General features: G+C 57.7%; 56 protein-coding genes (1 of these 56 running past the window's edge). 28 read left to right on the top strand and 28 right to left on the bottom strand.

Annotated features, from left to right (window positions below):
• The 8 genes from bchZ to dxs form a co-directional block, all read left to right on the top strand.
• A protein-coding gene (gene bchZ / locus ABJD00_RS17885; protein ID WP_413836698.1) for a chlorophyllide a reductase subunit Z crosses the window boundary here: on the top strand, positions 1-1,135 show its 3' portion. 356 nt of this gene lie to the left of the window's left edge; the window shows 1,135 of its 1,491 coding nt (coding positions 357-1,491); its start codon lies beyond the left edge, outside the window; it ends in the stop codon at positions 1,133-1,135.
• Positions 1,132-1,359 (top strand): cytochrome PufQ, encoded by a 228-nt coding sequence (gene pufQ, locus ABJD00_RS17880; protein WP_413836695.1) that lies wholly within the window; start codon positions 1,132-1,134, stop codon positions 1,357-1,359. The genes bchZ and pufQ overlap by 4 nt, the downstream gene beginning before the upstream one ends.
• A gap of 159 nt (positions 1,360-1,518) precedes the next feature.
• Complete coding sequence (pufB, locus tag ABJD00_RS17875; RefSeq protein WP_299733696.1) at positions 1,519-1,662, top strand: light-harvesting antenna LH1, beta subunit; 144 nt, start codon at positions 1,519-1,521, stop codon at positions 1,660-1,662.
• Positions 1,663-1,676: 14 nt separating this feature from the next.
• Entirely contained in the window at positions 1,677-1,835 is a 159-nt protein-coding gene (gene pufA, locus ABJD00_RS17870; RefSeq protein WP_159975336.1) for a light-harvesting antenna LH1, alpha subunit, read from the top strand.
• Positions 1,836-1,973: 138 nt separating this feature from the next.
• Positions 1,974-2,837: a photosynthetic reaction center subunit L gene (pufL, locus tag ABJD00_RS17865; RefSeq protein WP_413836691.1), complete on the top strand. Its 864-nt coding sequence runs from the start codon at positions 1,974-1,976 to the stop codon at positions 2,835-2,837.
• Between the two features lie 4 nt (positions 2,838-2,841).
• Positions 2,842-3,831, top strand: a complete 990-nt coding sequence (gene pufM / locus ABJD00_RS17860) for a photosynthetic reaction center subunit M (protein ID WP_413836689.1) — start codon at positions 2,842-2,844, stop codon at positions 3,829-3,831.
• A gap of 1 nt (position 3,832) precedes the next feature.
• Positions 3,833-4,954, top strand: a complete 1,122-nt coding sequence (gene pufC / locus ABJD00_RS17855; RefSeq protein ID WP_413836686.1) for a photosynthetic reaction center cytochrome PufC — start codon at positions 3,833-3,835, stop codon at positions 4,952-4,954.
• Between the two features lie 240 nt (positions 4,955-5,194).
• Positions 5,195-7,114 carry a 1-deoxy-D-xylulose-5-phosphate synthase gene (gene dxs, locus ABJD00_RS17850; protein WP_413836684.1) on the top strand — a complete coding sequence of 640 codons (1,920 nt, stop codon included), beginning with the start codon at positions 5,195-5,197 and terminating at the stop codon, positions 7,112-7,114.
• A 29-nt stretch (positions 7,115-7,143) separates the two neighbouring features.
• Here the strand turns inward: dxs and ABJD00_RS17845 are convergent, their stop codons facing one another.
• The 12 genes from ABJD00_RS17845 to ABJD00_RS17790 all read right to left on the bottom strand — a co-directional run bounded on the left by ABJD00_RS17845 (position 7,144) and on the right by ABJD00_RS17790 (position 17,211).
• Entirely contained in the window at positions 7,144-7,935 is a 792-nt protein-coding gene (locus ABJD00_RS17845) for an alpha/beta fold hydrolase (RefSeq protein WP_413836681.1), read from the bottom strand.
• Positions 7,922-8,926, bottom strand: coding sequence for a P1 family peptidase (locus tag ABJD00_RS17840; RefSeq protein ID WP_413836679.1), 1,005 nt, complete (start codon positions 8,924-8,926; stop codon positions 7,922-7,924). The genes ABJD00_RS17845 and ABJD00_RS17840 overlap by 14 nt, the downstream gene beginning before the upstream one ends.
• Before the next feature lie 45 nt (positions 8,927-8,971).
• Entirely contained in the window at positions 8,972-9,322 is a 351-nt protein-coding gene (locus ABJD00_RS17835) for a cupin domain-containing protein (RefSeq protein WP_413836677.1), read from the bottom strand.
• Positions 9,319-10,059: an SDR family oxidoreductase gene (locus tag ABJD00_RS17830; RefSeq protein WP_413836675.1), complete on the bottom strand. Its 741-nt coding sequence runs from the start codon at positions 10,057-10,059 to the stop codon at positions 9,319-9,321. The genes ABJD00_RS17835 and ABJD00_RS17830 overlap by 4 nt, the downstream gene beginning before the upstream one ends.
• A gap of 64 nt (positions 10,060-10,123) precedes the next feature.
• Positions 10,124-10,843: an SDR family NAD(P)-dependent oxidoreductase gene (locus ABJD00_RS17825; RefSeq protein ID WP_413836673.1), complete on the bottom strand. Its 720-nt coding sequence runs from the start codon at positions 10,841-10,843 to the stop codon at positions 10,124-10,126.
• A 12-nt stretch (positions 10,844-10,855) separates the two neighbouring features.
• The gene (locus tag ABJD00_RS17820) at positions 10,856-11,341 is read right to left on the bottom strand and encodes a GNAT family N-acetyltransferase (protein WP_413836670.1); all 486 of its coding nucleotides are present in this window, start codon (positions 11,339-11,341) and stop codon (positions 10,856-10,858) included.
• Positions 11,334-12,776, bottom strand: coding sequence for an aldehyde dehydrogenase family protein (locus ABJD00_RS17815; RefSeq protein WP_413836667.1), 1,443 nt, complete (start codon positions 12,774-12,776; stop codon positions 11,334-11,336). The genes ABJD00_RS17820 and ABJD00_RS17815 overlap by 8 nt, the downstream gene beginning before the upstream one ends.
• The gene (locus ABJD00_RS17810) at positions 12,773-13,243 is read right to left on the bottom strand and encodes a GNAT family N-acetyltransferase (protein WP_413836664.1); all 471 of its coding nucleotides are present in this window, start codon (positions 13,241-13,243) and stop codon (positions 12,773-12,775) included. The genes ABJD00_RS17815 and ABJD00_RS17810 overlap by 4 nt, the downstream gene beginning before the upstream one ends.
• On the bottom strand, positions 13,240-14,811 hold the full coding sequence (locus tag ABJD00_RS17805) for an ABC transporter ATP-binding protein (RefSeq protein WP_413836660.1): 1,572 nt from the start codon (positions 14,809-14,811) through the stop codon (positions 13,240-13,242). Before ABJD00_RS17805 ends, ABJD00_RS17810 begins: the two co-directional genes overlap by 4 nt.
• Complete coding sequence (locus ABJD00_RS17800) at positions 14,808-15,623, bottom strand: ABC transporter permease (RefSeq protein ID WP_413836658.1); 816 nt, start codon at positions 15,621-15,623, stop codon at positions 14,808-14,810. The genes ABJD00_RS17805 and ABJD00_RS17800 overlap by 4 nt, the downstream gene beginning before the upstream one ends.
• Positions 15,620-16,567, bottom strand: a complete 948-nt coding sequence (locus ABJD00_RS17795) for an ABC transporter permease (RefSeq protein WP_413836656.1) — start codon at positions 16,565-16,567, stop codon at positions 15,620-15,622. The genes ABJD00_RS17800 and ABJD00_RS17795 overlap by 4 nt, the downstream gene beginning before the upstream one ends.
• A gap of 11 nt (positions 16,568-16,578) precedes the next feature.
• Entirely contained in the window at positions 16,579-17,211 is a 633-nt protein-coding gene (locus ABJD00_RS17790; RefSeq protein ID WP_413836654.1) for a TetR/AcrR family transcriptional regulator, read from the bottom strand.
• A 75-nt stretch (positions 17,212-17,286) separates the two neighbouring features.
• Here ABJD00_RS17790 and ABJD00_RS17785 point away from each other — a divergent pair, with 75 nt between their 5' ends.
• On the top strand, positions 17,287-17,865 hold the full coding sequence (locus ABJD00_RS17785) for an NAD(P)H-dependent oxidoreductase (RefSeq protein ID WP_413836651.1): 579 nt from the start codon (positions 17,287-17,289) through the stop codon (positions 17,863-17,865).
• A gap of 39 nt (positions 17,866-17,904) precedes the next feature.
• Positions 17,905-18,996 (top strand): acetoin utilization protein AcuC, encoded by a 1,092-nt coding sequence (locus ABJD00_RS17780; protein ID WP_413836648.1) that lies wholly within the window; start codon positions 17,905-17,907, stop codon positions 18,994-18,996.
• Positions 18,997-19,042: 46 nt separating this feature from the next.
• Here ABJD00_RS17780 and ABJD00_RS17775 read toward each other — a convergent pair whose 3' ends face one another.
• Together ABJD00_RS17775 and ABJD00_RS17770 are read right to left on the bottom strand one after the other, a co-directional pair.
• Positions 19,043-19,447 carry a cupin domain-containing protein gene (locus ABJD00_RS17775; RefSeq protein ID WP_413836645.1) on the bottom strand — a complete coding sequence of 135 codons (405 nt, stop codon included), beginning with the start codon at positions 19,445-19,447 and terminating at the stop codon, positions 19,043-19,045.
• A gap of 60 nt (positions 19,448-19,507) precedes the next feature.
• A complete protein-coding gene (locus tag ABJD00_RS17770) occupies positions 19,508-20,986 on the bottom strand; it encodes an ABC transporter substrate-binding protein (RefSeq protein WP_413836642.1) in 1,479 nt (492 codons plus the stop codon).
• Positions 20,987-21,114: 128 nt separating this feature from the next.
• Between ABJD00_RS17770 and ABJD00_RS17765 the strand changes: the two genes are divergently transcribed.
• On the top strand, positions 21,115-22,365 hold the full coding sequence (locus ABJD00_RS17765) for an Hsp70 family protein (protein ID WP_413836639.1): 1,251 nt from the start codon (positions 21,115-21,117) through the stop codon (positions 22,363-22,365).
• 1 nt (position 22,366) lies between these two features.
• On the opposite strand, the gene ABJD00_RS17760 is transcribed toward ABJD00_RS17765, so the two are convergent.
• The 10 genes from ABJD00_RS17760 to ABJD00_RS17715 all read right to left on the bottom strand — a co-directional run bounded on the left by ABJD00_RS17760 (position 22,367) and on the right by ABJD00_RS17715 (position 33,164).
• Positions 22,367-23,638 (bottom strand): acetylornithine deacetylase/succinyl-diaminopimelate desuccinylase family protein, encoded by a 1,272-nt coding sequence (locus ABJD00_RS17760; RefSeq protein WP_413836636.1) that lies wholly within the window; start codon positions 23,636-23,638, stop codon positions 22,367-22,369.
• A 96-nt stretch (positions 23,639-23,734) separates the two neighbouring features.
• Positions 23,735-24,610, bottom strand: a complete 876-nt coding sequence (locus ABJD00_RS17755) for an MBL fold metallo-hydrolase (RefSeq protein WP_413836633.1) — start codon at positions 24,608-24,610, stop codon at positions 23,735-23,737.
• A gap of 237 nt (positions 24,611-24,847) precedes the next feature.
• Entirely contained in the window at positions 24,848-26,320 is a 1,473-nt protein-coding gene (gene glpK, locus ABJD00_RS17750) for a glycerol kinase GlpK (protein WP_413836631.1), read from the bottom strand.
• Between the two features lie 83 nt (positions 26,321-26,403).
• Entirely contained in the window at positions 26,404-27,033 is a 630-nt protein-coding gene (locus tag ABJD00_RS17745; protein ID WP_413836629.1) for a LysE family translocator, read from the bottom strand.
• Positions 27,030-27,572 carry an isopentenyl-diphosphate delta-isomerase gene (gene idi, locus ABJD00_RS17740; protein ID WP_413836627.1) on the bottom strand — a complete coding sequence of 181 codons (543 nt, stop codon included), beginning with the start codon at positions 27,570-27,572 and terminating at the stop codon, positions 27,030-27,032. The genes ABJD00_RS17745 and idi overlap by 4 nt, the downstream gene beginning before the upstream one ends.
• Complete coding sequence (locus tag ABJD00_RS17735; RefSeq protein ID WP_413836625.1) at positions 27,569-28,747, bottom strand: geranylgeranyl diphosphate reductase; 1,179 nt, start codon at positions 28,745-28,747, stop codon at positions 27,569-27,571. Before ABJD00_RS17735 ends, idi begins: the two co-directional genes overlap by 4 nt.
• Before the next feature lie 4 nt (positions 28,748-28,751).
• Positions 28,752-30,008 carry an MFS transporter gene (locus tag ABJD00_RS17730; protein WP_413836623.1) on the bottom strand — a complete coding sequence of 419 codons (1,257 nt, stop codon included), beginning with the start codon at positions 30,006-30,008 and terminating at the stop codon, positions 28,752-28,754.
• Positions 30,005-30,904: a chlorophyll synthase ChlG gene (gene chlG / locus ABJD00_RS17725; RefSeq protein WP_413836717.1), complete on the bottom strand. Its 900-nt coding sequence runs from the start codon at positions 30,902-30,904 to the stop codon at positions 30,005-30,007. Before chlG ends, ABJD00_RS17730 begins: the two co-directional genes overlap by 4 nt.
• Positions 30,905-30,966: 62 nt before the next feature.
• Positions 30,967-32,385, bottom strand: a complete 1,419-nt coding sequence (gene ppsR, locus ABJD00_RS17720) for a transcriptional regulator PpsR (RefSeq protein WP_413836621.1) — start codon at positions 32,383-32,385, stop codon at positions 30,967-30,969.
• A complete protein-coding gene (locus ABJD00_RS17715) occupies positions 32,382-33,164 on the bottom strand; it encodes a B12-binding domain-containing protein (protein WP_413836619.1) in 783 nt (260 codons plus the stop codon). Before ABJD00_RS17715 ends, ppsR begins: the two co-directional genes overlap by 4 nt.
• A gap of 311 nt (positions 33,165-33,475) precedes the next feature.
• Between ABJD00_RS17715 and bchF the strand changes: the two genes are divergently transcribed.
• The 15 genes from bchF (at position 33,476) to ABJD00_RS17640 (ending at position 49,488) form a co-directional block, all read left to right on the top strand.
• Entirely contained in the window at positions 33,476-33,976 is a 501-nt protein-coding gene (gene bchF, locus ABJD00_RS17710) for a 2-vinyl bacteriochlorophyllide hydratase (RefSeq protein WP_413836617.1), read from the top strand.
• A complete protein-coding gene (locus tag ABJD00_RS17705) occupies positions 33,973-35,259 on the top strand; it encodes a ferredoxin:protochlorophyllide reductase (ATP-dependent) subunit N (RefSeq protein WP_413836615.1) in 1,287 nt (428 codons plus the stop codon). The genes bchF and ABJD00_RS17705 overlap by 4 nt, the downstream gene beginning before the upstream one ends.
• Positions 35,256-36,791: a ferredoxin:protochlorophyllide reductase (ATP-dependent) subunit B gene (gene bchB / locus ABJD00_RS17700; protein WP_413836613.1), complete on the top strand. Its 1,536-nt coding sequence runs from the start codon at positions 35,256-35,258 to the stop codon at positions 36,789-36,791. The genes ABJD00_RS17705 and bchB overlap by 4 nt, the downstream gene beginning before the upstream one ends.
• Positions 36,781-40,341 (top strand): magnesium chelatase subunit H, encoded by a 3,561-nt coding sequence (locus tag ABJD00_RS17695; RefSeq protein ID WP_413836611.1) that lies wholly within the window; start codon positions 36,781-36,783, stop codon positions 40,339-40,341. Before bchB ends, ABJD00_RS17695 begins: the two co-directional genes overlap by 11 nt.
• 94 nt (positions 40,342-40,435) lie before the next feature.
• A complete protein-coding gene (bchL, locus tag ABJD00_RS17690; RefSeq protein ID WP_413836608.1) occupies positions 40,436-41,335 on the top strand; it encodes a ferredoxin:protochlorophyllide reductase (ATP-dependent) iron-sulfur ATP-binding protein in 900 nt (299 codons plus the stop codon).
• Entirely contained in the window at positions 41,335-42,060 is a 726-nt protein-coding gene (bchM, locus tag ABJD00_RS17685; RefSeq protein WP_413836605.1) for a magnesium protoporphyrin IX methyltransferase, read from the top strand. Before bchL ends, bchM begins: the two co-directional genes overlap by 1 nt.
• Positions 42,057-43,481 carry a PucC family protein gene (locus ABJD00_RS17680; protein WP_413836603.1) on the top strand — a complete coding sequence of 475 codons (1,425 nt, stop codon included), beginning with the start codon at positions 42,057-42,059 and terminating at the stop codon, positions 43,479-43,481. The genes bchM and ABJD00_RS17680 overlap by 4 nt, the downstream gene beginning before the upstream one ends.
• A 25-nt stretch (positions 43,482-43,506) precedes the next feature.
• Entirely contained in the window at positions 43,507-44,277 is a 771-nt protein-coding gene (gene puhA / locus ABJD00_RS17675) for a photosynthetic reaction center subunit H (RefSeq protein ID WP_413836601.1), read from the top strand.
• Positions 44,278-44,344: 67 nt separating this feature from the next.
• A complete protein-coding gene (gene puhB / locus ABJD00_RS17670; protein ID WP_413836598.1) occupies positions 44,345-44,977 on the top strand; it encodes a photosynthetic complex putative assembly protein PuhB in 633 nt (210 codons plus the stop codon).
• Positions 44,978-44,982: 5 nt separating this feature from the next.
• Positions 44,983-45,459, top strand: coding sequence for a photosynthetic complex assembly protein PuhC (puhC, locus tag ABJD00_RS17665; protein WP_413836596.1), 477 nt, complete (start codon positions 44,983-44,985; stop codon positions 45,457-45,459).
• A gap of 18 nt (positions 45,460-45,477) precedes the next feature.
• The gene (locus ABJD00_RS17660; RefSeq protein ID WP_413836593.1) at positions 45,478-45,774 is read left to right on the top strand and encodes a hypothetical protein; all 297 of its coding nucleotides are present in this window, start codon (positions 45,478-45,480) and stop codon (positions 45,772-45,774) included.
• A complete protein-coding gene (acsF, locus tag ABJD00_RS17655) occupies positions 45,771-46,874 on the top strand; it encodes a magnesium-protoporphyrin IX monomethyl ester (oxidative) cyclase (RefSeq protein WP_413836590.1) in 1,104 nt (367 codons plus the stop codon). The genes ABJD00_RS17660 and acsF overlap by 4 nt, the downstream gene beginning before the upstream one ends.
• A 40-nt stretch (positions 46,875-46,914) precedes the next feature.
• The gene (puhE, locus tag ABJD00_RS17650; protein WP_413836587.1) at positions 46,915-47,727 is read left to right on the top strand and encodes a putative photosynthetic complex assembly protein PuhE; all 813 of its coding nucleotides are present in this window, start codon (positions 46,915-46,917) and stop codon (positions 47,725-47,727) included.
• A complete protein-coding gene (hemA, locus tag ABJD00_RS17645; RefSeq protein ID WP_413836584.1) occupies positions 47,717-48,931 on the top strand; it encodes a 5-aminolevulinate synthase in 1,215 nt (404 codons plus the stop codon). Before puhE ends, hemA begins: the two co-directional genes overlap by 11 nt.
• Before the next feature lie 113 nt (positions 48,932-49,044).
• The gene (locus tag ABJD00_RS17640) at positions 49,045-49,488 is read left to right on the top strand and encodes a c-type cytochrome (protein WP_413836581.1); all 444 of its coding nucleotides are present in this window, start codon (positions 49,045-49,047) and stop codon (positions 49,486-49,488) included.
• Between the two features lie 110 nt (positions 49,489-49,598).
• Here the strand turns inward: ABJD00_RS17640 and ABJD00_RS17635 are convergent, their stop codons facing one another.
• Positions 49,599-50,276: a hypothetical protein gene (locus ABJD00_RS17635; RefSeq protein ID WP_413836579.1), complete on the bottom strand. Its 678-nt coding sequence runs from the start codon at positions 50,274-50,276 to the stop codon at positions 49,599-49,601.
• Positions 50,277-50,768: 492 nt separating this feature from the next.
• On the opposite strand from ABJD00_RS17635, the gene ABJD00_RS17630 reads away from it, so the two are divergent.
• Entirely contained in the window at positions 50,769-52,073 is a 1,305-nt protein-coding gene (locus ABJD00_RS17630) for an AAA family ATPase (protein ID WP_413836577.1), read from the top strand.
• Positions 52,070-53,134, top strand: coding sequence for a ParB/RepB/Spo0J family partition protein (locus tag ABJD00_RS17625; RefSeq protein ID WP_413836575.1), 1,065 nt, complete (start codon positions 52,070-52,072; stop codon positions 53,132-53,134). The genes ABJD00_RS17630 and ABJD00_RS17625 overlap by 4 nt, the downstream gene beginning before the upstream one ends.
• On the opposite strand, the gene bchO is transcribed toward ABJD00_RS17625, so the two are convergent.
• From bchO to bchI, 3 genes are all read right to left on the bottom strand, one after another.
• Positions 53,119-54,006 carry an alpha/beta fold hydrolase BchO gene (gene bchO / locus ABJD00_RS17620; RefSeq protein WP_413836573.1) on the bottom strand — a complete coding sequence of 296 codons (888 nt, stop codon included), beginning with the start codon at positions 54,004-54,006 and terminating at the stop codon, positions 53,119-53,121. The two genes, ABJD00_RS17625 and bchO, sit on opposite strands and share 16 nt — an antisense overlap.
• A gap of 3 nt (positions 54,007-54,009) precedes the next feature.
• Complete coding sequence (locus ABJD00_RS17615) at positions 54,010-55,653, bottom strand: magnesium chelatase subunit D (RefSeq protein WP_413836570.1); 1,644 nt, start codon at positions 55,651-55,653, stop codon at positions 54,010-54,012.
• A gap of 15 nt (positions 55,654-55,668) precedes the next feature.
• Positions 55,669-56,567, bottom strand: an 899-nt coding sequence (gene bchI, locus ABJD00_RS17610) for a magnesium chelatase ATPase subunit I (RefSeq protein ID WP_413855850.1), incomplete at its 5' end; no start/stop codon positions are given.

The raw sequence follows: 56,567 nt of genomic DNA, 5'->3' as shown, positions 1-56,567 counted from the left end.
TGATGAAGATCAGTGGGAAGCGGCGGATCGTGCCATGACCTGGATCTTTACCGAGTTCGGCATGACCAAAGGGCGCATGCCGCCCGAAAAGAAACGCGAGGAAGGTGCGCGTCCTCGCGTTAATATCCTCGGTCCGATGTATGGCACGTTCAACATGCCATCCGATCTGGCCGAGATCCGGCGACTGGTTGAAGGGATCGGTTGCGAGGTCAACATGGTGCACCCGTTGGGTGCCCACGTGGCTGAAATGCGAAATCTGGTGAATGCGGATGTGAACATCTGCATGTACCGCGAGTTCGGGCGTGGATTGTGTGAGCTTCTTGCCAAGCCATACTTGCAAGCCCCGATAGGGGTCGAGAGTACTACCAAGTTCCTGCGCGCACTGGGGACCTTGGTAGACCTCGACCCCGAACCTTTTATCGAGCGCGAAAAGCATTCGACGCTCAAACCTGTGTGGGACCTTTGGCGGTCTGTCACGCAGGATTTCTTTGCTACGGCCTCCTTCGCCGTTGTTGCGAACGAAACCTATACCCGTGGCATCCGTCAGTTCCTTGAGGACGACATGGGTCTGCCCTGCGCCTTTGCGGTTGCGCGGGTGGCGGGCAAGAAGACCAACAACGAAGAGGTCCGCGCCTGGATGGGCCAGAAGCGACCCCTTGTTGTGTTCGGCTCGATCAATGAAAAGATGTATCTGGCCGAGTTGAAGGGCGGGCATGGGCCGAGCCCTGCGTTTATTCCAGCGTCCTTCCCCGGTGCTGCGATCCGCCGCCATACTGGCACGCCAATGATGGGCTATGCCGGGGCGACTTACCTTATTCAGGAAGTGTGCAACGGGCTGTTTGATGCCCTGTTCCACATCCTGCCTTTGGCCTCCGAAATGGATGCGGCCGAAGCCACCCCAACGACCCTGCGCCGTGACTTTCCTTGGGATTCAGACGCGCAGGCCATGCTTGACCGGATTGTTGAGCAACACCCCATCCTGACCCGGATATCTGCGGCAAAAACCCTGCGCGATGCGGCTGAGCAAGCAGCCCTCGCAAGCGGTGCAGACCGGGTCGTGATCGAAACTGTGCGCGCATTAGACCCTGCCCTAGCCGGGTCGTCAGAGACTGCTTCCGAGGAGGGACAAGAATGACTGACATGACATCGAATATCGCGACGGAAGCGCCAAAGAAGCGCAGCGGCGAAAAAACCGAATTCATGGTCTACTTCGCGATAATCTTTGTGGCGACGCTGCCGCTGGCCTGCCTGACATGGGCACTGGCCGCGATCAAATCGCGTTCGTTCACCGACAAGGGCCCGATGGCCCGCGCGTGGACCCAGGCGAGGATCATCACGCCGATGATCTTCAACGCTTGAACGCGGTCGATACATATTTCGAATTTCCCAGCATGTGTGCGCCTGCCGGGATGAGAGACTGTACATCTGGCGACGGATGGACAGAGCCCAGAGGGGGTAACCCCAATGGACCCAGCCGCGGGGTGCGCGGCATCAGCAAATTATTCCGGAGGAATACTTATGGCTGAAAACCTGTCTTTCACAGGTCTCACAGACGAGCAGGCGCAAGAATTGCACGCTGTCTATATGAGCGGGCTCTGGCTGTTTTCAGCCGTTGCCGTTGTTGCTCATTTGGCGGTGTTCATCTGGCGTCCGTGGTTCTGAGGAGGGATTAGCAAATGGCAAAGTTCTACAAGATCTGGCTCATCTTTGATCCCCGTCGTGTGTTTGTCGCACAAGGCGTTTTCCTGTTCCTGCTTGCAGCGATGATTCACCTCGTCCTGCTGAGCACGGACCACTTCAACTGGTTCGAGCTGGCCGCGCAAAGCGCTCAGTAAGCACCCGCTGAAGCGGACAAAAGCAAAGTTGCGGGCGGGGCGAACAGTGCGCCCTGGCCTGCCCGCAACAAACAAAAATACGAGAAAAGACGGCTTGAGGCCCGATGTGGGCCACGCCGCCAACTGCGGAGATGAGAGATGGCATTGCTATCCTTCGAAAGAAAGTATCGCGTCCGAGGCGGGACGCTGATCGGCGGCGATCTATTCGACTTTTGGGTCGGCCCTTTCTACGTGGGCTTTTTCGGTGTCACGACGGCATTCTTTGCCTTGCTGGGCACTGTTCTGATTTTCTGGGGCGCATCACAGCAGGGCACTTTCAATCCTTGGCTGATCAATATCGCTCCACCTGACCTCAGCTATGGTCTGGGGATGGCACCACTGCTTGAAGGTGGCCTTTGGCAGATCATTACCTTCTGCGCGACAGGTGCCTTCATCAGCTGGGCACTGCGCGAGGTCGAGATCTGTCGCAAGCTGGGCATGGGGTATCACGTGCCAATCGGCTTCAGCTTTGCGGTTTTGGCATATGTCACGTTGGTTATCATTCGCCCTCTGTTGATGGGAGCCTGGGGGTACGGATTCCCCTACGGGATCTTCAGCCATCTCGATTGGGTCAGCAACACGGGTTATGCTTACCTACACTTCCACTACAACCCGGCGCACATGCTGGCGGTAACGCTGTTCTTTACAACGACACTGGCACTGGCATTGCACGGGGCGTTGATCTTGTCCGCCGCCAACCCGGAAGAGGGCGAAGAGGCTAAGACACCTGATCACGAAGACACGTTCTTTCGCGATTTCATCGGCTATTCCATCGGCACCCTCGGCATTCACCGTTTGGGCTGGCTGCTGGCCATCAACGCCGTGTTCTTCAGTGCCGTCTGCATCGTGATTTCCGGACCCGTCTGGACTGCCGGTTGGCCCGAGTGGTGGAACTGGTGGCTGAACATGCCGATCTGGGGCGCGGACCCCCTGCCTGTCTATCAATACAGTTTCGGGGGCTGATCAGATGAAAATTGAATATCAAAACATCTTCACCCAGGTGCAGGTTCAGGGCAAACCTGAATGGGGCATGGACGATAGTGGTGAGATGCTGGCGGAACGTGTCGGCACACCGTGGTTCTCAACTCTCGCTGGCTTTATCGGCAATGCACAAATTGGCCCGCTTTATCTGGGTTGGACTGGCATGGTGTCATTGGCCACGGGCCTGATCTGGTTCGTGATGGTTGGCATCAGCATGCTGAGTCAGGTGGGGTATTCTATCCCAGAATTCCTGCGACAGCTGTTCTGGCTCGCGCTTGAGCCGCCAAGCCCCGAATATGGTCTTTCCATGCCGCCGCTGGATGAAGGCGGGTGGTATATCATCGCCTCTTTCTTTCTACTGGTATCAGTCATGACCTGGCTGCTGCGCAGCTACCTGTTGGCTGCTGAACACAAGATGGGCAAGCACGTCTTTTGGGCTTTTGCCTCGGCGGTTTGGCTGTTCCTCGTGTTGGGTCTGTTCCGTCCGGTCCTGATGGGGTCATGGAGTGAGGCAGTGCCGTACGGCATCTTCCCGCACCTTGACTGGACCACGGCGTTCTCGATCCGCTACGGCAACCTTTACTATAACCCGTTCCACTGTCTTTCGATTGTCTTCCTTTATGGCTCTGTCCTGCTGTTCTGTATGCACGGTGGCACTATTCTAGCGGTCACCCGCTATGGCGGGGATCGCGAGCTGGAGCAAATTTATGACCGCGGCACGGCGACCGAACGTGCCGCCCTGTTCTGGCGCTGGACCATGGGGTTCAATGCCACGATGGAGGGCATTCACCGATGGGCGTGGTGGTTTGCGGTGCTGACCCCGATCACTGGCGGCATTGGTATCCTGCTGACGGGCACGGTGGTGGATAACTGGTTCATTTGGGCGCAGGAGCACAATTTCGCGCCGATGTATGACGGGGCCTACGGCTACGAAGATTACGGCTCGTACGAAGCCTTCATTGGGAAGGAGAACTGATATGTTTCCCAAGTGGTTTGACAAATGGAACGCGGACAATCCGACAAATATCTTTGGCCCAGCCATCGCTGTAGGTGTGGTCGGTTCGGCAATCTTCTTTGCCGCGCTGGTGGTGACGTGGGGCAACCCCTATCAGACAGAGTCAATGCAGACCGGGCCACGCGGTACGGGCATGTCTGTGCCGGAGTACAACGTTTCCCGTTCCGCCCCTGATCCAACGATCGAGGCCTATTACACTGAGGAACCGTATATCCCAGAGGGCGGCGAAGAGCTGGCCAAGGATATCTACGAAAATGTGCAGGTTCTGGGCGAGCTGACGGATGACAACTTCAACAGGTTGATGCTGGCGATGACGCAGTGGGTTGCGCCGGAAGAGGGGTGTGCCTACTGCCACGGCGACGGTGACCTTGAGACCTACGGCGCCGATGATCTTTACACCAAGGTTGTTAGCCGCCGCATGATCGAGATGACCCAGAACATCAACGAGTACTGGGACGGTCACGTCAACGCGGTCGATGAGGTTGGGGTCAACTGCTACACTTGCCACCGCGGTCAGAACGTTCCAAGCGATATCTGGTTCAACGTCACGCCGGTGAACGAAAACGCCAGTGGCTGGGCTGCGGTACAGAACCGTGCAACTTCGATGAGCTCGTCAACGTCGCTCCCATCCAGCGCGCTTGAGGTCTATCTGACAGACTATGACAGCATGGTGAACGTCCACGATCTGGACAGCCGTGTGGCTGGTGTGCCGGGCCTGACCGAGGACGTGGCGACCATCCAGAAAACCGAGATGACCTTCTCGCTGATGAACTACTTTGCCAACTCATTGGGGGTAAACTGTGTGTTCTGTCACAACAGTCGGGCGTTCTATGACGCTGGTCAATATACGCCGCAATGGGGCATCGCCCAAATGGGTCGTCAGATGGTAATCGAGCTCAATCAGGAATACCTGATCCCGCTTGAGGATACGTATCCGCCAGAGCGTCTTGGGCCCATCTTTGCGGATGCGCCCAAAGCGGCCTGCAGGACCTGCCACAAAGGATATCAACGTCCCATGCAGGGCATGAACGTCACAGATGACTGGCCTGAACTCGTTTCAAGCGAAGCGCCGGTCTACGAGTAAGGCTCTAAGGCGGGGTTTATCCCACCCTATGGCACCACATTTGCAGGCCTGACCTGCAACGCCAGGTTCGGATCAATGGCTTCCTTGATCCGGGCGCGGAGTCGATAGGCTCCGGTTCCCTTCCTGTTGGCTACAGGAACCTGGCGCTGTGCCTGTTTCCTCAGGCGCAGCGCCTTTCTGCCCCATGTGGCCCGCAGGCAAGGCGGGGCCGGGTGGTGAGAGTTGAAAAGGACGTGCGCAATGACAAAGACCCCAATCCTAGACCGTGTGGCGGGACCCGCTGATCTGAAGACGCTGTCAGACACCGAGTTGGCGATGCTAGCGGATGAACTGCGGGTGGATGTGATCGATGCGGTCAGCAAGACTGGCGGACATCTTGGATCTTCCCTTGGTGTGGTCGAACTCACCGTCGGCATTCACGCCGTCTTTGACACGCCGCGCGACAAGGTGATCTGGGATGTGGGTCACCAGTGTTACCCGCACAAGATCCTCACAGGGCGGCGCGATCGTATGGGCACCTTGCGTCAAAAGGACGGTCTGAGCGGTTTCACCAAGCGGGCCGAAAGCGACTATGATCCTTTTGGCGCGGCGCACTCTTCTACTTCGATTTCGGCAGCTCTGGGTTTTTCGGTAGGGCGCGACATGGGCATGCCCACGGGCGACGCGGTGGCTGTAATTGGTGACGGTTCCATCAGTGCCGGAATGGCCTACGAGGCACTCAACAACGCCGGGCACGAGGGGCGTCGCCTGTTTGTGATCCTGAACGACAACGAGATGTCGATTGCTCCGCCAACTGGTGCAATGAGCACGTACCTTTCCAACCTAACCCGCAATTCGCCCTTGGCTCCATTACAGGCCATTGCCGAAGGGATGGAGCAAGCCTTGCCCAAACCGATGCGCGATGGTGCGCGGCGCGCCCGCGAAATGGTCACAGGTGTAGAAAGCAAGGGGACGTTTTTTGAAGAACTGGGGTTTGACTATATCGGCCCGATAGATGGGCATGACATCGGGCAGGTCCTGTCAGTGTTACGCGCAGCGCGCGCCCGAGCGACGGGTCCCGTTTTGATCCACGCGTGTACGGTCAAGGGCAAGGGGTATGCTCCGGCTGAAGGGTCCGCGGACAAATACCACGGCGTGTCCCGTTTCGATGTTGAGACAGGTGCGCAGACCAAGGGCAAGAGCAATGCGCCTTCATATACTTCCGTATTTGGGGCCACATTGGCGGACCTCGCTGCGCGCGATCCGGCGATTGTTGCGATCACTGCTGCCATGCCGTCTGGTACTGGGGTGGACAAGATGGCCGAGCTGTTTCCGGCTCGTGTCTTTGACGTTGGGATTGCCGAACAACATGGTGTGACATTTGCTGCGGGTATGGCGGCCTCTGGTTTGAAGCCGTTTTGCGCGATCTACTCAACCTTTCTACAGCGCGGCTATGATCAGGTGGTGCATGATGTAGCCCTGCAATGCCTCCCGGTGCGCTTTGCAATTGATCGGGCGGGTCTGGTTGGAGCGGACGGGGCCACCCATGCAGGGTCTTTCGACATTGGTTATCTTTCTGCGCTACCTGGGATGGTCGTTATGGCAGCCGCCGATGAGGCGGAACTGATGCATATGGTGACCACGGCTGCTGCGCACGACGCTGGACCAATTGCCTTCAGATATCCGCGTGGAAATGGGCGTGGGGTTGAGATGCCCGCGCGGGGTGAGGTTCTGGAAATCGGAAAAGGCCGCATGATCCAGGAAGGGTCAGACGTAGCGCTTTTGTCTCTGGGTACGCACCTGGATGAATGCGAACGTGCTGCCGCTTTGCTGGAGGCAGATGGTGTTTCGGTGAGTATTGCTGACGCCCGCTTTGCCAAGCCTCTGGACATGGAAATGATCCGCGATCTTGCGACGCGTCATTCGGTGCTGGTGACGGTCGAACAGGGGGCTATTGGCGGATTTGGTGCCATGGTGTTGCAGGCGATGGCAGCTGAGGGCCTGTTGGATCAAGGGCTGAAAGTACGCACGATGTGCTTGCCTGATCGCTTTATTGATCAGGCGGGACCGGATGAGATGTATGCGGATGCAGGTCTCAATGCTGATGGGATTGTTGAGACTGTTCAAAAGGCTCTTGGCAATCAGAAGTCAAACGTGATTGAAATCGCTTCCGGCCAATGATGCGTTGCCGCACGCTGGCCTCCTGTTCTTTAGATCGGGTGCTTGGCGGCAAACCGACGCACGTGATTGGCCACGTGATCCGGCGCATCCCAGTGGATCGAATGCCCTGCCCCTTCGACCAAATGATGCGGCAGGTGCCCTAGCACGGCAAGGACGTGGTCAGGTGGGATGATCAGATCAAGTGCTCCGACCAGCGCCTGTGTGGGACAGGTCGGCGAGGCGAGGTCGGTGCCGTCGAAATTGCGCAAAGCCTCAAGTTGGTGTGCCATGGCGTCTGTTGATTGAGCGTGGGGATAGGTGAGGCTGTCGGCGAGGGCTTGTTCTATCGCTGAAGGGTCCGCAAATACGCGCGGGTTGAACAGCCACGGGAAGAGGGCCCGCAGCCACGTGTCAGCTGGTGCATTAGAACGGCGGATCGCGATGAGTGCCTCAAAGAGAGCGGTGTTGCGGGCCAACCGGATCGGAGCAGAGGCCGCGACATGGGCGGACGCCATCCGCTCGGATGCTTCCTTTGCCATATGCAATGTGATGATGCCGCCCATCGAGTGCCCGATGACGTGAAAACGCGAGTGCCCGAGGTGATCCATCACAGCTAGTGCGTCTGCACACATCAATTCGATCGAAACGGGCGCGTTCCACGGGGTCGTTTGACCAGTGGTCCGATTGTCAATGCGGATGCAGGTAAACTGGTCTTCCAACAGTGAAACAAGCGGCGTCCAACTGGCGTGATCGGACATGAACCCGGCGAGCATGAGCAGAGGCGGGCCCGCCCCGCTGACCTCGTAGTGCAGGGACACATCACCGTGTTCATGTTTTGGCATTGAGGCATCCCCAGGTCGGCAAGAGATCATTTGGGGCAGGGACGGCTGCGTGCACGCCGCGCGCGATTGCCCGGGTCAAGCAGAGGGCAGCGGCGTGTCCGATCACGCCAAGTTCGCTCGCGGCGGACATCTGTTTTGTTCCGGTTGCGACGCTGAACACCAGATCACCGTCGCCGGGGCTGTGTGCAGGCACGCATGCGCGAGCGATCCCGTCATGAGCCGCAATCGCGACGCGCTGGCATTGAGCTTTGTCCAGGGCGGCATCTGTGGCGACTATGGCAATTGTCGTGTTGGCCCGCTCCAGCATGGCTGTGAGCTTTCGGCTGGCGAGGCTGCGTCCGAGGCCGGTGTTTGGGTCTGGTCCAAGCCCTCCAAACTCGCCCTCGATCTCGTATGGCGCGGCCCAAAAGTGTCTTTCTCCCGGCGTTGTGACGGTGCCCATTGGGTTTGCGGCAACCAGCGCTGCAACGGTGATCCCGCTGTCGAGTACCAGTGATGCTGTGCCCAGTCCTCCCTTGATCATCGCGGTCATCGCCCCTGTACCGGCGCCGACCGTCCCTATGGGTGTTGATGTTGTTGCGGCTTCATAAGCGGCACGCCCCAGAGCGGAGTAGGGGGATGTGGCCCAGTCTTTGTCACCACCGGACAGCAGATCGAAGATGATTGCGCCGGGAACGAGCGGGATAATGGCCTCTCCAACGCGGTAGCCGCGCCCGACAGCGCGTAAACCTTCAACGACGCCAGAACATGCGTCCAATCCGTACGCGGAGCCGCCGGACAGCACCAGCGCATCGACCGCGGCCACTGATTTGTCTGGGGCCAGTAAGTCGGTCTCTCTCGTGCCCGGTGCCCCGCCCAGAACTGAAACAGAGGCGGTAAATGGCACATCACCCGTCAGCACAGTGACGCCGGACTTGAGTGTATCGTCTTGCGCATTGCCGACCTTAAGGCCCGGGATATCCGAGATCGAATTTTGCGGGCCTGGGATCATTTTGATTTTGCGCCTCCGGCGGTGGTATTTTTGGTCAGAAGAAGATCATATGCGTGGTTTGGACGCTGCAGTTTCTGGATCGCCCGTGTTCGGCACGCCTTTGGGTTCGATCAGCAGCACTTTGCACTCTGTTTCGGCGCGGGGCCGGTGCGTCACGCCTTTGGGCACTATGAACAACTCACCCGCTTTGACGGTGTGTGATGCGTCCTCGACATCCATGACCATTTCGCCGTCCAGAACCAGAAAAAAGTCATCGGTATCTTCGTGCAAATGGAACGGGAATTCGCCTTGGAATTTGACAACCATCACGTCGTTGTCGTTGTAATCGGCCACGACATGTGGGTCCCAATGCGTATCGAATCGGGCCAGTTTGGCAGAGAGGTTGACGGACCTCATATGCACCGCCCTCCATCCACTTCCATCGCGACTCCTGTAATCATAGAGGCCCCGTCAGAGCATAGGAAAGTGGCTGCAGCACCCATATCGTCGGGTGTGGAAAAGCGTCCCAACGGGATGGTGGAAAGGAACTTGGCCCGGATTTCCGGGGTGTCTTCGCCCATGAAGGATTTGAGCAGAGGTGTTTCACCCGCCACTGGGTTCAGTGCATTGACACGGACGCCATGTGGTGCAAGTTCGACGGCCATCGCCTTGGTGGCGGTGATCATCCAACCCTTGGAGGCATTGTACCAGTTGAGATTGGGCCGAGGAGAAACGCCCGCAGTAGAGGCGATGTTTAGAATTGCACCCGCCTTACGTGCCTTGAAGTGGGGCACAAAGCTGCGCGCGCTGAGGTAGACGGATTTGGCGTTGACGGCGAACACGCGGTCGAACTCGTCTTCGCTGACGTCTTCCATGGCTTGGGGCAGATGGGTGATCCCTGCATTGTTTACGAGAATGTCGAGATGGCCGAAGGCGTCCAGAGTGTGGTCCGCCATGGCCTGAACCGACGTACTGCTAGAAACATCCACCTGAACGCTGTGCACGCCCAGCTCCTTGGCTGCATCCTTGGCACCATCCCCGTTAATGTCAGCGACCATAACCCTGGCCCCTGCGGCCACGAACGCCTTCGCGATCCCTGCTCCGAACCCGCTCGCAGCCCCCGTGACAAGGGCAGTTTTTCCGCTCAGTTGCATTGCGTTCTCCTTTGGCCTTAGTGCGTCATGCTTTCCCAGATGGGCATGCTTTTCAAGGCGCGCTTTAGGCCGTGGCGCGGCCACCCGATTGGTCAAAGCAGAAGCCGGTGGAAAAGCTTGCCTCGTCACTGGCCAGCCAGCAGGCCATGGCAGCGATTTCCTCGACCGTGCCGAAGCGGCCCATGGGAATTTTGGATTGCATGAAGTCAATGTGTTCTTGTGTCATCTGATCGAAAATCGCCGTGTGCACGGCGGCAGGTGCGATCGCGTTGCAGGTAACACCTGTGGTGGCCAGCTCCTTGCCCAGCGACTTGGTAAGGCCGATCACTCCGGCCTTGGATGCTGAATAAGCGGGTGCGTTTGGGTTGCCCTCTTTGCCTGCGATTGAGGCGATGTTGACAATGCGCCCCCAGCCTTTGGCCTTCATCAATGGGGCGGCAGCGCGGCAGCAGTAAAACACTGCGTTCAAATTCAGATTGTGTACCGCCAACCAATCGTCCACTGCATAATCCCATGTGGTTGTGTTGGGCCCTGTGATCCCGGCCGAACACACTAGGATATCTGGATCTGCGTCTTTCATTGCGCGCGCGACAGCATCCGCGTCGGTTACGTCGATTTGACGGGTGGCGTGGTCCGTGATCCCGGCCAGAGCGTCGCCGTCGATGTCCCAGACTTCGACAGAACCGCCTTCGGCCTTTATGCGCGAAGCGATCCCTTCGCCAAGACCTGCGGCCCCTCCCGTGACGACAGCATGGCGGCCCTTAAAACGGTTTTCAAAGATCATGAGTAGTCCTCTTCAAAGCGGTAGGCGGTGGACATGGCGCAATTGCCCGTCTCCGCCGGTGGTTGATTTTTCGTCTGCAAAATTCAGGCGTTGCCAAAATTTGCGCGCCTTCGGATTGCTGTCCAAAACGGCGATCCGCAGGCAAGTGGCCGCGTCACTGCGCGCCTGATCGATGACGTGCTGTGCCATGCGTTTTCCAAGACCTGCGTTGCGGGCCGACTTGGCAACCAGCAACAGACCGAGATACCATTCGTTCGGGGCATAAAATCCCTTGAGGCATGTCGCCACCGCGTCGAGCGATTTGTCTGCCGCGCAATGTCCCCAGCACCAGACTTGATCGGGTGAAACGTTTGGGGGTGCGTCGGTCATGTTTTCCCGAACGTAGTTGCTGTCAGGATCTTTACCGGTTTCAAGACGAACATAATCGTTCGCGCGTTGGCACAGATCCAACACTCGGGCACTGTCCTCTGGATATGCCAATGCTGTGATCTCAGCCATGGTGTGCTGCCACAGTTTTGAGGGTCGAAAAACCGTAGAGCGCTTCGAATCCTTTTTCCCGGCCATGCCCCGATTTGCCGACTCCGCCAAAGGGAAGTTCGACCCCACCGCCTGCACCGTAATTGTTGATGAACACTTGCCCGGCGCGCAGCCTCTTGGCCAACCTCATCTGGCGCGCGCCATTGGCCGTCCAGATGCTGGCCACAAGGCCGTAGTCAGTGCCGTTGGCGATGTCGATTGCCTCTTCTTCCGTGTCAAAGGGGATGAGTACCTGGACGGGGCCAAAGATTTCGTCGCGTGCCAGAGAGTGATCGGCGGGGACATCATCAAACAGAGTCGGCAGGACATAGGCGCCGGTGTCTGGTGCGATTTGCAGTTTCCCTTGGGCAGCGACGTTCAGGTCGGCCCCTTTGGCCAGAAAACCTTCAACGATCTGCTTTTGTCGGGCCGAAATCAGGGGGCCGACGCGCAAATCGTCCATCGCAGGGCCAACTGTCAGGGAGCGGTAGGCCTCTGTCATACCCTCTCGAACATCTTTGTAAACGCTCCGCTGGACGAGGATGCGTGAGGATGCGGAACATGTTTGCCCCGCGTTTTGGATGCCGGCATTCACAAGAAATGGCAGGGCTGCGTCCAGATCGGCATCCTCGAATACGACCTGCGGGGACTTGCCTCCCAATTCGAGCGTGACTGGGACAACATTGACCCCGGCGGCCTGCTGCACCAGCGCGCCAGTGCGAACCGATCCGGTGAAACTGATGTGTTGTACGCCCGGATGCGCGGCGAGGGCGGCCCCGGCCTCTGGCCCGCGTCCCGGCACCACGTTCAGGGCGCCGTCCGGCAAACCTGCGTCCCGCGCGATATGAGCAAAGGCCAGTGCGGTCAGGCAAGCCTCTTCCGCTGGTTTCAGCACGCAAGCATTGCCCATGGCCAGTGCGGCCCCGACAGAACGCCCGATGATCTGCATGGGGTAGTTCCAGGGAACAATGTGGCCCGTAACGCCATGAGGCTCACGCAAAGTGTAGACCGTATAGCCATCAAGGTACGGGATCGTTTCACCCATGACCTTGTCCGCCGCACCACCGTAAAACTCCATGTAACGCGCAAGCGCTAGAGCGTCAGCACGGGCCTGACTCAGCGGTTTTCCGACATCATGTGCTTCTATCTCTGCCAGCTCATCGACACGCTCCAGAACCGCTCGGCCGATATCTGTCAGGATACGGCCCCGTTCGGTCGCACTCATCCGCCCCCATTCACCGTCCCGCGCGGACTGAGCGGCATACACCGCGTCGTCAATGTCGCCCGATTGACCCGCCGCGATGTCGGCCAGCGGAGATCCGTCCGAAGGGTTGACCAGCGTCAGAGTGTTTTGCGCGGCCCGCCACGTATCTCCGATCAGCATGAGGGAAGGGTCGAACCAGATGGCGTTTGTCATGTGTTGTCTCGGATCGTGAAGGTGTAACTGTGTGACTGATAAGGGGTCAGAGCGGGGCCACGCGCAAGCCCCTCAATTCCTGACAAGCTGGGCAGAAGACCATCCCAAAAGCGCGCCGTGCCAGGTAAAGCGGAGGCCACCCCAAGGGCCCACGGCCCAGGAAACCTCTCTAAACATACGGTGGCCGCTTTGGTTCCGACGCCAGCATCGCGCCAATTGGGCAAGACACAGAGTTCGGCCAGTTCATGGTGTTCTTCGACCCGATCGATCAGGGAAAAACCTGCGCGCTCGTTTTCGACAGTAATCAAGAGAACGTAACAGTCCGGGTCTTCAAACCAGTGATCAATCTCTTGCGTTGGGAGGGGCGGAACGCTTGGGACCAACTCATGGAAATAAGCCGTTGTGACCTCGTGCAGCCATGCCGCGTCGCTGCGCTGCAACGTGTTCACTGATACGTCTGGCCTCATGATCCGGTTCTTGGCAGCTTTGGCGCCGCCTCGATCAGCGTTTGGGTATAGGGGTGTTTGGGCGCATCAAAGACATCGCTTGTGTCGCCCTGTTCCACGATTTTACCGTGCTGCATGACCATTACCTGATCCGTGATCCCGCGCACGACACTCAGATCGTGTGAAATAAACAAGTAGGTCAGGTCGTACTGCCCGCACAGATCGGCGATGAGGTCGAGGATCTGGGCGCGCACTGACACATCGAGCGCGCTCACGGCCTCGTCAAACACGATCAGTTCGGGGCGGATGATCAGCGCGCGCGCGATTGCGAGGCGCTGGCGTTGTCCTCCGGAAAACTGATGTGGATACTTGTGGGCATCATCGGGTGACAAGCCAACGGCGCTCAGGGCCTCTGCAATCCGCGCGGCACGATCTGCCGGGGGTGTTTCCAGCAAATGGAACGGCTCGGTGATCAGGCGGGACACGCGGTGGCGGGGATTGAAACTGCCATAGGGGTCCTGAAACACCACTTGCATCTTGCGCCGCACGGCAAGGTTGGGCGCGCCACTTGCAAATACTGGTTGGCCGTCCAACAGTATTTCGCCAGCCTGTACCGGCTCCAGTCCTAGTATGGCGCGGGTGAGGGTGGACTTGCCACACCCCGACTCTCCAACCAGCCCGACCCGTCCCCCGCGTGGGATGTCAAAGCTGACGTTGTCCACCGCGCGGTGGGTTCCCGGAGGTGCAAACAGTCGTGTGCGGGGCAGAGTGTAGTCGCGCACCACGCCGCGCACCTGAAGCAGAGGTTGATGTGCCGTCTGATCTGGCAGAGTGGCCTGATGTGCTGAGGCGGCAAAGAGCGCCTTGGTATAGGGGTGTTTTGGCGCCTTCAGTAATGCAGGGGTATCCCCGGCCTCGACCACGGCACCATTTTGCATCACGACGATGCGGTGGGCCAAGTTTGCCACCACGGCCAGATCGTGGGTGATCATCAGCAGGCCCATCCCGTCCTCCTGGGCCAATTGCACCAACAGGTCTAGGATTTGCGCTTGGGTTGTAACATCCAGAGCTGTCGTTGGCTCGTCCGCGATCAGCAGCTTTGGTCCGCAGGCGATTGCGATGGCAATGACAACGCGCTGGCGTTGTCCGCCCGAAAGTTCATGGGGATAGCGGCGGGGTGATATGCCCGCCAGTCCAACCCGCTCCAATACCTCTGCCGTGCGAGTCTCGGCGTCCAGATCGGGGCGATGCAACTGAACTGTTTCGCCCACTTGGGCGCCGATGGTTTGCACGGGGTTCAGGGCCGTCATCGGCTCTTGAAACACCATGCCGATGTTGTTGCCGCGCAGCGCGCACATACGCGCCTCGGTTGATTGCGTGACATCCTCACTGTCAAAGCCGACAGCACCGGTCGTCTCGCTGCCATCGGGGAGCAGTTGCATGATTGCCAGAGCCGTCATCGATTTGCCCGACCCGCTTTCGCCGGTAACGGCCACGACTTCTCCCGGCGCTACTGTCAATGAAACATCGTGTAGGATCGGTGTGCCGTGGATCGACAGCGACAGGTTTTTGACCTCAAGCAGGCTCATGCTCGGGCCACCCGCAATCGGGGATCCAGAGCGTCACGCAGGCCATCGCCCAACAGGTTCAGACCCAAAACAGTGACTATGATGGCAAAGCCGGGCACCAAAGCCATGTGCGGAGCGATACTGACCAAAGTTTGTGCATCTGCCAGCATCCTCCCCCAGCTTGGGGTAGGAGGTTGCGCGCCAAGACCAACATAGGACAGTGCCGCTTCGGCCAGAATTCCGAGAGAGAATTGGATTGTTGCCTGAACAATCAGCAGGTTGGCGATGTTGGGCAAGATATGCTCAAGGCTGATCCGCGCCGGTCCTTTTCCGGCCACACGCGCCGCCATGATGAATTCGCGCGCCCAAAGGGGCAGGGCCCCACCGCGCGTCACGCGGGCAAAGACAGGAATGTTAAAGATACCGATCGCGATAATCGCATTAATCGCCCCCGCGCCAAAGATGGCGGTGATCAGGATGGCAATGACTAGGCTGGGAAAGGCAAAAATCAGATCATTGCCGCGCATGATCACCTCATCCACCCAACCACCTTGCCGAGCTGCCGCCCAAAGGCCCAACGGCACACCAAGCCCGATCCCGATGCCCACTGCGACGACAGCAACAGCGATTGAAGTGCGTGCACCGACCATGATCATCGAAAACATGTCCCGCCCGAAATGGTCTGTGCCGAACCAGTGCACCGCATTTGGGGTCTGTAACTTGGCCGGAATATCCATCGCGGTGTGATCAAACGGCGTCCAGACAAAGGACACCAGCGCGGCCAGCACCAACAGTGCCGATACCGCCCCGCCAAGGAACAAAGTCCGGCTCATGTGCGCGCCCTCAGCCGTGGGTCAACGGCCGCATAGGCCAGATCAACGGCGAAATTGACGACGATCACCGCAAACACCAGCAGCATTGTCACGCTTTCAACCACGATCAGATCACGCGCCGAGATGCTTTGGAAAATCAGTCGGCCCAAACCGGGAAGGTAAAACACCTGTTCGATGATGATCCCTCCGGCGAGAAGGAAAGAAAATTGGAGTCCAAGGATTGTCAGGACTGGGATCATCGCATTGCGCAGCCCATGTCGGCGCAGGGCCTGACCACGGCTCAATCCCTTTGAACGCGCCGTACGCATGAAGTCCTCTCCCAACACATCCAAAAGGGCCGAGCGCATCACCCGCGCCAATATCGCTGCTTGAGGCAAGGCCAGCGCAATGGCGGGCAGTGTCAGGGATTTAAGTGCTGCGAAGAAACCTTCATCCCAGCCTGCAAAACCGCCAGCGCTGAACCAACGCAGATTGATCGCAAACACCAACACCAGCATCATCGCAAACCAGAAATTCGGGATCGCAACCCCGATTTGAGTCGCGCCCATGACTCCGATGTCCCCGGCCTTGCCACGACGTGAGGCGGCGTAGATGCCAGCCGGAAAGGCGATCAGCGTGGACAGGATCAGCGCATAAAGTGCGAGCGGCAGCGACACCCAGAGCCGGTCACCGATCATCTTGGAAACAGGAGTTCGATACTGATACGAGGTGCCAAAGTCGCCCTGCACCATTCCGCCGACCCAGGCGAGGTAGCGCTGTACTTTCGTCTGATCGAGCCCAAGTTCTGCGCGTAGCGCTGCGAGCGTATCTTCTTGGGCGTTGATCCCGAGCATGAATGAGGCTGGATCACCTGGTGCCACCTCAATCACGGTGAAGATCACCAACGACGCAATCGCGAGGCTGATCAGCAAAGAGAGCAGACGTTTCAGGGCATAGCGCAGCATCAAGGCTGACGTTAGGCGCGGCCTTCAGTGTGCGCAAGCACGTCGGTAAGCGCTCCAGTGTCCTGGGCCAGAGCGGCCAAAGCCAACCCGCGGATCGTGTCGATGTAACAATCCTGATCCCAACCGCAGGTCTGGGTCAGGTTTTCCCAGGTCCGCACGGACAGCAGGGTCCACAGCAGATCAGTGGCTTGTTCGGGATCAGTCCGCTCAGGCAAACTGCCGTCATCGACAAGGGCCTGTACGGCGGCAGCACATCCTTCGCGCATGTCAGCCATACGTGTGTTCCATGCTGCGGCAGCTTCGGCATCCGTGTCCACCACCGCCAGGATTGCACGGGCAACCCCGTAGATGTGTGGAATGTAGTTGCCCCATGCAGTGACGAAAGCATCCAGCCGTTCTGTACCAGAGCGCGCCGTGCGGCTTGGGGCGAGGGCTGCGTTCACATCATTGCTTTGATCCTGATACCGCGTCGCTGCCACCAGAACTTCGGTACGGCTTGGGAAATGCAGATATACCGCTTGCCGACTGACGCCAGACGCCCGCGCGATGTCAGACATCGTAGGCAGCTTGGCATCGGGTTGTTCCAGCAGCTTTAGCGTCGCTTGCAAAATTCTGGTCGGGGTATCTGAAGAAGTGCTTGACATGCTGTAAAGTAGCACTTAGTTGACACGCTGTCAATTGACACTGCGTAAAGCAAATCGCAACAAAGGAATTCTCACATGAGCAAACGAATCTTCATCTGGGTTGCGCACCCGAAATCAAACTCTTTGAACACCGCTCTCGCTGCACGCTATGCCAAAGGGGCGGAAGCAAATGGCGCAGAAGTCCGAGTTATGGCGCTTGCTGATATGGACGTTGACCAGGACTTTGATGGGTACGACAAACGCAGAGACCTGACACCTGATCTGGCTGAATGGCAGGAGAACATTCGCTGGGCCGATCACGTAATGATCGTGCATCCCTACTGGTGGGGCGCGATGCCCAGCAAAGCCAAAGCTGTATTGGATGCTGGTCTGCTTTCTGGCTTTGCCTATAAATACAAAGCGAAGGGCGTCGCCTGGGACAAGCTTCTGACGGGCCGCACGGGCGATGCGATCATCACCTCAGACACACCCAGTTGGATCGATACACTGATTTACCGCAGCCCGGGCCGCCGTGTAATGCGCAATCAGGTAATGAAATTCACCGGGATCAAGCCGCGAAAAGTCGTCCAGATGGGTTCGGTCAAATTGGCTGACGCCACGAAGATTGACCGCTGGCTGGCACAAGCGGAAACCATGGGTGCGACAGCGGCATAACCTGTAGTCTCTAGCCTAAAACCATCTATGTAAGGGGCCATGGACAGGCCCCTTTTCATCGGTTCCGAGATTTATCGTGGCTCTAGCTATGGCGGTTGGCATCCGCTTCGGGTCCCGCGCGTTTCGACAGTGATGGACCTCAGCCGTGATATGGATTGGCTGCCACCCGATGTTTTCGTGCCAAGCCCACGGGTCAAACCCACAGCTCTGACGATTTGGCACACGCCCGAATATGTCGCTGCCCTGCACGCAGCCGAAGAGGCACAAGCCGTCAGCGATGCAGTGCGGGCGCGCCATGCGCTTGGGACGCCAAACAACCCGGTTTTCCCCGAAATGTACCGTCGCCCGGCGACTGCTGCGGGGGGGGCATTGCTGGCCGGTGAGTTACTCGCCAAGGGCGGGGTTGTTTATCATCCGGCGGGTGGAACACATCACGGTATGCCGGATCGGGCGGGGGGGTTTTGCTATCTCAACGACCCGGTACTCGCCATCCTGTCTTTGCGCCGGAATGGGGCTAAGCGCGTCGTTTATATCGACATCGACGCACACCACCCGGATGGTGTGGAGCATGCCTTCGGCACAGATCCAGATGTGCTCATGATTTCGGTGCACGAGGACGGACTTTGGCCAAGGACCGGCGCCTTGGGTGCAAAAGACGCTCTGATCAACATACCGGTACCGCGCGGTCTCAATGATGATGAGATGGCGTTGATCCGGGACGAAGTGATCCTGCCACGCACCACCGCTTTCCGCCCGGATGCAATCGTGTTGCAGTGCGGCGCTGACGGAGTCGAGGAAGACCCTCAGGCCCATTTGTCGCTGTCCAACCAGGCCCATTGGGCCATCGTAGACAGTCTAATGGGCCTAGCGCCGCGACTGTTGGTTTTGGGCGGAGGCGGGTACAACCCTTGGTCTGTGGGGCGTTTGTGGACAGGCGTTTGGGCAACGCTGAATGGCTTTGAGGTGCCCAGCCGTGTCACACCAAAGGCCGAGGAAACCCTTCGCGCGCTCCGTTTTGACGGCAACCGGAGAGGGAAAAACCCACCAGAACACTGGTTCACAACCTTAGCTGATGAACCACGCCATGGTCCGATCCGAGACGGCTTGCGATCAATGGTCACCACCCTTTGATCCTGCTCCATTACCTTGCAAAACGAAGTGTGAGGGGGCGGCGCCTCTACGCCGGTTCCATCCCGTAATCCGCATCACTCACATGCTCCAGCCAAGTGGCGGCTGACCCATCCTGCATTTCCTGCATCGCGACATGGGTCATTGTCGTGTCCGGCCCGGCGCCGTGCCAATGTTCCGCATCCGCCGGAATCCACACAGTGTCTCCGGCCCGGATGACGCGCGGTGGTTCACCGCGCAGACACACGAGCCCGGCACCCTGTGTGACATGCAATGTTTGACCAAAGGGATGCGTGTGCCATGCGGTGCGTGCGCCGGGTTCAAAATGTACGCAGAGCGCATGCAAGCGGGCAGGAGCCTCGGTTGAGATGATCGGATCTTGCCAGACCGTGCCTGTAAAGTAGTCGGAATTAGCACGCATCGACGGGCGCGTTCCTGCAGCAAAAATCTGCATCAAGTTCTCCTGAAATTGCGAAGAAACGTAAGGCGCACCAGTCGGTGCGCCTCGCGCTTCTTACTCAGCCCAGCTTACGCCTGTTAGGTCTGTGGCTTGCGTCGGGGCATTGGTCCACAAACCTTGAACATCTGCTTTTGCGACGGACAGTTGCGCCAGTTGAAACAGGTAACCATTCACCGCATCGCCCGCGATGATCTGCTGGGCTTCGGCCATCAGACTATTGCGTGCCTCTGGGTCCGTGGTCGCGTTCAGGGTGCTCATTAGCTCCTGAAACGCAGGATTGTCATATTGAAAGTAGTAGTCAGGATTGGCGTAGATACCAATGTCCATGGGCTCGGTATGGCTGACGATGGTCAGTCCAAAGTTCTTGCCCCGAAACACAGTTTCAAGCCACTGCGCCCATTCCACATTGATGATCTCAGCGGTGATGCCAACCTCGGCCAGTTGAGCGGCGATAATCTCGCCCCCACGCCGGGCATAAGATGGAGGTGGCAAATGCAGCGTCGTTTCAAACCCATCGGGCATACCCGCCTCGGCCAAAAGTGCACGAGCCTTGTCCGGATCAAAAGCGGACTCACCGATGAGATCCACATACGCGGGATTGTGAGGCGCGAAATGCGTTCCAATCGGTGTGCCGTAGCCAAACATGGCACCGTCAATGATCGCCTGACGGTCAATGGCGTGCGCCACCGCCTGACGCACGCGCACATCATCAAAAGGAGCTTGTTTGTTGTTGGTCGACAGGATCGTTTCGCCTTCTGTCGAGCCGATCAAAACCTGAAAACGGGGGTCGGCGTCAAATTGGGGTAGGTTTTCAGGGGCAGGAAAGCCTGTGAACACGTCTACATCTTCGGCCATCATCGCAGCAAAGGCCGCCGTGGGGTCAGAGATAAATTTGAACGTCGCTTCGGTCAGCGCGGGCTGTTCGCCCCAATAGTCGCCGTACTGGCTGATCTCGATGCTGTCACCTTGCGTCCAGCTGTCGAACTTGAATGGACCGGTGCCGATGGGTTGTTGTTTGATGTTTTCAATCGACTCCGGGGCGACAATGACGGCATCCCCCCAAGCAAGGTTGAACAGCATGTTGCCGTTTGGCTCGGATAGAGTGACGCGCACTGTCGAGGGGTCGACAACCTCAACACCGCTGATTGCGGCATAAAGGGCCTTTTGGGCATTCGCGCTCTCTTCGTCGAGGATACGATCAAGGGTGAACTTCACATCTTCTGCGTCCATTGTGGTGCCATCGTGAAACGTCACGCCCTCGCGCAGCGAAAAGGTGTAGGTCAGCCCATCGTCCGAGATTTCCCAGCTTTCGGCCAGTCCCGGCACAACCGATCCGTCGCCCACGAAACGGGTCAGTCCCTCAAACACATTGGAGTAAAGGACCGAATCAATCGCCCCGGCCGCCGCAGATGTCGGATCAAGATGCGGAGGCTCGAGTTGCATGGCAACGGTGATGTCGGTTTTGGCGTTGGCCATGCCAGCCAATAGCACAGCACTTGCCGCAGCGATGAACAGGGGGCGAATATGAGTCATAGGTGTCTCCCTCAGATGACAGTTGGCAAAAGGCTAGCCAAATCCGCGCAACTTTGCCAGCGCACAACCCTTGGCACGCCCGTAACGCTGCGATAGGCGGGCAGCTTTCAGCGCAAGGGGCAGGGCCGATGGCAGTTTTAGGGGTGGATTTCGGCACGTCGAATTCGGCGGTCGGGATATGTGTTGATGGGGCCGCGCAGTTAATCCCAATTGAGAGCGGTGCAACCACTCTGCCGACGGCGGTATTTTTGGATTTCGAAGCGCGGCGCGCAATCTACGGAAGCCCGGCAAATGCAGCTTTGATCGCAGGGGACGAGGGGCGCTATGTGCGGGCGCTCAAATCCTTGCTTGGGACATCGCTGATGCGCGAGCGGCGCACTTTTCTCAATGAATCAGTTGACTTCATCACCATCGTCGGCCGCTTTTTAGCCGAACTGAAGTCTCGTGCGGAGCGGGCGACCGGCCTCGAATTCGATACTGCGCTATCAGGGCGCCCCGTCCTGTTTCATTCGGCCGATCCAAAACGAAATGCACAGGCGCTGGTGGATTTAACCGACTGCTATCATGCAGCCGGGTTCAAGGGTGTGACCTTCATGCCCGAACCAGAGGCCGCCGCTCTGGCCAACCGGTCCGTTCTGCACCCGGGCGACCTTGGCCTGGTCGTGGACATTGGTGGGGGTACATCGGATTTTACCCTGTTCCGCCAAGGTACTGACAGCGGCATTGATATTCTGGCCAGCCACGGTGTGCGGCTGGGGGGCACCGATTTTGACCGCGCGCTCAACTTGGCTTTTGTGATGCCGGAACTGGGCATGGGATCAGCCATTCGCCACGCATTCGGGGATCAGACTCATGTCGCCCCAAACGCAATCTTCCACGAACTTGCCACATGGCAGAAGATTCCGTTCCTTTACACTCATGAGACTCGCCGCGCAGCACGCGAGTTGGCCCAATATGCCGTCGATCCCACACATCTGAACCGGCTTGTGCAGGTACTTGAGCAGGAGGTTGGCCACGACATCGCCTTTGCCGTCGAGACTGCAAAAATCGCCGCCAATATGCAGACATCAGCCCTACCGGATATTGACCTCAGCATGATTGAAAAGGGCCTGTGCGCGCCTCTCTATCCTGTGGCGATGACTGCAACCCTTGCACAGATGGCAGAGCGCGTTGGCGAGGCCGCATCGGACACCATGACCCAAGCAGGCGTGGATCCTGATGCCGTGGATCGCCTGATCTTTGTTGGCGGATCAAGCCTTATGCAGGTGATTGAGGCTGCCTTGACGCGTCGGTTCGCGCGCGCTCAGGTGCATCGGGGTGCCGCACTAACAGCGATTGTCGAAGGGTTGGCTTTGGCCACTGGCCAATCAAACAGATAGGCTAGGTCGGCAATAAGAGCTTTTGCAACGCTGCCGCCATCACTTTGGCGCTGTCGAGCATATCAGTGATCCCAATCCATTCGTCAGGTTTGTGCGCCAGTTCCAATTCTCCCGGGCCGTAGGCGATGCAATTGTGCAATTGCCCGATGCGATCGATGTGTTTCTGGTCATACGAACCAGGCGAGGCCACGTAGGTCGGCTCGACCCCGAGAACGTCTTGAATAGCTGCATCTATGGTTTCAACAACGGGGGCTGATTTGTCAGTCATGGACGGCAACACAACGTTTAACTCGCGCATATCGTAGTCGAACTTGTCCCGCGATACTTTGAGTCCTTCAAGAAGGGCGACGATTTCGGCTCGTACCTCCTCAACGTTTTCCTCAACCAAAAACCGGCGGTCGATCACGATACGACAGCTGTCAGGCACACAATGGGCAGGCAAACCGTCGTAGTCATCACTTGGCTCAGCCTGACCGCCATGAATCGAATTGATATTCATTGTGGATTGTCGCGCACCGTCCGGCACCACCGGCATTTCCGTGCGGCGGGCGGCCATGGCGGGGAACAATTCAGTTTCGAATGTCTCAAGAACCGCCCCCATATGCCGCACGGCGCAATCACCAAGGAAGGGCATCGATCCGTGCGCGATTTCACCCTTTGTCTCAATCTCGGCCCACCAACCGCCGCGATGGCCCAGACATATGCGGTCTTTGTTAAGCGGTTCAGGGATAATCACATGTTGCACGCGGGATGGCGCGAAAAAGCCCTGTTCCGCAAGGTACGCCACACCTCCATAACCACCAGATTCTTCATCTGCCGTGGCGCTGATCTCGATGGCGCCCAAAAACTCGGGGTGTTCTTCAATGAACGCCTCAGCCGCAATGACAGAGGCCGCGAGACCCCCTTTCATGTCGCACGCGCCACGCCCGTAGATTTTGTCGCCTTCAATCTCGGCGCCAAACGGATCGCGTGTCCAACCTTGGCCAACTTCTACTACGTCGTGATGGCTGTTGAAATGCACACATTCACCAGCGTTTGTCCCAGCGCGCCGCGCTACGAGATTCCAACGGGGATAGCTGTCGCTGTCCCCGGGCGTACCAGTGGCGCGGATCATCTGGGTTTCAAACCCATGCGCTTTCAGCCGCGCATCCACCAGCGCGCAGATATCGTGATAGTGTCGGCCCGGTGGGTTTAACGTAGGGATGCGGATCAACGCTTGGGTCAGCGCGATCAAATCATCCCGTTTGTCATCAATGCGAGTGAACAGTGTCATGACCTGAGTGTTGAGCTATCAAGCCTCATTGGCAAGGGCATGCCTGTAGCGACCGGATTGTTCGCGCCAGATTCTTTGAGATTATCAAAGAACTATCTAAAGTTTGCCCAAAGGCACCTTCAAGGCCATGTCACCCTCAGTATCGCGCGGTATTTCGCCAGCCCGCATGTTGACCTGTAGGGCCGGGATGATCAACGAAGGCATAGCGAGTTGCGCGTCCCGCTCTGTACGGAACTTGATGAAATCCTCGCGCGTTTTGCCGCCACCAACATGGATGTTCTTGTCCCGCTCTTCGGCAACGGTTGTTTCCCACGCAATCGCCCGTCCACCGGGGCCGTAATCATGGCAGATAAACAAACGCATCTCGTCGGGCAGCGCCAGCACACGCATGATGCTGTCATACAACTCGCCCGCATCACCACCGGGAAAATCCGCGCGGGCTGAGCCGCCATCCGGCATGAACAACGTGTCCCCGACAAAAGCTGCATCGCCCATCACATGGACCATGCAGGCAGGTGTATGCCCGGGCGTGTGCATCGCAAAACACGTCATTGCCCCTATTGAATAAGTGTCGTTGTCCTTGAAAAGCGCATCAAATTGCGAACCATCGCGCTGAAATTCTGTGCCCTCGTTAAACACTTTGCCGAAGGTATCTTGGATTTCAGTAATTTTGGACCCGATGCCGATTTTGCCGCCCAGTGCCTCCTGAATGTAGGGCGCGCCGGAAAGGTGATCGGCATGGACATGCGTTTCAATGATCCAGTCGAGCCTGAGTTTATTTGCTTTGATGTGTTCAATAATGGCATCGGCACCATCAAAGTTGAGCTTTCCTGCTGCATAATCGATGTCCATCACTGCATCGATCACGGCACATCCGGGCCCGTCAGGCTCCTGCACCACATATGAAATGGTGTTGGACCGATTGTCGAAGAACGGAGTAACAGTTGGTGTTTTGGTCATGTCAGGTGTCATGCTTGGCTCCCTGTATTTGTGCACTGCGCCCGGCTCTCGCATTGGGATCTCTCGCACAAGATCAGCGTTCGTTGCCCGACTGTGGCAGGGCGCAACATGTGGGACAAGTCTTTTGCTGCGGCGCCTGCGTGTCCGGACATGAGATCAAACACCACGGGTGTTCATACCACTCGTATTATTTCACATAATCCGCATTACAAGCAGCAGAAGGCCACGCGACAACCCCAAGCGATGCGACTATACGGCTTGAGTAGCAGCGACTGCGCGTTGCCAACGCGCGTAAGCCTCTTCTCGCTCTGCCTCTGCCAAAGCGGGTTCAAACCGGGCTTCGCGTGCCCAAGTTGCTGCAAAACCGGCCGCATCCGGATAAACACCCGCTCGCATGCCAGCCAACCAAGCAGCACCGAGCGCTGTGGTTTCCAGACCTTGAGGCCGGTCCACCGGTGCGCCCAACATGTCTGATAGAAACTGCATTGCCCAATTGTTCGCACTCAAACCACCGTCGACGCGCAAAACGGCTGCGTCTCCATCCGGCCAGTCGGCGCGCATCGCCTCCCACAAGTCCCGCGTTTGAAAGCCAATGCTTTCCAGTGCAGCACGCGCCATGTCGGCTGGCCCCGTGTCACGAGTAAGCCCGTAGACCGCACCTCGACAGTCCGGATTCCAATATGGTGCGCCCAGACCTGTAAAGGCAGGCACCAGTGTGACATCACCTCGGCCTTGCTCGGCCAGCCCTTGGGTTTCTGATGCGGATCCGATGATGCCAAGCCCATCCCGCAGCCATTGGACGACCGCGCCTGCAATAAAGATGGACCCTTCAAGCGCATAGGTCGGCGTACTGTCCAGCTGATAGGCAACCGTAGTCAGCAAGCGGTTGTTGGACGTCACAGGAGCAGACCCTGTGTTGAGCAATGCAAAGCACCCCGTGCCATAGGTCGATTTCAACATGCCCGGTTCAAAGCAGGCCTGCCCGATGGTCGCCGCCTGTTGATCGCCGGCCACGCCGTAAATGGGCGTTTCACCGCCAAGGATATCAGTTATTCCAAAGTCAGAGGCACAGTCGCGGACCTCAGGCAGCATCTGCTTGGGGATGTCCAACATAGTGCACATCTCGGCGCTCCATGCGCCTTTGTGAATGTCATATAGCATGGTGCGTGCAGCATTTGTGGCGTCAGTGACGTGGGCGCGGCCCCCGGTCATGTGCCAGATCAGAAAACTGTCGACTGTTCCAAACAGCAACTTGCCTGCTGCGGCTTTCTCTCTTGATCCGTCGTGTTGATCCAGAATCCATTTGACTTTGGTCGCCGAAAAATAGGGGTCCAACAGCAGTCCGGTGATCGCCGTCACGCGATCTCCGTGCCCTTGGCCGCGCAGGGTTTCACACATCTGTGCGGTGCGTCGATCCTGCCATACAATGGCATTGTGTAGTGGCTCGCCTGTTTCCGCGTCCCAGATGACCGTCGTTTCGCGTTGGTTGGTGATGCCGATGGCGGCAATGTCAGACGGACCAAGCCCAGTCGTTTCCATCACTTCTTTGCACGTGGATTGCACGGTGGCCCACAGGTCGCTTGGGTCGTGTTCCACCCACCCACTGGCGGGGAAGTGCTGGGGAAACTCCTGCTGCGCGCTGGCAACTGGGGTCATGTCTGGCCCAAACACAATGGCCCGCGAGGATGTTGTGCCCTGATCGATTGCCAGAATGTGAGTCATGTCCATTAGTCCTTGGTTCAGTTGCGCCGTGCAAAAGTCTGGACAGGTTTAGGACATGCAACGGGCTGCATCAATCGCCAGAGTTACCGTTCCGGCGCGATATCCTTGAAGCCCAAAAGGACAGCCGCACCAATCATGAGGCCTCCGCTGATCCGGTTTATGACTGTCAGAGACATGTTCTTGAGCCGAACGGCCACGCGGGCCCCAGCCCATCCCCACAGCACAAGCGTCACCCCGTCCACAATCAGATAGGTGATCCCAAGGATCACCAACTGTGGCAGAATAGAAGCGTTAGGGTCGATGAACTGTGGAAAGAGGGCAGCAAAGAAGACCACGGCATATGGGTTTGTCATCGATGTGACGAAACCCATACGGAACAGTCCGGTTCGGCGCGGTTCAGGTATCGCCTGTTCTGGCCCCTGCGCTCCGCGCGGAATTACGAGCTGCACCCCAATCCAAGCGAGGTATGCAACTCCGATCCACTTGATCCACCCAAAGGCTTGCGCCGACGTTGCGATGATCGCCGCGAGGCCAAAGGCCGCTGCTGTCATCTGCAAAACGTTTGCGCTCAGGTCCCCACAGATAACCCAAAGGCTCCGTCTCAGCCCGTGTTTCATAGCATTGGAGACAATAAGAAATTGGCTTGTATCGGGTGGCGTGGCGAAAAAGACCGCGACGGCGGCCAGGTAAAGCAGATAGGTTTCTACGCTCACACCCGCGCAGCCTGCGCCAAATCAGCGCCAAAGATCGTGTCCGCATGATCTGCGAGGTAAATTCGCAGCCATGGCGTAAACCGATCCGGCTGACGACGCACCAAGGCTATCAAGTCGTAGTAATCCATCCACTCAATCGCCATGACTTCTTCGGGGTTGGGTGCAACCACCAAACTGTCCGTGCCGCGGCCCAGATAGACATCGACCACTTCATGTTCGATCAAGCCGTTTCCAACATCAGCGCGGTATTCCAAATGGTGACGATGTTCGAGTGGCAGGCCCGTGATGCCAAGCTCTTCCTCAAGACGACGCACGGCGCAGACAGATGGTGCCTCTTCCCAGTCAGGATGGGTACAGCACGTGTTCGCCCACAGACCGGGCGTGTGATACTTGCCCATCGCGCGTTGCTGCATCAGAACTTCGGTGCCGCGTACCACAAACACCGATACGGCCTTGTGACGCAGACCGCGCTTGTGCGCATCCAGCTTTTCGACCGGGGTCAATGTTCCATCGACCCATGCAGGGATCATTATGCTCATACGTGGTTTGCCTTAACGAGGCCGGTCAGGTGGGCCATGTTCTTGATACCAATTTTCAGGTGGGCCATGGGACGGGCGCGCACCAGTTTCTTGTTCATATACGCCTCAAAGGTCAGGCGTTGCACGTCGACATCATGACACAGGGATACAAAGCGTTCGCGCCGGTTGTCGCTGCGATAGTACGCGTTCTGCATCGATGCGAGAACCCGGAACACCATCTTGTGCTCGCGCATAAAAAGTTTGCGGGCCAGTTTCAGATCCTTGACGCGACCCGAGGCCAGCGTCGCCGCACAAGCCGTAGCCGCCACCCGGCCCCCAACCATCGCATAGTAAATGCCCTCGCCCGAAGACGGGGCAACGACACCTGCGGCATCTCCGGCCAACACCACGTCTTTGCCGTTGTCCCAACAATCCAGCGGCTTGAGCGGGATGGGCGCGCCTTCGCGGCGCAGGGTTTCGCAGTGATCAAGGCCAGACGCCGTACGCAAAGCCGCCGTCGCTTTTTTCAGATCAACCGAGGACTGCTCAGAGCCCATGCCCACACTGGCACTGTCTCCATGCGGGAACACCCAGCCGTAGAAATCCGGAGAAATCGCACCGTCATAGATCACGTCACAACGAACCGGATCATAGACTTCCGTCTTCGGCGGTGCCTTGATGATCTCGTGATAGGCAAAGACCAGGGGGACCTTGTCGGCATCCTTGACCTCGGCCAGACCGACGCGGGATTTGGCGCCATCCGCCCCGATCACCAGTTTGCAGGGCAACTTGCGTTCTTCCTGCGTGGCCTTGTCGCGGTAAATGACGACAGGTGAGCCCTCGGGCCGCTCGATCCGCACAAAGGTGCCGGTAAAATACTCGGCACCCGCTTCAGCTGCACGTTCACGCAGGAAGGGGTCAAAGTCCTTTCGATCCACCATGCCGACAAAGCCGTTTTCAATGGGGATATCGACATGGCGACCCGTGGGAGAAATCATGCGGGCCGTTGTGACTTTGGTCAGCAACTGGTCTTCGGCAATGTGAAAATCCTGCATCAGCCGCGGAGGGATGGCTCCACCACACGGCTTGATCCTTCCCTCGCGGTCCAGAAGGGCGACGGAGTGACCCGAGCGTACCAGATCTTCGGCCGCAGTGGCCCCGGACGGACCTCCACCCACTACAACAACGTCATGCATCAGATCATTCCCCCGGAACCAAGGTTGCATCATTCATTTGTGGCGCCTGCATCACCCGCGCGGCCACGATGGCTGCGACAAGGAACAGGGCTGCTTCGAGTGTGAAGACGACGCCATAGGCGGCAGCGTCCGGTAATATCATGCGGCTCAGATCAAGCATGCCTGTGGCAACCAGACCGGCCAAGCCGGCGGCGACGGCTTGTGCAGCACCAAACACACCCATCCGGGTGCCCGTGGCACGGGCGTGTGCGGCCGCAAGTTGCATCATGGATCCAACGGCACCAACAACGAACAGACCATTGCCCAAACCCAAAACAACCGTGCTTGGCGTCAGCGGTAGCCCCGCGCCCAATCCCAAAAGACCAGCGGCAGACAGGACACACCCGACCACAGCCCAGAACCGCAAAGTCCCACGTCCAAAATGCGACATAATACCTGCACCGATCATCCCCATTAGCGCCGCACCATCCTTGCCTCCCGACAGCTTGGTGCTATCTTCGGGGCTGAGCCCGTGGACATGACCCGCAAAGGGTTCGAAAATCAGTTCAGACAGGTAAAAGGCGAGGATCGACAGAAAGACAAAGCCTGTAAAACGGCGTGCGATAGGATCATCCCATGTGGCGCGCAGCGCCTCCCTGAGAGGCTTATCAGTTGCCGATGGTGCATAGGTCGCATCGCGTTCAACACGCCACGTAGCAAGAACGCAGAGAAGCACCGCGATGAAGACAACGACCGCGACCACATTGACGAGGCGTTCAGGGCTATAGGGTTCAAGTGCGATACCGGTTCCGATCGAGGCCGCGATGGCACCCGCTATCAGGAAAAGCCATGCCAACGTGGCCACACCACCTTTGCGCGGGCCAGATGCGCTGGCCAAAAGGGCCAGGAACGACGTACCCGCAGCCCCGACTCCGAGGCCAATCGCGGCATAAGAGACGACCCAGATGGCAAGTGCGGTGGTTACAGATGCTTCGGCCACTCCAATACCCCAGGCCGCACCCAGAACACCCGCACCAACAACAGTCATTCCGCCTAGGATAAAGGGTGTTCGACCACCTTTTGCATCAGACCTATGCCCCCACATGGGTCGCGTGAGTTGTACACCATAATGCAGGGCAACCAAGAGACCGGGCAGCAACGCAGGCAAGGCCAGTTCGACCGTCATCAACCGATTGAACAAGTTCACAGGTAAAGCAGCAAGACCACCAATCGCGGCGTTCACCAGACACAGGCGTGCCAATGTCCCCCAACCCTCGCTCATCCCAATCCCCTCAGAGCAAAGGCGGCAATCATCATGCCTGAGACGTAAAGCAAAACCCCTGTGCCATTGTACCAAGGGGCCTTGGCACGTGGGTCTTTGAACATCACTGCCATCGCACAGAACTGAATAGCAAGGACAGCCACAACTCCTGCGCCATGCAAAGGCCGATCCCAGACGAACAACAGCGCGATGACAATCATCTGAGGGATGGCCATCACCGCGCAGGCAACCTGCGCAGCTCGGCGTGGGCCCAGAGTCACAGGCAGGGAATTCACGCCCATCTGCTTGTCACCTTCCAGCGCTTTGAAGTCATTGAGAGTCATTATGCCGTGTGCGCCAAGCCCATAAAGCAACGCCACCACCAACACCTCAGCGCGAGGCGCACCCGCACTCAGCACGGCGGCTCCGGTAATCCAAGGCAGGGTTTCATAACTTAGACCGACAAGGCCCGGGCCCCACCAACCTGAACGTTTGAGGCGCACGGGCTCTGCCGAATAGACCCATGCGGCAATCACCCCGACAACGGTGGCACCAAATCCCCACGGGCCAAGTTGCCAACCGACAAAAAGAGAGAGGGCCGACATCGCCAGCGCGATCCACAGCCCCCACCGACCCGGGATACGCCCCGACGGGATCGGACGATCAGGTTCGTTGATGGCGTCCACATGGCGATCACACCAATCATTGGCAGCTTGCGACATCCCGCAAACGATCGGACCAGCCAGCAAAATGCCCAACAAAACGAGATGCCATTGCCCCGCCACCGTAGCCCCAGATGCAATGAGACCGCAGACATAGGCCCACATCGGCGGGAACCACGTGATCGGCTTGATCAAACGCAGAGCAGCCGCAGGCTCGGGATAGCGGCGCTGAGACAGGGACTGGCTGGCTTCCATAGTGTCAACTATGGCTGACACTTTGAGTCGGCGCAAGTGTCAGGTCGGCTTGACGCGGTTGCTCAGCTGTCTTTGCTAAGAAGACCGAATTTGCGCAGTTTAACGTATAGTGACTGGCGCGACAAACCAAGCATCTCGGCCGCCGCGACACGATTGTTGCGTGTAAGGTTCACAGCTGTCTCAATGCACATCTTTTCGACGACATCCGTGGTTTCGGCCACAATTTCCTTGAGCGAGGCCGATCCAACCAGATCCATGACGTTCCGGCCAGGATCGGGCAGGTTTGTCGATGGGCTGTCGGCCTTGCGCACAACTTCAAGCCGACTAACATCGCGTAGGATCAGGGCAATGGCAGGGTGTTCGGGATCTTCAAGTCGGGCTGCCGACACTTCGACAGGAACACGTGCGCCAAGATCATTCACCAGCCGCGTCGCATACACACGCATCTGACCGGCTTTGGCCGCGTTTTCCAGCAGCACGCCCATATCAATCTGTCCACGTGACATGAAGTCGGCGAGCGAAGCCCCGACGACATCACTCAGGTGCGCAGCCCCTATCAGATCAAGGAATGCATCATTCACCGACAAAACAGTGCCACGTGCATCGATAAAAACAATTGAATCCGTCGTTGACCGAAAGAGCGCAACGGCGTGACGTGCAGAGGTATCTGGTTGTACAGACACAAAGTCTTCGCCGCGCAAACGGCACATCAGAACACGCTGTCCAGCTGTACGGAACACGGTTGGGTGAATCTCAATCGTTTGGCGGGTTCGTGTGGCACGCACCGAAATTGGATCCGCATCCTCGGACAAAGTCGCGTTCATCAAGCTTTCTGTCAGCTCCGCGCCAGAGCGGTCCGAGAACAGGCTGGCAAACGTCGCCCCCATCAGCGTCTCGGTTTTTAAACCCAAAAGAGCCGCGGCATGATCGTTTGCGTCTTCAATGCGCCCGGTCTGAACGGAAAGGAACACAACAGCATCGTCGACGTTACCCATGACCACACGGTAACGGGTGTCAAATTCCCGGCGCGCTTCGTAGCCCTGTTCAAGGGCAATTTGCGCCTGCACAAGTTGCTGTTGTGTTTCAGCAATAGGACGCAAATCACGACCTAACAGCAATACAGCGTTTTCATGACCAAAGCGGTGGAACGTGTAGCGGACCGGGTATTGCCAGGTCGCATTGTCCAGATGGTTCAGCTCAAGCGACTTTTTGGGCGGAGTTCCAGACAAGTATGCGCCATGCGCCGCCTGAAACTTTTCAATGCTTTCCTCAGTCAGGAAATCAACTAAAGCGCGTCCTTCCCAATGGTTCAAATTGCCAAAGCTGTCATCCTGCGCGTTGATCAGCACCGACAGAATCGTGCCCTCGGCAGAGACCACGAGCGCAATGTCAGACGCCGCCGCAATGATACTGCTTAGAAATTGAGGTTCGATCAGCGGCACGGCGCCGCTTGACCAGAAATCGCTGCCGCCAGTTTTCATTGCAGGCCCAACGCCCTTTTGCGCTTGGCACAAAATCCGACCACTTCTGTCGCTACATTTGTCACGAGATCGACGCCTGTCTGCTTTCTTATTTCTTCCAGATTTCCGCGCAACGGCCCACCAATAGCCAGCACGGGCACGGGATCTGCCGCTGCCTGTATCTGTTTTACAGTTTTGACGACCAATGCCAATGCATCTATGCGTGCACACGACATTAATACCATATCAGGCTTGTCCACACTGACACGTGTTTTGATCTGTTCTGCGGTTTCGGAAATCGCAAGACTGACATCGCACCCTGCGCGGCGCAGCTGTGCTGCAACGACGCTGGCACCCAGAAAGTGCTGCTCCCCCTCTGGCACGACGATCAGCGCTTCAAGAGCATCGCGCGGTGCTTGCCCAGCCCACACCAACCCATTTGACGCCTCGGCCAACAGCGATTGCAAGCGCAGCGCGCCAATGGTCACATCGGCAAAGGAAACATCCGAACACATCCACTGATCGCCCAACTGAACAGCCGCTTGCGGTATATAAAGATCGACGATGACATCACTGGTCAGTCTAAACCCGCGCAACTCGTCCAATACGCACGCGGGGTCAAAACCTGATTTGCTCAACAACGCACGCCCAAGATAATCGAGAGCAATCTGGCGCACACCCGCAACTGTCACGGTTTGACGCTCACACAGCACCGAAATCACCTGACTGGCCAGCGGCTCAATCCCGGTGCCACCCTCTCCAAGGGCGGCGCTCGTGCCAAATGTGTCGTCTTGCGCCATGGATGACCTCGATCCGTTCAAACGCAATGAACAACTCTTGCGCGTCAGAGTCGTGGATACGCATAAAAACACTCTGCCTCGACACGCACAATGTCAACTCTGTTTGACAGTTTGCAGCACCTCAGCCCGAATAGTTTTTCCCTCTAGCATGTTTTTACCCATAAAAATAGCATTATTCCACCATTTCCCGCCTTTTGCCCGGGCATGGACGGCAACCTCCTGCACATATCAAGAGTGTAACTTTTAATTGACACTTTTCCACACAAGCCAGTAGTTTCGAGAGCATGAATTCAAGCCAAAGGCACGACAACATGTCGATGCACACTCAAGCACAGCGCGCGCCACTCGGGCTCTATACCCCAGAAGAACGCAAGCGACGCGACGCCACGATCTGGACCCCTGTTCAAGGGGTCTTGGCCCCCTTGCAGTTTGTGGTTTTTCTCATCTCGTTGGTTCTGGTTCTGCGCTATCTGGCGACGGGCGAGGGGTACCTTATCGCCACCTGGTCCATCGTGCTTAAAACCGCAGTGCTTTATGTGATCATGGTAACCGGCGCGATCTGGGAAAAAGTTGTTTTTGGTCAATACCTTCTGGCACCAGCCTTTTTCTGGGAAGATGTGTTCTCCTTCTTCGTGATCGCACTGCACACAGCCTATCTTTGGGCCCTTTTTTCTGGCGCACTGGCGCCTCAATCCCTGATGCTATTAGCGCTCGCTGCCTATGCAGCCTACGTCATTAACGCCGTCCAGTTCGTGCTGAAACTGCGTGCCGCGCGCCTGCAGGCAAACACCCTGACGGAGGCTGCCGCATGACCGAAATTCCCCGCCTTCCAGCCACCGGCGGATGCCGCGATACGCCGATTCTCAAGCAACGCGGACAACGTGAAGTCTTCTGTGGGCTGACGGGAATCATCTGGCTGCACCGCAAGATGCAGGACGCCTTTTTCCTCGTCATCGGATCACGCACCTGTGCTCACTTACTCCAGTCAGCCGCTGGAGTGATGATTTTTGCGGAACCCCGGTTTGGCACAGCAATTCTAGAAGAAACCGATCTGGCAGGTCTGGCCGATGCGCAGGACGAATTGGACAAAGTCGTCACCGAACTGCTGGCCCGCCGTCCTGATATCAAGCAACTTTTCCTTGTCGGGTCCTGTCCTTCGGAAGTGATCAAACTAGACTTGGCCAAGGCGGCTGAAAGGATGACGCAAGCTCATGCGCCGAAAGTCCGCGTTCTGAATTTCTCCGGTTCCGGCATCGAAACGACATTTACGCAAGGTGAAGACGCCTGCCTTGCCTCAATGGTTCCGGTTTTGCCAAAAGACGATCAGCGCCAGCTACTGCTGGTCGGCGCCTTGCCGGACGTGGTCGAAGAACAAGCCATTGGTCTGCTTGAAGCAATGGGGATTGGCCCGATCAAAGTACTGCCTGCCCCCCGCGCAACGGATGACTTGGGTGTCGGTAGCGGCACGATCTATGCGCTGACTCAACCGTTTCTGGGTGACACGCATGATGCGCTGACGCGCCGCGGCGCACGCCATTTGCCCGCCCCCTTCCCTTTTGGCGAGGAAGGGACAACACAGTGGTTGGCCGCAATCGCATCTGAATTTGGCGTCTCGCTCGAATTGTTCGAACAAGTCACATCCGCCCCGCGTGCCCGTGCGCGCAAGGCCATTGCGCAAGCCGCCTTAGGTTTGCAAGGCAAATCAGTGTTCTTTTTCCCAGACAGCCAGTTGGAAATACCGCTGGCTCGATTCCTCACCCGAGAATGCGGGATGGAAGCAGTCGAGGTGAGTGCACCGTTCATTCACAAAGGCATTGTTGGCCCCGATCTCGACATGCTCGCCGAAGGACCCGTGATCTCAGAAGGACAAGACGTCGATCTACAACTTGACCGCGCGCGCGACGCTCGCCCCGACTTGACAGTCTGCGGTCTTGGCCTCGCCAATCCACTGGAAGCCGAAGGCCTTGCCACCAAGTGGGCCATCGAACTCGTTTTTACCCCTGTTCATTTCTACGAGCAGGCGGGCGATCTGGCAGGCCTGTTCTCTCGCCCGATCCGGCGAGCGGATCTGCTTAAGCTCGAGGCCACAGAATGAAGCTGACCGTCTGGACATATGAAGGCCCGCCCCATGTGGGCGCGATGCGAGTCGCAACCGGGATGAAAGGCCTGCACTATGTATTGCACGCACCCCAAGGCGATACATATGCCGACTTGCTGTTCACTATGATCGAACGGCGGGATCAGCGCCCGCCCGTCACCTATACGACTTTTCAGGCCCGCGATCTTGGAGCCGACACAGCCAATCTGTTCAAGACCGCCGCTCAGGATGCCTATGACCGGTTCAAACCCGAAGCAATCATTGTCGGCGCATCCTGCACGGCCGAACTGATTCAAGACGATCCCGGCGGCATGGCTGAAACTATGGGCCTGCCCGTACCGGTCATCGCATTGGAACTTCCCAGCTACCAGCGCAAAGAGAACTTTGGCGCGGACGAGACGTTCTATCAAATCGTCAAGGCGCTCGCCAAACCCATGGATCGCACCGCGCAAGTGACCGCAAACCTGATCGGCCCAACCGCGTTGGGCTTTCGCCATCGCGACGACATTCAGGAAGTCACCGCGCTACTTTCGGACATGGGCATCAGCGTCAATGTGGTCGCTCCCATGACATCCTCGCCAAGCGACATCGCTCGCATGGGAGCCGCACATTTCAATGTACTGATGTATCCTGAAACCGGAGAATCCGCCGCGCGTTGGATGGAAAAGGAACTCGGCCAGCCTTACACCAAAGTTGTGCCGATCGGCGTCGGCGCCACACGAGATTTTGTGGCGGAAGTCGCCGCGATCACGGGCAAGGACGCCTACCTTGATGACAGTCGCCTGCGCCTGCCTTGGTACTCTAAGTCGGTCGATTCCACTTACCTGACCGGCAAACGCGTGTTTATCTTTGGTGACGGCTCCCATGTTGTTGCCGCTGCCCGTGTGGCTCAGGACGAGATGGGCTTCGAAGTCGTTGGCATAGGTTGCTACAACCGCGAAATGGCCCGGCCAGTCCGCGCCAAAGCCAAAGAAATTGGCATCGAAGCGACCATCACGGACGACTACCTTGAAGTCGAGCGTGTCATTGAAAGCTTGCAGCCCGAGATGATCCTTGGCACCCAGATGGAGCGCCATATTGGCAAGCGTCTGGGCATTCCCTGTGCCGTCATCTCCGCCCCTGTACACGTGCAGGATTTCCCCGCCCGCTATTCCCCACAGATGGGGATCGAGGGCGCCAATGTGTTGTTTGACACTTGGGTGCATCCGCTGGTCATGGGGCTGGAAGAGCACCTGCTGCACATGTTCCGGGACGATTTCGAATTCCATGATGCAGCTGGACCAAGCCATCATGGCGGCCACACACCAAAACCCAGCGTCAACGCTGGATCACCGGCCCAAACCGCCTCCGAGTCTGCGCAAGGCATAGAGGTGATCTGGTTGGACGATGCGGAACGTGAATTGAAGAAGATCCCGTTCTTTGTACGCGGCAAGGCGCGGCGCAATACTGAAACGTTCGCAAGCGAACGAGGCGTTGCGCAGATTTCTGTCGATACACTCTACGAGGCAAAGGCCCATTATGCGCGATGAGACTGGCATAACGGGGCGCTTGCCCGGTTACCGCGTGGTGATCATCACGCTGGACAGCCATGCGGCTGGCCCTGCCATGCGCGCGATGGAACACTTGACCTCGGACTATCCGGGGCTCGATCTGCAGGTTCATGCCGCCGCCGAATGGGGCGAGAGCGCAGAGGCCTTTGAAGCGGCCGAAGAGGCCGTGCGCCACGGCGATATCATCATCGCAAACCTTTTGTTTCTCGAAGAACACGTGGCGCGAATCTTGCCCGCCCTGCAAGCGCGCCGCGATCACTGTGATGCAATGATTGGTGTCATTGCCGATGCCGAAGTGGTCCGATTAACCCGTATGGGTACGCTCGACATGACCGCCCCGCCCTCAACCATGGGCAAGCTGATGAAACGACTGCGCGGTTCATCCAAGCCCTCAACCGAGAGCGGCGCAAAAAAGATGGCGATGCTGCGCCGCTTACCCAAGATCCTCAAGTTCCTGCCAGGCAAAGCACAGGACCTGCGCGCTTGGTTCCTTGTCATGCAATACTGGCTTGGCGGGTCAGACGACAATGTGCGCGCAATGGTGCAGTTCCTGCTGAACCGCTATGCGACAGACACGGCTTGGGCCAAGGCGCCAGAGGCCGCCGCCCCCATCGAATACCCGGACACCGGCCTTTACCACCCGGATTTGCCCCAACGTATCACCACTGATCCCGGTGACATCCCAGGCCCTGTCGGTGCCACGCTGACAATTGGCCTGATCATGTTGCGCTCTTACGTTTTGTCGGCGGATACAGCCCATTACGACGGCGTAATACGCGCGTTCGAGGCCAAGGGCATGCGGGTTCTCCCCGCCTTTGCCGGAGGTCTGGATGCGCGCCCTGCGGTCGATGCGTATTTCCGCGGAGAACTTGATGCTCTTGTGTCTTTGACCGGCTTTAGCCTTGTGGGTGGACCCGCCTACAATGACAATGCCGCTGCTATACAGATGCTGGCGGAACTGGATGTTCCCTACCTTGCCGCCCACGCGCTGGAGTTCCAGACACTGGGACAGTGGGCGAACAGCACCGGCGGTTTGGGTCCGATCGAGACGACAATGTTGGTGGCCCTGCCGGAACTTGATGGCGCGGCCTGCCCCACCGTATTTGGCGGCCGCCTGGGCCCTGAGGGGTGTAATGGGTGCAATAAAAGATGCATGCCCCAGGCTGCGGCCAAAGCCATGGTGCCCTGCCCCGAGCGGATCGAAAAGCTGGCTGAAAAGACCCACCGTCTGGGCGAGCTGCGCCGTAAAGAAAATGCAGGCAAGAAGATTGCCGTCGTACTCTTCGGTTTTCCGCCAAATGCCGGAGCGGTCGGAACAGCGGCATATCTTTCTGTTTTTGAAAGCCTTTTTAATACATTGAACGAGATGAAAGCGCGTGGATACACCGTTGACGTCCCCGCAACCGTCGACGACTTGCGCGCGCAAGTGCTGCAAGGCAATGCGGCCCAATACGGGCAAGAGGCGAATGTCGCGGCGCATGTCGATGCCGACACCATTGTCCGCACCTCGCGTCATTTGGCGGAAGTCGAAGCTGTTTGGGGCCCTGCCCCCGGCCGCGCGCAATCGGATGGGCGCGGTGTCTTTGTACTAGGGGCCGAGATGGGCAACGTGTTCGTCGGGGTGCAACCTGCTTTCGGTTACGAGGGTGACCCGATGCGCCTGCTTTTTGAGCGTGGATTCGCCCCGACACATGCATTTACCACTTTCTATCAATGGCTGCGTGACACGTATCGCGCGGATGCGGTTCTCCACTTTGGCATGCACGGGGCGCTGGAGTTCATGCCAGGCAAACAGGCCGGGATGGGTGCACAGGATTGGCCGGATCGCCTGATTGGCGAGATGCCAAATATCTACTTGTATGCGGCCAACAACCCGTCCGAAGCCTCACTAGCCAAGCGCCGCTCGAACGCGGTGACGATCACACACCTCACTCCTCCGTTGTCTACAGCCGGTCTCTACAAGGGCATGGCAGAGCTAAAGGACAGCCTGACTCGCTGGCGCGCTATGCCAAACGACGAAGCCGCCCGCGCTGATATCGAAACGCTGATTGCGGAACAGGCGGATGCGGTTGATATGGGCGGGACTGCCCCCGAGGCACTATGGCTCAAACTGCTAGAAACCGAGGACGCGCTGATCCCAGATGGGCTGCACATCGTTGGCCAGCCGCTGAGCGATGCTGCGCGTGAAGAATACCTCGATCTCATGGCACACGCCGACAACGATGCGCGGGCGCGGGCTGACGCCCTTTTGAAAAAAGACACTGAACTAGCCGGTATCATGAACGCTTTGGATGCGCGGTTTACCTTGCCTGTTGCCGGTGGCGATTTGATCCGCTCGCCTGACATCCTGCCAACCGGGCGCAATATCCACGCCTTTGATCCGTTCCGCATGCCGACCGCTTATGCCTGTCGGGATGGTGCGAAACAGGCGCAACTGCTGCTTGAAACACACCCCACCCTGCCCCGCTCGATCGCTCTGGTGCTCTGGGGGTCCGACAACATCAAGTCTGACGGAGGGCCGATCGCCCAAGCGCTTGCATTGATGGGCTGCACGCCGCGTTTCGACAGTTTTGGCCGTCTAGCTGGCGCAGACCTGATCTCACTCGAAGAATTGGGCCGTCCCCGGATCGACGTCATCATGACACTCTCAGGCATTTTCCGCGATCTTTTGCCTTTGCAGAGCCACATGCTGGCTGAGGCTGCATTGAAATGTGCTGAAGCCGATGAGCCGCTGGATCAGAACTTTATCCGAGCGCACGCGCTTGCCTATGCCGAAACTCAGTGCTGCGAACTGAAGACGGCTGCCTTGCGTGTGTTCTCCAATGCCGAAGGCGCCTACGGGTCCAACGTGAACCAGCTGGTCGACAGTTCCGCCTTTGGGGAAGAAGACGAACTGGCCGACGCATATGAGACCCGCAAAAGCTTTGCTTACGGCGTCGATGGGAAGTCTGCTGCCAATCCCAAGCTGTTGCAGCAAGCGCTGGCGGATGTGGAACTGGCCTATCAGAACCTTGAATCGGTTGAATTGGGTGTCACTTCGGTGGATCACTATTTCGACACACTGGGCGGCATTGCGCGCGCCGTGAAACGCGCCCGTGGATCGGATGCGGCCGTTTACATCGGGGATCAGACACGCGGCGCGGCCAAGGTCCGGACCCTCAAGGATCAGGTGGCGCTGGAAACCCGGTCGCGCGCACTGAATCCAAAGTTCTTTGAAGGCTTGCTCAAGCATGGCGCCGAAGGTGTTCGCCAGATCGAAAGCCACGTGACCAATACAATGGGTTGGTCTGCGACGACGGGTCAGGTCGATGACTGGGTCTATCAACGGATTTCCGAGACCTTCGTTCTTGATGAAGAGATGCGCCAGCGTCTGGCGAATCTGAACCCAACCGCATCCAGCCGCATGGCCAACCGCCTGCTGGAAGCTTCAGACCGCAACTATTGGGCGCCGGACGCGGACACATTGGCAGCCCTGCAGGATGCGGCGGATGCATTGGAAGACAAACTTGAAGGGATTGCTGCCGAATGAGCCGTTGTTCCGACACATATGACGGGAACCTCCGGCAGGAGATTTCCTTGCGAGATGAAGCTGGGGATCTTTCCCCTATTGAAAGGAGGGGCGCATGAGCCCACTCGACAGAACTCCACCATCCTTGCGCGGGCAAGATGGAGAAGGATCGGTTCAGGTCCATCAGGATGCCGATGCCAAAATTGAGGGGGCCAAGGTCTTTTCTGTGTACGGCAAAGGCGGGATTGGGAAATCGACCACCTCGTCGAACCTGTCGGCTGCCTTTTCCATGCTGGGCAAGCGGGTTTTGCAGATCGGCTGTGATCCCAAGCATGACAGCACATTCACCCTGACGGGCATGTTGCAACCCACGGTGATCGACATCCTGAAAGAGGTTGATTTTCACCCTGAAGAATTGCGCCCCGAAGACTTCGTGTCTGATGGGTTCAACGGCGTCAAGTGTGTGGAAGCGGGTGGTCCGCCTGCGGGTACGGGCTGTGGCGGCTATGTGGTTGGGCAGACGGTCAAGCTGCTCAAGCAGCACCATCTGCTGGAAGAAACCGATGTCGTCATCTTTGATGTGCTCGGTGATGTGGTTTGCGGAGGCTTTGCAGCCCCCTTGCAGCATGCAGACCGGGCTTTGATCGTTACAGCGAACGACTTTGACAGTATCTATGCGATGAACCGGATTATTGCCGCGGTGCAGGCCAAATCCAAAAACTACAAAGTGCGTCTGGCGGGCTGTGTGGCCAACCGGTCCAAGGAGACCAATGAGGTTGATCGCTATTGCGAAACTGTTGGCTTCAACCGCATCGCCCATATGCCCGATGTGGATGCCATCCGCCGCTCGCGGCTGAAAAAGAAAACTCTGTTTGAAATGGATGACGACGAAGACATCGTGCGCTGCCGTGCCGAATACATGCGTCTGGCTCAGCTTCTTTACGATGGCACAGAAGGGCTGGCCCCTGCCCCGATGGAAGATCGCGATATCTTTGAATTGCTTGGGTTCGATTGATGGATCGAGCGGTCACACATACCCCTGCGGATAACAAACCCGCGCCCGGTTATGACCAAACCCGTGCGCGGGTTGAGGATTATTTTGACCGCTCTGCTACGAAGACATGGGAGCGTCTGACCTCTGACGCGCCTGTGAGCCGTATTCGCGAAACCGTGCGCAAAGGGCGTGACCGGATGCGCGCATTGATGTTGTCGCGCCTTCCGGACGATCTGCGCGGGGCGAGGATTTTGGATGCAGGCTGTGGTCCGGGTATGGCGACCATTGAGTTGGCCAAGCGCGGGGCGACCGTTGTGGCGGCAGACATCTCGCCGCAATTGATCGACATTGCTGAACTCCGCCTGCCGCCCGAGTTAAAGCGGCAGGTGACTTTTCATGCGGGCGACATGCTGGACCGAAAGTTGGGGCAGTTTGACGCTGTGATCGCGATGGACAGCCTGATTTATTATTCGGCCGAGGATATTGGCACATCTCTTGCCAGTCTTGAACCACGGGTAAATGGCCCGATCGTGTTCACCGTTGCCCCGCGCACGCCTGCCCTGATGGCAATGTGGTACGCTGGCAAGGCGTTCCCGCGATCTGACCGTTCACCCGTAATGATCCCACACGCACATCCAAAGCTGGCTAAAGCCGCCAAAGCACAGGGCGTGCGCCGCATGCTGCGCCCGATCGATCGGATCACATCCGGGTTTTACATTTCCGAAGCGATGGAGTTGCGCCCATGAGCACGCTCAAATCCCTTTCGGCACGCTATCTGCCCTTTGCCGATGCGGCATCGGATGGGTTGCCGATAGGGCAATTGCTGCGCCTGTCGCTGTTTCAGGTGTCTGTTGGTATGGCGAGTGTAATGCTGCTGGGCACCCTGAACCGGGTGATGATTGTAGAACTGAGCGTGCCAGCGATGATTGTGGCGATCATGATCGCATTGCCGGTCCTGATCGCACCCTTCCGCGCGCTGCTTGGGTTCAAGTCTGACAATTACCGCTCGTCCATCGGCTGGAAACGAGTGCCCTACATCTGGTTTGGCTCGCTCTGGCAGTTTGGCGGGCTGGCCGTCATGCCGTTTGCTCTGCTGGTGCTAGGTGGCGACGTTTACCACGAGATCCCCTTTGCCGGTGAGGTCCTCGCTGCCCTCGCTTTCTTGATGACAGGCCTCGGACTGCACATGACGCAGACCGCCGGTCTTGCTCTGGCGTCGGACCGTGCAACGGACGAAACACGGCCGCGGGTGGTTGCGCTGCTCTATGTTATGTTTCTTGTAGGCATGGGCATTTCGGCCATCATCATTGGTGGATTACTAAGCAATTACAGCGATTTACGCCTAATCCGGGTGGTACAGGGTGCAGCCGTAGTTGGCGTTGCATTGAACCTGATCGCCTTGTGGAAGCAGGAAAGCGTGGCGCCGATGTCCCGTGAACAGCGAGAGGAAACACGCCCCCTCTTCCGCGATGCTTGGAACGACTATGCAACGGGCGGCAAGGCCGGGCGCTTGTTGGCCGTAGTTTTCATGGGCACTCTGGCCTTCAACATGCAGGACGTGTTGCTTGAACCCTATGGGGGCGAAATCCTCGGCCTTTCCGTGTCTGCAACGACGCTGTTAACGGCCCTTTGGGCGGGGGGCGCGTTGGTGGGCTTTGCTCTGGCCGGAAAACGTCTGTCTGCAGGGTCCAATCCATATAGACTAGCGGGTGCAGGCATTCTGGCTGGGATCTGGGCCTTCAGCCTGGTCATCTTTGCAGCCCCCATGCAGGCCAACGCCCTGTTTTACACCGGGGCCTTGATGATCGGGTTTGGTAGCGGCCTCTTTGCAGTTTCGACCCTAACAGCCGCGATGACTATGCCCGCACAGGGTGCTGCAGGTCGTGGTCTGGCCCTTGGGGCATGGGGAGCAGCCCAAGCCACCGCCGCCGGTGTTGCGATCGCCTTGGGCGGCACCTTGCGGGATTGGGTTGGCGCCGTTGCCGCCTCCGGCGCATGGGGCGAGGCGCTGAACACACCCGCCACCGGCTATTCATTTGTCTATCACGCTGAGATTGGCCTGCTTTTCGTCACTCTCGTCATCCTGGGACCGCTTGTGCGCACTTCGGCCCCCTTCACGCACGCGGGTACCGCCCGGCCTTTGGGCCTTGCGGACTTCCCCACATGACCTTGTCCAGGAAAGGAACACGAACATGACTGAGACATTCTTTGGCGAATTCGATCTGGCGAGCCTCGCGATATGGCTCTTCTGGATATTCTTTGCCGGGCTCATCATTTACATCCAGCGCGAAAACATGCGCGAGGGGTACCCAATGGAGGATGACGAAGGCAACAAGTCCTCAAATCCGGCCATGTGGCCCATTCCCAGCGACAAGACCTTCAAACTGCCTCATGGACGGGGCGAGGTGACTGTACCGTCTGGTCAGGCGCCAGAGCGGTCCGAAATCGCGCTGAAGCGTGGTACGCCAGCCAACGGCTATCCGCTGGAACCTACAGGTGATCCAATGCTCGACGGCGTCGGCCCTGCCGCATGGGCGCCGCGCAAGGACTGGCCCGAGCTGGACGGTCACGGCCATCCCAAGATCATTCCAATGGCCGCCAAAGACGCGTTTTCAGTCAAGGCGGGGCGCGATCCACGTGGGCTGCCTGTCGTGTCTGGCGATGACGAAGTGGTGGGTCGAGTTACAGATTTGTGGATTGACGAGCCCGAACAGATGGTGCGGTACCTCGAATATACGCTAGATCCAAAATATGGGACAGGCAACCGGCTTGTGCCTCTGACAATGGCGCGCATCGGGCGGGACAAGGTCACCATTCGCAGCCTGTTCGGCAAACACTTTGGCACCGTCCCGCAGCATGCAAGCGCAACGCAGGTCACTGTTCTCGAAGAAGATAAGATCAGTGCCTACTACGGCGGCGGTACCCTCTACGCAGATTCAAAACGTCAGGAAACCCTGCTGTAGAGCATGTTTCACCGGGGCGGGCCCTCTGGCCCACCCTTCCCTTCAACCCATCAAAAGGATGTGCGCCATGCCCCACGATGATTTTGAGATTGAGCCTGTAAAAGGGCTCCCAGAACGCCCACCGGAGGGCGAGGAGATCCTGTGGCAAGGCAGACCCTCGACTTTTGCGTTGGCCCGAGACGCCCTGAACCTTTATTGGGTCGCCGGCTATTTCGTGGTGCTGGCCGTCTGGCGTTTTGTAAGCGTGGTTGATCTGATGCCACTGGGTCAGGCCTTTGCCGCTACGCTTCCGCTGATCGTGTTGGGCGGTATCGTCTACGGCCTGCTTTACTTGACAGCGCTGATCCAGGCCCGTTCCACCGTTTACACCATCACCACCTCGCGCGTGGCGATGCGCATCGGGGCAGCACTGACCCTGACATTGAACCTGCCCTACCGGGAGTTAGGCAATGCAGCCCTGGATCTGCGCCGGGACGGGACGGGGACCATCGGGCTCGACACCACAGGCGCAACAAAACTCAGCTATCTGGTAATCTGGCCCCACGCCCGCCCCTGGCATTTTGGATCGACCCAACCCGCCTTGCGCTGCATTCCGGACGCCGAACGTGTCGCGCATATTCTGGCAGAAGCAGCCGAGGCGCGCATAAACGTGCCTCAGGTCGGGCGGGCCGTTCCTCTTGATGCAATGGCGGCGGAGTAAGCGCGATGTCTGACACACATGCACATCCCAGCCCCCGGATCCGCTCCAGCAATGATGAATTGGTACCCCGCGTCCTGATACGCGCAGTTCTGGCACTGCTGTTGGCGGTCACCTCGCTGGTTGCAATTGCAGTTCTGACGGACCGCCCGTTAGAAGCCACCCCCCCGCAAGGTGAAATCTTGATAGAACGTGCCATTTTCATCTCTGGCAACGCCACGGGGGCAGCCTTGGTGCTGGATGCCAACGGCTCTGTCATTGCTGACTTTCCTGCAGACAAAGGTGGCTTTGTTGCGGGCATCGAACGCGTCATTGATCGCGAGCGCATGAAGATTGGAGCAGAGGCATCCGCGCCCGTGATGTTGCGCCTGCGCGAAGGCAACCGCCTCTCCATTTACGACCCCGAAACCGACTGGTCAGCCGAGCTTATGGGCTTTGGCGCCGACAATCTCCGCACCTTCGCCAGGTTGCTGGATCAACCCTAACCCAAGGAGGAAGCCACCATGGGACTACTGACAAAGGATATCGAGCGTGCCCCCTGCACCGTCGAAATCAGCCACAAGTTTGAAAGCCTGCATGCGCACGTGCGGTTCAACAACGGCGCTGTGATCTATCCCGGCGACGAAGTGCAGGTGCAGGGGCCAGAAATCATGGCACCGTTCGGAGAGATCGTTTCTGAAGACCGCGAAGCAGTGATTTATCGCGCTTCGGCACTGGAACGCCTGTGGACGCGTCTCACAGGCGACCTAGAAGTTATGGAGCTCTGCGAATTCTCATTCTCTGAGGAGGTGACGCTATGAACGCCCCAATGAAACACACATCCGAGATCACGGACGCCGAAGAGTCTTTGGCCCTGCAAGAGGCACAATCTGTAACTGACAGCGACTCCGCTACTGAAGTGGCGATGCAAAATACGCTGCTTACGCCTCGGTTTTATACCACTGACTTTGACGAGATGGATGCCATAGATGTTTCACCTGTACGCGAGGACTGGGACCATCTGATCGCGCAGATGGTAGCAGACCCTAACAAAGGCCATTTTAAGAAAAACGAAGACTGGGACACCGTCGATTGGGACGGAATGGAGCCGGAGTTGAAGAAGGAGTTCATGGATTTCCTGATCTCGTCTTGCACGGCCGAATTTTCGGGTTGTGTGCTTTACAAAGAGATGAAACGGCGCGGCAACAACAAGGACATCACGCAACTATTCCAACTGATGGCTCGGGATGAGGCACGGCACGCAGGTTTCATCAATGACGCTCTGCGGGAGGCTGGTGTGGCCGTGAACCTTGGATTTCTGACCCAGAAAAAGAAGTACACGTACTTCCGCCCCAAGTTCATCTACTACGCGACGTACCTATCCGAAAAGATCGGTTACGCACGCTACATAACGATCTTTCGCCATCTTGAGGCGCATCCAGAACACCGGTTCCATCCAATCTTCAAATGGTTCGAAGAGTGGTGCAATGACGAGTTTTCCCACGGTGAAGCCTTTGCACTACTCATGAAGACTGATCCCAAGTTGACATCCGGGATCAATGTTTACTGGATCAAATTCTTCCTCACAGCCGTTTACGCCACAATGTACGTGCGAGACCACCAACGCCCTGTGTTCCATAAGGCTTTGGGCGTTGATCCGGATTGGTATGCGCACGAGGTCTATACCAAGACGTCTAAGCTCTCTGAGCAGATCTTTCCCATCACCTTGGACATCGAGCATCCGCGCTGGCAACCGGGACTTGTCCGTTTGCAAAAGGCGAACGCGGATATGGCCAATGCAAAGGGGCTGAAGAAGATCGGGGCGCAGATCCGCGCAGGTCTGGCCTTTGTCTCACTGATTACGATTCCAGCGAAAAAGCACGATGTGCCTGCCTCCGTCCGTTTGGAGCCAGTATATTGAGCTACTTTGATCTGTATAACGCAAACGGACAGGGGGCAGTATGACCCCCTGGATCGCCGCTTTTATCGCGCTGTTCATCTGGTGGTTCTCCACCGGCACGATACTAATGGCGGTCAAGTATGCAGACAGGGCTGGCCCGAGGGCACGGCGCAACACCACGTTGGCTGCGGTGCCTTTGGTAGCCTTTGGGGCCTATGGCGCTTTGTGGTCTGCAAATGTCACCGACATTTTTGGCATCTATGTCGCGTTTCTGTCGGCCCTCGCCCTTTGGGGCTGGATTGAAATGGCGTTTCTGACGGGGATCATAACAGGACCAAACACCAGCCCCCTGCCCCCTCAAGTGGCTGAGTTGGAGCGGTTCATCCGGGCATGGGGGACGCTGGCCTACCATGAGATGCTTCTGGCCGTCGCCCTGGTCGCACTTGGCCTTACCCTCTGGCAGGCACCCAATCCATTTGCATTCTATACGTTTGCGGTTCTTTTCTTTGCCCGCGTTTCGGCCAAATTGAACCTTTTCTTCGGTGTTCCCCACATTAACATCGACTTTTTGCCCGAGGCGCTCAGCCACCTCGCCAGCCACTTCCGCATTCGCAGCTTGAGCTGGTTCTTTCCGGTCTCTGTCACTGCGCTGACCTTTACCGCCGCGTGCTGGATCGAACGCCTTTACGCCGCCGAAACTGCCGGCCACGTCACAGGTTTTGCCCTGCTGACAGCCCTAACAGTGCTTGCAACCATTGAACACTGGGTGATGGTCCTTCCCATCCCCGACGAACGGCTCTGGCGCTGGATGCTGCCAACGCCCAAACCAAAACCAGAACACCAAACACACCAAGGGGGACATCATGGACTTTGATGTATTGTTCCAATCTCAGATCGACGCTCTGAAAGAGGAAGGGAATTATCGGATTTTTGCCGAGCTTGAACGCAAATCCGGATCGTTTCCCAAGGCGAAGTGTCACGATGAAGACGCGCCTGACGAGGTGACAGTGTGGTGTTCAAACGATTATCTGGGCATGGGACAGCATGAAAGCGTCACTAAGGCGCTGAAGGATGCCGTGGACCTCTACGGTGCCGGCGCGGGCGGCACACGTAACATCAGCGGCACCAACCACGCCCACAAGCTTCTTGAAGCCGAGCTGGCGGACCTGCACGGCAAGGAAAGCGCTTTGTTGTTCACGTCTGGTTATGTATCGAACTGGGCGGCTCTCGGCACCCTTGGCGCACGCCTGCCGGACGCGGTGATCCTCAGTGATGAGTTGAACCACGCGTCCATGATCGAAGGCATCCGCCATTCCCGCGCCAACAAGGTGATCTGGCGTCACAATGACCCAGAAGATCTGGATCGCAAACTGGCCGCCCTGCCCGCAAACGCACCAAAGATCGTGGCCTTCGAGTCCGTCTATTCCATGGACGGGGACATCGCCCCCATCGCCGAAATCCTCGACGTCTGCGAAAAACACGGCGCGATGAGCTACATCGACGAAGTCCACGCGGTGGGCATGTACGGACCCCGCGGAGGCGGTGTGGCCGAGCGCGAAGGGCTGATGGATCGCATCACTCTGATCGAAGGGACACTGGGCAAGGCCTATGGCGTCGTAGGCGGCTATATTACGGGCTCTGAGGCGATGTGTGACTTCATCCGCTCATTCTCAAGCGGGTTCATCTTTACGACCGCCCTGCCCCCCGCTGTGGCCGCAGCAGCGCGCACCTCGATCCAGCACCTCAAGCAATCCGATCAGGAACGGCTGCTGCAACGTGAACGCGTTGCCTATCTGCGCAAGCGTCTGGATCAAGAAGGCATTCCACATCTCGACAATCCGTCCCACATCATCCCCGTGATGATCAAAGACCCGGTGAAGTGTCGGATGCTGTCGGACTACCTCATGCAGCGCTATGGGATCTACGTGCAGCCGATCAACTACCCCACCGTGCCAAAAGGCACCGAACGGCTCCGGTTCACGCCCTCGCCTTTGCATAGCATCGAAGACATCGAACATCTGGTTTATGCGCTCAAGGATCTGTGGAAACAGTGCGCCATCAGCCATGCGGTGGCCTAAGGGGAATTGGGAGCCACAATTCCCGCCCACACCCGCATCAATTCAAAGTTATTGTTGACTTGATCGTTAAGTCGCTAAGTTCATGCCTAAGAACACAAGTGAAGGAGACACCAATGTTCCGTACTCTTACAATTCTGGCCGCGACAACGCTGGCCCTGCCCGCCTTCGCAGATGGGCATGCCGCGTCCGGTGACGCAGCCGCAGGAGAAAAGGCGTTCCGGCAGTGCATTTCCTGCCACGTCGTCCAGAACGAAGCTGGCGATACCCTTGCAGGTAAGAACGCCAAAACAGGTCCTAACCTATACGGTATCGTTGGCGGCAAATTTGGTCAGGTAGACGGCTTCCGTTACTCCGACATCAACCAAATCGCTGCAGAATCTGACACAGTCATCACGGAAGAGGTGTTCGTCACCTATGTCCAGGACCCGACCGCCTATTTGCGTGAAATTACAGGCGACAAGGGACGCAGCAAGATGACTTACAAGGTTCGCAAGGAAGAGGATGCAGTCAACCTCTATGCTTACCTCGCCTCCCTCTCGGCTGACGCGACAAACTGATAGCATTACATCGCTGTTTGAGAAGTCGACGCCGCTGGAACATTCCGGCGGCGTTTTTCATGTATGGATCAATACACACTGCCTTTGATTGTGAAACGTCGGCTTCTTCTTCAAAAAATAACCCTGACCTCGGTCACATCCGGATCCACATCCTGACAAGTTGACAGAATTCGTCCTTCCAGATGCGTTTGCACATAGGCACCATGGAAGCGTGATGGCGCGCGAAGGGTCAATCGCCCCCCTGCCCGTTCCACCCGGTCAAGTGCCGCAATCCAGCTTGCATAGAGACCAGCATCTTCTCGGTGCAGCACCGCTTGTGCAACGGCCCATTCCGTGCCTGACGCGACATCCGGGGGTGCAACATTGCCCTTGACCGGCAGCGGGATTACCTTCGGTTCCTCGCTCTGTCCCATCCGCAATTCAAAATCAGGGCCGACCGCGGGCCAATGTGTGGCAGTGTCCGCAAGCATCTTTTCAATATCAAGACCATGACGGGTAACCCGGCCCCGAGCGCCTTGCTGTTTGACGACAAGCCAGCCACTTGCGCGCCAGATGGCCATTTCCCGTTTCACGGTGCGTGCATCCACGGACCAAAGCCGTGCTATCTCGCGTTGGCCCACATTCAGCTCATCACGTGACCAGTTATAGCGCGCCGTGATCAGCGTGATCAGCCTTAGAACACGACGCTGATCGTGTTTGCCTTGCGCGAGTGCGTATGCACCCAGTGCTGTGATGATGTCATATTTGCGCGCAGACGCGCCCCGGCCTACCGACCTTAGCGTTTGCATAACTGCCCTCGTTTTCCTGTAGTCTCCGGGAGATACCCGGAATTCACCTGCCTGCGGTTTGGGTTTACCCCCGGTTCTCGCCGTTATCCCGCTTCTGCTACTGATTTGCGTCCAGAACTACGATTCTGTCAAGTATCGATGTGCGCAGTGGCTTACTTCACTCAAATCTATCAAGAAAAAAGTTGGTTAAATGGTATAGGGTGACACCTTGAGTGTCACCCAGTTGTATCCTTTTGTCACCCTATGGGTGGCGGGTGCGAAAAACTTGTCCCCATAATATTGTGCGTGTGCGAAGTTCAAGTTGCTGACCCTAAACCTCAAGAATCGCCAGAACTCGCTGCAATCGACTTGCTCGCGTCACTTTCCAGTCAAACCGTATTCCCCTTTTGCATTTTTTGCAAAACAGGCGTAAATAAAAAACTGAGCAGATTTAGCGTCCGATACGCAGACGCACCAAACTGTCCCCGCGGGGACGCGCAACGCAGGCACCTTATGTTTACACATTCCGACCTCGCCCGACTTCAGGCGCAATCGCTGAAGATGCAAGGGTTCATTCGCCAACAGACCTACTCACCGCAAAACGAAAAGACCCTGCGCCGATTTTCGTCCTGGGAGGTGGCTGAGCTGATTTTTAAAGCCAACCAGTCGACGTTGCGGGGGCGTCTCGCTGCGGACCCGACCCTCCCGCAGGGTATCGTGGAAGAAGATGGTCGGCAGCGCTGGTACACGCTCGAGGAAATCAACGAGATGCGGCGGCGTATCAAAGTGAACCGCAAAAGTCTTATGCCGTATCGCCCCGCGGGCAAGCGGGCCATTCGCGCCGCCATTGCAAACTTCAAAGGTGGCGCTGGCAAGTCCACGACTGCTCTCCACTTTGCCCATGCTGCCGCATTGGATGGCTACCGCGTCCTTTGTGTGGACTTTGATCCGCAGGCGACTCTGTCCCATTCTATGGGGCTGTCTGATGTGGCCGAAGAATACACCGTTTGGGGAATCATGGCCCGCGACCTTGGGCAGGAAACGGAGCGGCAAAACTCGGCGACCACCGGGGCTGAGTCCGGGGCCGCCCTGCCCCAACGCAGATTGCCAGCCGCAATCACTGACATGGGCCTTGATGCGTTGCGGGCATCAGATTTTATTAAGCCGACCAACTGGCCAACAATCGATTTGGTGCCCAGTTGTGCGAACGCCGCCTTTGTTGAATTCGCCTCGGCCCAGTACCGCCACATCAACCCGGAATGGTCCTTCTTCGCAGCTGTTTCCCGCTTTCTGGATCAGCTGGCACCGGATGCTTACGATCTGATAATTTTCGACTGCCCCCCGGCCATCGGCTATCAATCTATGAATGCGGTTTTTGCAGCCGACGTCCTCTATATCCCTTCCGGGCCGGGCTACTGGGAATACGATTCGACCACCTCTTTCATTGGACAGCTGTCCGAAGCACTTGAGGATCTCGCGCGGTTCAACGGCCTTGTCCCTGCCGGGACAATGGGTCTGCCAAAGACTTTTTTAGACTTGCGGTTCCTGTTGACGCGGTACGAGCCGGGAAATGATTTGCACCGCGCCATGCAGGGCGCATTCGAAAAGGTCTTTGGTGACAGGGTTTGCCAACACCCGATTGAAATGACCCGCGCGGTCGAGCAATCAGGGCGGTTTCTGTCGAGCATTTACGAAATGGATTACCGCGATATGACCCGCGAAACATGGCGGCGCGCCCGCGCATCCTTCGATCGGGCCTACGATGAATTCAAAACGAACCTGGGAACAGCCTGGGACAAACTGGAGGATGAGGCATGAGCAAGCGGCGTGTTTTCGACATTGATTTCGAGCCTGAGGGTTTAACCCCGTCACCTAGTCAGGACGCACCGGAAGCACAGGCGGAACCAACGCGTCGTGGTCCCATGGCCGCGGCGATTTCCGAGAATGCAGCGGCCATGAGTGAACGGCAAACCGCCGAGGCGGCAATCCGTGCAGAAAACGACCGGCTGGCGCATGAATACGTTTCGCTGAAACGTGACGGTGGGATTGTTGCCCGTATCCCCATCGACGAGGTGCGCATTTCCAAACTGACGCGTGACCGCGGTAAGGCAGAAGATCCGGATTTCGCCGAGCTGAAAACCTCGATCCGTGATCTTGGCCTGTCCAATCCAATTCAGGTTGAGGACACTGGTGCGGGATATGAGTTGGTTCAGGGATTCCGGCGTCTGAAAGCTTATAAGGCTCTTCATGCGGACACTGGCGATACTCGCTTTGCGACCATCCCGGCAAGTCTGGTGGCCAAGGGTGAAGCGCTGGAACGTCTTTATCGTCGGATGATTGACGAGAACCTTGTGCGACGGGATATCTCCTTTGCTGAAATGGGACAGTTGGCGGCGTCTTACGCTGACCAGATGCACATCGACATCAGCGAGGCTATTTCGATATTGTACGCATCTGCGGGGAGGCAGAAACGGAACTATATTAGGCACTTTGCGGCTCTAATGTGCCTCATAGGGCATAAACTGAAGTTCCCAGAAGCGATCCCCCGCGCTCTTGGACTGCGGTTGATCAAAGCATTGGAAGACATGCCTCGCCTGCGTCAACAACTGGACGCTGTTCTCGATGCGCATGACCCGTCTACAGCTGAGGCAGAGCTTGGGATTTTGCAGCAGGTGCTAGAATTCAAGCCGGACGGTGAAGTGGTGCGTCCTCTCGCATCTGCCAAGACCACGCTGAAACTCAACCGTAAATCTGGCCCGGTGAAGGTTACTGGCGCAAAGGGCAAAGTTGAGTTGCGCATGGATCAGGACTTTGGCGCAGTGGACGCGCGCAAACTTGAAGCGGCTGTGCGAGCCATGCTGGATCAGCTGGGTCTCTGAGCCGCCTCATACTCCTTAACCATTTGTATGATCAGAGCAGCCATCTGCTGGGGCTGCTCTTCATGCACAAGGTGACCCAGATCGGGTAGGTTTGTGACAGTTGCATCCTGCATCTTCTGAGCGATTCCAAGGGACACGGTCGGAGGAACGGTCGCATCCTTTTCGCCGACAATGAACCTGACTGGCCCGGTATAGGCGCCCAGCTTTTCCAACAATGGTTGTAGCTTCCATTGTGCCATCATCAAAAGAGTTGCATCCACGTGGTCGCGGTCTGCGACAAGACGTCGATAAAGATCGAGCCCCTGCGGATCCAGTTCAGAACCAGTTGAAGCGATGAGCGCTTTTATGCGCTCCGGATTGGCCGATGCGCCGGAAAACAAACGGGCGGTGAACGGCACGGCTGCAAGAGCTTTTGCCATCAAAGGGAATAGCAGGCCTGCAAGTCCCGGAAACTCTCCCAGAGCGGCGTTTATGCCAATAACAAACGGTGATTGTCCCCGCGGGGACATCACCTGAGTTGCGATGTCTAAAGCGATCGCACCGCCAGCTGAATGGCCAACGATGATCTCGGGGGTCCAACCTTCCTGAGCACAAAGCGCTAGGACGTCTTGCGCCATGGCTTGCAGCCCACAGCGATGCCGAGCACCAAGTTGTGTGAACCCCTGCCCCGGGAGATCGACCGCAACCACGTGGAACTGCATCGCGAGCGGTTTGATCATGTCCCTAAAATTGTGCGCAGACCCCCCGGCTCCATGCAGAAGCAACATCGTCTTGCCCTGCCCAGCCTCCTGCACATGCCAACGATGCACAGGTCCCTGTATGCGTCGTGACAGTTCGGCATTTGGCCAACTTTTGATCTGGACCCAGTCCATGGTTTAACCGCCCAGAGCGGCGCTCACGGCACCAGACAGCCTGTGTGCGTCCGCACGTGGCAGCGCGACGTAAGGAGCCCCAAGGGTGCCACTCAGTGCGTTTAGGGCGGAGTGTGGGCGGTTGGACATATCTATGACTAGGCTGGCAACCCCTGAGGCGCGCAGCCCTTGAGCAACCTGTTCGGCGTCCGCGCCCGCCTGGATGCGGTTTGCACTGCCATTCAGCGCAATATTGGCGCGTCCATCGGTGATCAGGACAACCGTTGGAGTCATTCCCTTGGCGCGTGATTGGATGGCGAGGATCAGCGCGCTTTGCAACCCGGCGGCCAGTGGCGTGCCTCCGCCGCCAGGCAATGCAGACAATCGACGTTTGGTTTGCACCAGCGAGCGGGTAGGGGGCAGCAGGATCTCCGCAGACTCGCCCCGGAACGAGATCAAGGCCACCTGATCACGGCTGGCATAGGCTTCGGCTAGCAATAACTCAATCGCGCCTTTGGCCTCGCCCAGACGGGACACAGCGGTCGAACCGGAGGCGTCCACGCAAAATATCAAAAGACGATCGGATTGTTCCTGATATCGTTTCAGGCGGATGTCAGCGGGGCGAAACAATAGGCCTTCTCGATTAGGTTGTTGCTGGCGCCGCAGTGGCTGCCAAGGGGCAGCAGCGCGCAATGTGCCGATCAAGTCAATCCGCGTTGTTCCATCCAAATGCCCAGGCCGTGAGGGCAGGGGGCGACCGCGTCTGTTCGAAGTGCGTTTTTGTCCCGCACCTGCGCCGCCCGCTTGCCGCGTTGTCCCCGCGGGGACAAGTCCGTTCAGCAGGCCCTGAGGCAGCAAAGACTTTACGGCGGCGATCAGAATGTCAGAGTCGGGAAAATTGACATCAGGATCACTGGCCTTTTCGTCAGGGGTATCGCTTTCTAGAGGCGGAGAGGGCGGATTGTCATCACTGTCGGGTAGTTCGGCCTCAGGGACCATCGTGGCCCGGTGTGGATAGACAAGTGTTGCGGCAACAGTCACATCCTGTTCCGTCACATGGTCCCGCTTCTTCAATAACGCATGGGCCAGTGCAGCGCGCATTGCCAACGTGGGCGCGCGCATAGATGAAATCCCAAACCGTGCGGCTAATGCTGTCAGCTGTTCCAGAGCCACATCGCGGTCAATCGGATCACCAGCGGGGAGTGTCCCTGCGGGGACAGTTGGTGCGCGACCCGTCGGAGTAATGTGAAAAGCCAGCCGATCAGCGAGCACCTCTGGTACACGTTCGTCTTCTTCAATGCCCTCATCCAGAGCTAAAAAACCCTTAGTTAGACCCTGATCCGCCAATGCCGCAATCTTGGCTGCCAATGGTGTGGAACATCGTTCGGCCATTGGGATCTCAGCGATTGACTCGGTGGAAAAAAATCCTTTATTTTCAATAATTTGGGATGATGACAGTGTCGCGCTTAAATCAATTCCACCAAACAGTTGTTCGTCAGAGATGCCAATTGGCAATTTGCGCAACCCAAATGACGGTTTGAATTCATCCAAAAGCGCGTCCCGAGCAGGGGAGGCGCGCATTCGAACCACCACACCGCCCAACCCGCCCGGATCGATAGCCAGCAATTTAAGCGCGAGAGCAGCGTTATGCCATGTCTCGTCACTCATATGGTGGGGCAGGGGTCATGCCAGCACTGTTTCAACAGTGCGCGAAACGCGGGTGCTGCTTCCAGCCTCATCCAGCGGATCGCGGCGCAAGCGGTGAGACAGCGCAACTGCGGCGATGCTGCGCAGATGGTCACGGGTCAGAACGCGTGCTTTGTCGTAAGCTGCAAGCGCGCGCGCCGCACGCAAAAGGGTCAATTCACCACGAAGTCCGTCAGATCCAAGGGCAATGCACAGTTCGGCACAGTCGTGCAGAATGTCGTCTGGTGTTTCGATCTGCGGCAGCAGCTTGCGTGCGGCAAGGATGCGGCGACGAATTTTGGCATCTTCTTTTTCGTATTCAGCCATGAACGCCTCGTGATCGCACTCGAACCGGTCGCGCCGTTTGATGACTTCGATCCGTTGAGCGATATCGTTGGGGCTGCGCACTTCGACCGATAGTCCGAACCGGTCCAGTAGTTGTGGGCGCAGTTCGCCTTCTTCAGGATTGCCCGACCCGACCAGCACAAAGCGGGAAGGATGGCGGATCGACAGGCCCTCACGCTCAACCACGTTTTCGCCGGATTGGGCAACGTCGAGCAGCAGGTCGACGATGTGGTCCTCAAGCAGATTGACCTCATCAATGTACAGATACCCACGGTTGGCACGGGCCAATAAACCGGGCTCAAAGGCCTTTTCTCCGCGCGTCAGGGCGCGTTCGATGTCCAGCGCGCCGACTACGCGATCCTCTGTTGCACCTAAGGGGAGATCGATCACCGGGGTGGGGCGTTTGATCTTCTTTTTTGTCTCTATATTAGCCCATTCGGGACAGTCTTCCCAATTGGCCGCGTTGATGGGGCATCCGACGACGGCGGTGATGGGAGGCAACAAGGCCGCCAGCGCGCGCACTGCCGTGGACTTCCCAGTTCCGCGATCGC

Source organism: Tateyamaria sp., assembly GCF_039945315.1.
In the GTDB taxonomy this organism is placed as follows: Bacteria; Pseudomonadota; Alphaproteobacteria; order Rhodobacterales; family Rhodobacteraceae; genus Tateyamaria.
Note: the sequence above shows the minus strand (reverse complement) of the source record. Positions and strands in the feature narration are given on the sequence as shown.

What these genes read in the sequence shown, in the direction of transcription:
- pufQ (WP_413836695.1), top strand. Translation starts at nt 1,132, where the DNA reads ATGACTGACATGACATCGAATATCGCGACGGAAGCGCCAAAGAAGCGC.
- pufB (WP_299733696.1), top strand. Translation starts at nt 1,519, where the DNA reads ATGGCTGAAAACCTGTCTTTCACAGGTCTCACAGACGAGCAGGCGCAA.
- pufA (WP_159975336.1), top strand. Translation starts at nt 1,677, where the DNA reads ATGGCAAAGTTCTACAAGATCTGGCTCATCTTTGATCCCCGTCGTGTG.
- pufL (WP_413836691.1), top strand. Translation starts at nt 1,974, where the DNA reads ATGGCATTGCTATCCTTCGAAAGAAAGTATCGCGTCCGAGGCGGGACG.
- pufM (WP_413836689.1), top strand. Translation starts at nt 2,842, where the DNA reads ATGAAAATTGAATATCAAAACATCTTCACCCAGGTGCAGGTTCAGGGC.
- pufC (WP_413836686.1), top strand. Translation starts at nt 3,833, where the DNA reads ATGTTTCCCAAGTGGTTTGACAAATGGAACGCGGACAATCCGACAAAT.
- dxs (WP_413836684.1), top strand. Translation starts at nt 5,195, where the DNA reads ATGACAAAGACCCCAATCCTAGACCGTGTGGCGGGACCCGCTGATCTG.
- ABJD00_RS17845 (WP_413836681.1), bottom strand. Translation starts at nt 7,935, where the DNA reads ATGCCAAAACATGAACACGGTGATGTGTCCCTGCACTACGAGGTCAGC.
- ABJD00_RS17840 (WP_413836679.1), bottom strand. Translation starts at nt 8,926, where the DNA reads ATGATCCCAGGCCCGCAAAATTCGATCTCGGATATCCCGGGCCTTAAG.
- ABJD00_RS17835 (WP_413836677.1), bottom strand. Translation starts at nt 9,322, where the DNA reads ATGAGGTCCGTCAACCTCTCTGCCAAACTGGCCCGATTCGATACGCAT.
- ABJD00_RS17830 (WP_413836675.1), bottom strand. Translation starts at nt 10,059, where the DNA reads ATGCAACTGAGCGGAAAAACTGCCCTTGTCACGGGGGCTGCGAGCGGG.
- ABJD00_RS17825 (WP_413836673.1), bottom strand. Translation starts at nt 10,843, where the DNA reads ATGATCTTTGAAAACCGTTTTAAGGGCCGCCATGCTGTCGTCACGGGA.
- ABJD00_RS17820 (WP_413836670.1), bottom strand. Translation starts at nt 11,341, where the DNA reads ATGGCTGAGATCACAGCATTGGCATATCCAGAGGACAGTGCCCGAGTG.
- ABJD00_RS17815 (WP_413836667.1), bottom strand. Translation starts at nt 12,776, where the DNA reads ATGACAAACGCCATCTGGTTCGACCCTTCCCTCATGCTGATCGGAGAT.
- ABJD00_RS17810 (WP_413836664.1), bottom strand. Translation starts at nt 13,243, where the DNA reads ATGAGGCCAGACGTATCAGTGAACACGTTGCAGCGCAGCGACGCGGCA.
- ABJD00_RS17805 (WP_413836660.1), bottom strand. Translation starts at nt 14,811, where the DNA reads ATGAGCCTGCTTGAGGTCAAAAACCTGTCGCTGTCGATCCACGGCACA.
- ABJD00_RS17800 (WP_413836658.1), bottom strand. Translation starts at nt 15,623, where the DNA reads ATGAGCCGGACTTTGTTCCTTGGCGGGGCGGTATCGGCACTGTTGGTG.
- ABJD00_RS17795 (WP_413836656.1), bottom strand. Translation starts at nt 16,567, where the DNA reads ATGCTGCGCTATGCCCTGAAACGTCTGCTCTCTTTGCTGATCAGCCTC.
- ABJD00_RS17790 (WP_413836654.1), bottom strand. Translation starts at nt 17,211, where the DNA reads ATGTCAAGCACTTCTTCAGATACCCCGACCAGAATTTTGCAAGCGACG.
- ABJD00_RS17785 (WP_413836651.1), top strand. Translation starts at nt 17,287, where the DNA reads ATGAGCAAACGAATCTTCATCTGGGTTGCGCACCCGAAATCAAACTCT.
- ABJD00_RS17780 (WP_413836648.1), top strand. Translation starts at nt 17,905, where the DNA reads ATGGACAGGCCCCTTTTCATCGGTTCCGAGATTTATCGTGGCTCTAGC.
- ABJD00_RS17775 (WP_413836645.1), bottom strand. Translation starts at nt 19,447, where the DNA reads ATGCAGATTTTTGCTGCAGGAACGCGCCCGTCGATGCGTGCTAATTCC.
- ABJD00_RS17770 (WP_413836642.1), bottom strand. Translation starts at nt 20,986, where the DNA reads ATGACTCATATTCGCCCCCTGTTCATCGCTGCGGCAAGTGCTGTGCTA.
- ABJD00_RS17765 (WP_413836639.1), top strand. Translation starts at nt 21,115, where the DNA reads ATGGCAGTTTTAGGGGTGGATTTCGGCACGTCGAATTCGGCGGTCGGG.
- ABJD00_RS17760 (WP_413836636.1), bottom strand. Translation starts at nt 23,638, where the DNA reads ATGACACTGTTCACTCGCATTGATGACAAACGGGATGATTTGATCGCG.
- ABJD00_RS17755 (WP_413836633.1), bottom strand. Translation starts at nt 24,610, where the DNA reads ATGACACCTGACATGACCAAAACACCAACTGTTACTCCGTTCTTCGAC.
- glpK (WP_413836631.1), bottom strand. Translation starts at nt 26,320, where the DNA reads ATGACTCACATTCTGGCAATCGATCAGGGCACAACATCCTCGCGGGCC.
- idi (WP_413836627.1), bottom strand. Translation starts at nt 27,572, where the DNA reads ATGAGCATAATGATCCCTGCATGGGTCGATGGAACATTGACCCCGGTC.
- ABJD00_RS17735 (WP_413836625.1), bottom strand. Translation starts at nt 28,747, where the DNA reads ATGCATGACGTTGTTGTAGTGGGTGGAGGTCCGTCCGGGGCCACTGCG.
- ABJD00_RS17730 (WP_413836623.1), bottom strand. Translation starts at nt 30,008, where the DNA reads ATGAGCGAGGGTTGGGGGACATTGGCACGCCTGTGTCTGGTGAACGCC.
- chlG (WP_413836717.1), bottom strand. Translation starts at nt 30,904, where the DNA reads ATGGAAGCCAGCCAGTCCCTGTCTCAGCGCCGCTATCCCGAGCCTGCG.
- ppsR (WP_413836621.1), bottom strand. Translation starts at nt 32,385, where the DNA reads ATGAAAACTGGCGGCAGCGATTTCTGGTCAAGCGGCGCCGTGCCGCTG.
- ABJD00_RS17715 (WP_413836619.1), bottom strand. Translation starts at nt 33,164, where the DNA reads ATGGCGCAAGACGACACATTTGGCACGAGCGCCGCCCTTGGAGAGGGT.
- bchF (WP_413836617.1), top strand. Translation starts at nt 33,476, where the DNA reads ATGTCGATGCACACTCAAGCACAGCGCGCGCCACTCGGGCTCTATACC.
- ABJD00_RS17705 (WP_413836615.1), top strand. Translation starts at nt 33,973, where the DNA reads ATGACCGAAATTCCCCGCCTTCCAGCCACCGGCGGATGCCGCGATACG.
- bchB (WP_413836613.1), top strand. Translation starts at nt 35,256, where the DNA reads ATGAAGCTGACCGTCTGGACATATGAAGGCCCGCCCCATGTGGGCGCG.
- ABJD00_RS17695 (WP_413836611.1), top strand. Translation starts at nt 36,781, where the DNA reads ATGCGCGATGAGACTGGCATAACGGGGCGCTTGCCCGGTTACCGCGTG.
- bchL (WP_413836608.1), top strand. Translation starts at nt 40,436, where the DNA reads ATGAGCCCACTCGACAGAACTCCACCATCCTTGCGCGGGCAAGATGGA.
- bchM (WP_413836605.1), top strand. Translation starts at nt 41,335, where the DNA reads ATGGATCGAGCGGTCACACATACCCCTGCGGATAACAAACCCGCGCCC.
- ABJD00_RS17680 (WP_413836603.1), top strand. Translation starts at nt 42,057, where the DNA reads ATGAGCACGCTCAAATCCCTTTCGGCACGCTATCTGCCCTTTGCCGAT.
- puhA (WP_413836601.1), top strand. Translation starts at nt 43,507, where the DNA reads ATGACTGAGACATTCTTTGGCGAATTCGATCTGGCGAGCCTCGCGATA.
- puhB (WP_413836598.1), top strand. Translation starts at nt 44,345, where the DNA reads ATGCCCCACGATGATTTTGAGATTGAGCCTGTAAAAGGGCTCCCAGAA.
- puhC (WP_413836596.1), top strand. Translation starts at nt 44,983, where the DNA reads ATGTCTGACACACATGCACATCCCAGCCCCCGGATCCGCTCCAGCAAT.
- ABJD00_RS17660 (WP_413836593.1), top strand. Translation starts at nt 45,478, where the DNA reads ATGGGACTACTGACAAAGGATATCGAGCGTGCCCCCTGCACCGTCGAA.
- acsF (WP_413836590.1), top strand. Translation starts at nt 45,771, where the DNA reads ATGAACGCCCCAATGAAACACACATCCGAGATCACGGACGCCGAAGAG.
- puhE (WP_413836587.1), top strand. Translation starts at nt 46,915, where the DNA reads ATGACCCCCTGGATCGCCGCTTTTATCGCGCTGTTCATCTGGTGGTTC.
- hemA (WP_413836584.1), top strand. Translation starts at nt 47,717, where the DNA reads ATGGACTTTGATGTATTGTTCCAATCTCAGATCGACGCTCTGAAAGAG.
- ABJD00_RS17640 (WP_413836581.1), top strand. Translation starts at nt 49,045, where the DNA reads ATGTTCCGTACTCTTACAATTCTGGCCGCGACAACGCTGGCCCTGCCC.
- ABJD00_RS17635 (WP_413836579.1), bottom strand. Translation starts at nt 50,276, where the DNA reads ATGCAAACGCTAAGGTCGGTAGGCCGGGGCGCGTCTGCGCGCAAATAT.
- ABJD00_RS17630 (WP_413836577.1), top strand. Translation starts at nt 50,769, where the DNA reads ATGTTTACACATTCCGACCTCGCCCGACTTCAGGCGCAATCGCTGAAG.
- ABJD00_RS17625 (WP_413836575.1), top strand. Translation starts at nt 52,070, where the DNA reads ATGAGCAAGCGGCGTGTTTTCGACATTGATTTCGAGCCTGAGGGTTTA.
- bchO (WP_413836573.1), bottom strand. Translation starts at nt 54,006, where the DNA reads ATGGACTGGGTCCAGATCAAAAGTTGGCCAAATGCCGAACTGTCACGA.
- ABJD00_RS17615 (WP_413836570.1), bottom strand. Translation starts at nt 55,653, where the DNA reads ATGAGTGACGAGACATGGCATAACGCTGCTCTCGCGCTTAAATTGCTG.